The sequence below is a fragment of the Actinomadura coerulea genome, assembly GCF_014208105.1.
Lineage (GTDB): Bacteria > Actinomycetota > Actinomycetes > Streptosporangiales > Streptosporangiaceae > Spirillospora > Spirillospora coerulea.
Genome location: NZ_JACHMQ010000001.1, coordinates 338,770 through 395,444, shown reverse-complemented (window position 1 = coordinate 395,444; position 56,675 = coordinate 338,770). Strand labels below are relative to the sequence as shown.

Genomic DNA, 56,675 nt, shown 5'->3' with positions numbered 1-56,675 from the left:
GCGCGTACCCCGGCGGCTCGGTGACCAGGACCCGCGCGGGCGTGCGGGGCGGGCGGTCCGGTTCGAGCGCGCGGCGCAGGTGGGAGACGAAGGACTGGAGGCCGGCGGCGGCGCGCGGCGGCGCCGTGCCCGCCCACAGGTCGTCGACGAGCCTGTCCGCGGGCACCATGCGTCCCCGCGCGGCGACGAGGCGGGCGAGCACCGAGCGCTGCCGGTGGCCGCCGAGGTCGGCGGCGGTTCCGGCCACCTCGGCGCCGAAGGCCCCGAGAACGCGTACGACAGGCGACATGTCCCGATCAGCCTAACCGGGACATGCCGCCCTTCCGTGATCACTCCCCCGGTTACGCGCGGCTGGGCTCGGGACGCCGCTCGGCGGGCGGCGCGGGCGCCGCGCCACCGTGCAGGTCGATCGCCGGCAGCACCCGGGCGAGCGGTCCCGGCAGCCACCAGTTCGCCCGTCCGAGCAGCGACATCGTGGCCGGCACCAGCACCAGGCGGACGACCGTCGCGTCCAGCGCCACCGCGACCGCGAGACCGACCCCCATCTGCTTGATCACCAGGCCGGGATCGGCGGCGAAGCCGAGGAACACCGCCACCATGATCAGTGCCGCGCTGCTGATCACACGGCCGGTCGCGGCGAGCCCGGTGGACACCGAGCCGCGCGCGTCGCCGTGCAGCAGCCACTCCTCCCGGACCCGCGAGAGCAGGAAGACCTCGTAGTCCATGGAGACGCCGAACAGGACGGCGAACATCAGCAGCAGGATGAACGACGACACCGGGACGCTGTGCGGGAGGCCGAGCAGTTCCGCGCCCCACCCCCACTGGAACACGGCCGTGAGCACCCCGTACGCGGCGCCGATCGACAGCAGGTTCATCACCGCGGCCTTCAGCGGCGCCAACAGCGACCGGAACACGATCATCAGCATGATGAACGACGTCGCCACCACCACGCCGATCACCGGCCACAGCCGGTCCGACAACACCCGGGACAGGTCCACGTAGACGGCGGTCAGCCCGGTGACCTCGGTGTCCGGCGGCAGCACGTCGGCCCGGATCCGGTCGACGAGCCCGGTCACCCGCTCGTCCTGCGGCCCGTAGTCCGGCGTCACCATGATCACCGCTGCGTCGCCGCGCGGGGAGAGCTGCGGCGGCGCCACGGACGCGACGCCCTCGACGCCCTCCAGCCGGTCCCGCAGGCCCGGCAGGGCCGCCCTGTCGGTCCCGGTCAGGTCGACGGCCACGGCGAGCGGCCCGTTCGCGCCCGCGCCGAAGCCGTCGGCGACCAGGTCGTAGGCCTGGCGGACGGTGTTGGACGTGGGTTCGCTGCTGGCGTCGCTCGGCCAGGTCCGCATGCCGAGCGCGGGGGCGGCGAGGGTGAGCATCAGCACCGCGGCGGCGAGCAGCCACGGCCAGGGGTGCCGCCCGACGTGCAACGCCCACCGGCGCACCCGCGGCGACTCCACGGCGATCGTCGCGCCTGCGGCGCGGTCGCGGCGGCGGAGCACCCTGCGGCCGGCGAGGCCCAGCACGGCCGGCAGCAGCGTGACCGCGCTCAGCACGGTCGCCGCGACGACGATTCCGGTGGTGAACCCCATCGTCATGAACACCGGGATCCGCGACAGCACCAGCCCGCACAGCGCCAGCAGCACCGTGAACCCCGCGAAGATCACCGACAGGCCAGCGGTCGCGATGGCGCGGCCCACCGCCTCCGGGACGTCGAGGCCCTCCGCGAGCCCCTCCCGGTGGCGGGTCAGGACGAACAGCGCGTAGTCGATGCCGACGCCGAGCCCCACCATCGTGGCGAGCGTGGGCGCGGTGGTCGCGACGTCGGTGAACGCGGCGACCAGTGTGATCCCGGACACGCCGACTCCGAGCCCGGCCAGCGCGACGGCGAGCGGCAGCCCGGCCGCCACCACCGACCCGAACGCCAGCAGCAGGATGACCAGGGCCGCCACGATCCCGACCGCCTCGGCGACGCCGCCGGGCGCGGTCACGTTCTCGGGGACCTGGCCGCCGAACTCCACCTGGTAGCCCGCGGCGTCCAGGTTCCGCGTCGCCGACCGCAGCAGGTCGAGGGTCTCCTTGGGCCCGAGGTCGGTGACGGGCACCGAGTACCGGACGGTCATCAGCGCGGTCGCGCCGCCCTTTCCGAACTGCGCCGGGTCGACACCGCTGACGTGCGGCAGCTTCCGCAGCCCGGTCGCCGCGGCGGCCAGCTCCGCCTGGTCGACCTTCCCCGACCTCGCGTGGACCACGACCCGCGCGTCGGCCCCGGCCAGCGCGGGGAACCGCTCCTGCAGCAGGTCGGTGGCCCGCTGCGAGCCCGTCCCCGCCAGCGTGTAGTTGTCATGCAGGGCTCCCCCGGCGACGCCGGAGAGGCCGGCCATCGCGGCGACGAGCACCAGCCACACCACGATGAACCGCCAAGGGCGCAGCGCGGCGGCCCTCCCCAGGCGGTAGAGCAGACGGGACATCACTTCTCCCCCAGAACGGCATTGTCCGACGCCCTACAGGCTCGCGGGCTCCCCTTGCCGTCCACTTGCAGCCGACTTGCGAACCGCCGAGCCGCCCGCCCCGCCCGCCCGCGGTGCCCGTACGCTTGGGGCGTGAGCGAGCTGAACGCCGAGGACGCGAAGATCATCACCCTGGCCAGGTCGGCGCGGGCGCGCGCGGGCGCCGCCGAGGGCGCCGCCGTGCGCGACGAGACGGGCCGCACCTACTCCGCCACGAGCGTGGACCTGCCGTCCCTGAAGCTGTCGGCCCTCAAGGCCGCCGTCGCGATGGCCGTCTCCAGCGGCGCCGAGGACCTGGAGGCCGCCGCCGTCGTCACCGCCGCCGAGGCCGCCGACCCCGCCGACGTCGCCGCCGTCCGCGACCTCGGTCCGAAGGCCCCGGTCCTGCTCGCCGCCCCCGACGGCAGCGTCCGCGCCATCGTCGGTTAGGCCGGCCGGCGGTCAGCCGGCCGGAGGCCGTCAGCGGGACTGGTCCGAGGCCGCCCTGCTCTCGGCGTTCGCGGACGGGGCGCCGAGCCGGCGCACGAGGACGGTCCCGACCCGGTTGCGGCGCCCGGCGATCGTCTCGGCCCTCAGGGACAGCACGGGGCCGGGCTCGCCGGTGGAGGCCTCGTTGGTGGCGACCTCGGCGGTGGAGCCCTCGATCGGGACGCGGCCGAGCGCGTGGGCGAGCAGGCCGCCGACCGTCTCGACCTCCTCGGCGTCGATCTCCACGTCGAACAGCTCGGCGAGGTCCTCCACGGGCAGGCGGGCGGTGACGCGGGCCGCGTCGCCGGAGAGCCAGGTCACCGGCGGGGTCTCCACGTCGTACTCGTCGGTGATCTCACCGACGATCTCCTCCAGGATGTCCTCGATGGTGACCAGGCCGGCGGTGCCGCCGTACTCGTCGATGACGATCGCCACGTGGATCTGCCGGGCCTGCATCTCGCGCAGCAGCTCGTCGATCGGCTTGCTGTCGGGGACGTAGGTGGCGGGCCGCATGACCGAGTCGACCGTCTCGACCGACTCGCCCTCGCGGTGCTCCTGGCTGCGCCGGACGACGTCCTTGAGGTAGGCGATGCCGACGACGTCGTCCTCGTTCTCGCCGACGACGGGGATGCGGGAGAAGCCGCTGCGCAGCGCCAGCGACATCGCCTGCCGCAGGGTCTTCGTGCGCTCGACGAACACGATGTCGGTGCGCGGCACCATCACCTCGCGGACGAGGGTGTCGCCCAGCTCGAACACCGAGTGGATCATCTCCCGCTCGACCGGTTCGATCAGGCTGCGCTGCTCGGCGAGGTCGACCAGGTCGCGCAGCTCCGCCTCGGAGGCGAACGGGCCCTCCCGGAAGCCCTTGCCGGGCGTGAGGGCGTTGCCGAGCAGGATCAGCAGCCGGGGCAGGGGCCCGAACACCCGGGTCACCGGGTGGATCACGGCGGCGCCCGCCAGCGCGATCCGGTCGGCGTGCTGGATGCCGAGGGTGCGCGGCCCCACCCCGATCACCACGTAGCTGACGACGATCATGACGGCGGCGGCGGTGACGTAGGCGCGCCACGTCTCGTCCAGCCAGGAGATGCACAGGTCCGCCACGATCACGGTGGCGACCAGCTCGCAGCCGATCCGCAGCAGCAGGACCATGTTGACGTAGCGGGCCGGGTCGGCGACGACCTCCGCCAGCCGCCGGGCGCCCCGCCGCCCCTCCCGGACCGCCTCCTCGACCGTGACGCGCGAGACCCGGGCGAGCGCCGTCTCGGTGCCGGCCAGCAGGCCCGCCAAGAAGACCAGGCCCACCGCCAGTGCGGACAGCCACGCCTGCGCGGTGCTCATCAACCGCCGCGTTTCTCCCGCCAGGAGGTGAGGAGCTCGGCCTGCAGGCCGAACATCTCCCGGTGCTCCTCCGGCTCGGCGTGGTCGTAGCCGAGGAGGTGCAGGATGCCGTGCGCGCACAGCAGCTCCAGCTCCTCCGCGGTGCTGTGCCCGGCCTCCCGCGCCTGCTTCTCGGCGACGGCGGGGCACAGCACGACGTCGCCGAGAAGGCCCGGGTCGGTCTCGCCGTCCTCGTCGGCGCCGCCGGACATGTGCCCGGGGCGCAGCTCGTCCATGGGGAACGACAGCACGTCGGTCGGGCCCGGCTCGTCCATCCACTTCTCGTGCAGCTCGGTCATCGCGGCCTCGTCGACCAGCAGCACCGACAGCTCCGCCAGCGGATGGACGCGCATTCCGTCCAGGACGTGCCGGGACAGGTCGGCGATGGCCTTCTCGTCGACCTCGGCGCCCGACTCGTTCAGCACCTCGATGCTCACTGCCGCCCCCGCTTGCGGGGACCGCCGCGCGCCGCGCCCTGCTTGATCTGCGGGACCTGCTTCTCGTCGAACCGGTTGTAGGCGTCGACGATCTCGGTGACGAGCTTGTGCCGCACCACGTCGCGGCTGTCCAGCCGGGAGAAGTGGATGTCCTGCACGCCGTCGAGGATCTCCTGGACGACGCGCAGCCCGCTCAGGTGCCCGTTCGGCAGGTCGACCTGGGTGACGTCGCCGGTCACCACGACCTTCGACCCGAACCCGAGCCGGGTGAGGAACATCTTCATCTGCTCGGGCGAGGTGTTCTGCGCCTCGTCCAGGATGATGAACGAGTCGTTCAGCGTCCTTCCGCGCATGTACGCCAGGGGGGCGACCTCGATGGTGCCCGCGGCCATCAGGCGCGGGATCGAGTCGGGGTCGACCATGTCGTGGAGCGCGTCGTACAGCGGGCGCAGGTACGGGTCGATCTTCTCGTAGAGCGTTCCCGGCAGGAAGCCGAGCCGCTCGCCCGCCTCGACGGCGGGCCGCGTCAGGATGATCCGGTTGACCTGCTTGTCCTGCAGGGCGCGGACCGCCTTGGCCATGGCGAGGTAGGTCTTGCCGGTGCCGGCCGGGCCGATGCCGAACACGATCGTGTGCTTGTCGATCGCGTCGACGTACCGCCGCTGGTTCAGCGTCTTCGGGCGGATGGTCCTGCCCCGGCTGGACAGCACGTCCAGGGTGAGGACCTCCGCGGGACGCGCGCCGCTCTCGCCGCGCAGCATCGCCAGGCTGCGCTCGACGGCGTCCGGGGTGAGCTGGGTGCCGCCCTTCAGCAGTTCGAGCATCTCGGTGAACAGCCGGGAGACGAGGTCGGTCTCGCCCTCCGGGCCGGTCACGGTGATCTCGTTCCCGCGGACGTGGATGTCGATGCCGGCGCCGAACGCGTGCTCGATCGCGTGGAGCAACTCATCCCGGGAGCCCAGCAGGCTCACCATCGAATGGTCGTCCGGCACCACGATCTTGATCTGCGAGCGCGAGCCTGTCCGGTCGTCGCGCCCCGTGCGGGTTGCCCTCGCGTGAGTTGATTCGACCATCAGCCGGGCCTTGCGGCCTTCGGACCTGCCTTCTGTCTGCTCCGGGTGTCAGGGTGTACCGGTTCCATCGTACTGGCGACCCCCGACGGACCGCCGCCGCATTTTCCGCGCGGCGGCGCGGCCTCAGCCGGGCGGCCAGTTCAGGCCACGCCCGCCCAGCACGTGGGCGTGCACGTGGAACACCGTCTGGCCCGCCTGGGAGCCGGTGTTGAACACGACCCGGTAGCCGGTCTCGGCGACGCCCTCGTCGGCCGCGACGTTGTGGGCCTCGCGCACCATCTCGGCGAGCAGCTCGGCGTCGGAGGCGGCCAGCTCACCGACCGTCGGGTGGTGGTCACGCGGGATGACCAGCACGTGCGTCGGCGCCTGGGGGTTGATGTCGCGGAACGCCACCGTCCCCGCCGACTCGCGGACGATCGTGGCGGGCACGTCCCCAGAAACGATCTTGCAGAACAGGCAGTCGGTCATCTGTCTCCCCTCCCGGCGGTCCGCGACCGCCCGGAAATCCTATCGGGACCGGCGCGGGCACGGACCGCGGGCGCCCCGGGCGGGACCGGGTTCTCCTCGATCGAATTCCCGGTAGCGGTCGGCATTTCGACCGGCCACTGGCTAAGGTTGTCAGCTCAGGCGTAACCCCCCGGTTCGCAAGGCGTTGCGGCACATCTCGCCCCCGGCGGGAACGCCCGGATCACGTCGGTCGGACGCCACCGTCCGAATGGACGGCGGGGGGCCGGCAAAGGCGGCGGATAGGTGACCGAGGCAAACCAGGACATGCCCTTTCGTAAACCGAACGACGAGGGTGCGCGTCCAACTGACGTGACCGAGACCCTCGTGGCCAGGGGCACGGCGGGCGTGGTGGCCGCCGCCTGGGACGCCGATCAGGCGGTGACCGCCCTCTACAGCGCCAACTACCGTTCGCTGGTGCGCCTGGCGGCCATGCTGGTCCGGGACGCGGGGACGGCCGAGGAGGTCGTGCAGGACGCGTTCGTCGCGATGCACGGCGGCTGGCGCCGGCTGCGCGACCCGGACAAGGCCCTGTCGTACCTGCGGCAGTCGGTGGTCAACCGGTCGCGATCGGTGCTCCGGCACCGCGCCGTCGTCGAGAAGTACGCCCCCAAGGGCCTGCCCGACGCGCCGAGCGCGGAAGCCGGCGCCATCGGAGAGCTGGAGCGCTCGGCGGTGATCGACGCGCTCTCCCGGCTCCCCGCACGCCAGCGGGAGGCGCTCGTCCTTCGCTACTACGCCGATCTGTCCGAAGCGGAGATCGCCAACGCGATGGGCATCTCCCGCGGCGCCGTGAAGAGTCATACGGCGCGCGGCATGACCGCGCTACGCAACGTCCTGGAGCAGTTCTCATGACCACCGACCCCCACGACGAGCACGGCGAGATCCTCCGCCGCGCCCTGCACGCGGAGGCGGACTCGGTCAACCCCGCGGGCGACGGCCTGGAGCTCATCCGGGCCCGCATCGCCGACGGCGGGCGCCGACGGAGCGGCCTCGGGCGGTTCGGCCCGGCGCGCTTCGGGTTCGACCGGTTCACCGTGAACTGGGCGCGCCCCCTCCTTGCCGTGGCCGCGGCCGTGCTGATCGCCGGGCTGGGCGTGACGGCGCCGCAGACGATCGACCTGATCCAGCAGTCGGTCGGCAGCAACAGCCAGTCCGGCGACGGGGGCGACGACACCGCGGGGGACCGCGCCGGCCCGGGGGCCGACCCCGAGTTCCCGGTCCCGTCCTCGCCCGACGCCAGCACGTCCGGTGAGCCGAGCGTCTCGCAGACGCCGACCACCAGCTCCACGCCGGGGCTGTCGTCGTGCCGCATCCCCTCGCCGGGGGCCTCGGCCGGCACGACCGCCACGCCCACGCCGGCCACCACGCCGTGCCCGAGCGAGACCCCGACGCAGGCGCCGCCCACGACGCCGGCCCCGCCCACCTCCACGACGCCCGTGCCGCCGAGCAAGCCCACCGAGCAGCCGACGCCGTCCGAGACGAGCGAGCCCGCGGTGACGACCGAGCAGAACCCCGCCACCACCCCGTGACGGGGCTCGCCGGCGCTACCAGCGGCCGGTGGCGGCCAGCAGCACGCTGGCCGCCGCGACGCCCGCCGTCGAGGTGCGCAGGACGGTCGGGCCGAGCCGCGCGGGGCGCCCGCCCGCCGCGCCGAAGCGTTCCAGCTCGTCCTCGCTGATCCCGCCCTCGGGGCCGACCACCAGGACGATGTCGCCCCCCGCGGGCGGCTCGACGGCGCTCAGCGGCGCCTCGGCCTCCTCGTGCAGGACCAGTGCCAGGGACGCGCGGGCGATCCGCTCGGCGACGTCCTCGGTGGACTCCAGCTCCGCGACCTCGGGCAGCCGGCCGCGCCGCGCCTGCTTGCCGGCCTCGCGGGCGGTCGCGCGCCAGCGCCCGAGGGCCTTGTCGCGGCGCTCCGGGCGCCAGCGGGTGACGCACCGGGACGCCGACCACGGGACGATCTCGTCCACGCCGACCTCGGTCATGGTCTCGACCGCGAGCTCGCCCCTGTCGCCCTTCGGGAGAGCCTGGACGACCACCAGGCGGGGCGCTGGCGGGGGTTCCCGGTGCCGGGCCAGCACGTCCAGGGTGAGGGACGCCCGGTCGGCCGCGGTGACGACGCACTCGGCCAGCAGGCCCTCACCGTCGGTCAGGTCGACCCGCTCGCCCGGCCGCAGCCGCCGCACGGCCGCCGCGTGCCGGCCCTCGGGCCCGTCCAGCAGGACGCTGTCGCGCTCCAGCTCGCCCGTCCCGGCGAGAAAGACCGGCGGGCTCACCCGCGCCGTCCGGGGGAGGCGGGGCCCGGGCCGGCGTCGCTCATCGCTGCCACCGTGCTCCTCAATCGCCGCGGCGGCCCTCCTCGTAGGCCGCCGCCACCGCGCTTCAGTGCTGGTTGAACACGTCCTTGAGACGGGAGAACACCCCGCGCTGCCCGGGGGCGAACCTGCCGGGCGGGCGCTCCTCGCCGCGCAGCACCGCGAGCTGCCGCAGCAGCTCCTCCTGCTCCTCGTCGAGCCTGTTCGGCGTCTCCACGTTGACGTGGATCATCAGATCGCCGCGGCCGCTCTCGTTGAGGTGCCGGACGCCCCGGTTGTAGAGGGTGATGACCTGTCCCGACTGCGTGCCGGGCTTGATGTCGACGCTCTCGGCGGCGTCCAGCGTCTCGATCGTGACGCTGGTCCCGAGCGCCGCCGCGGTCATCGGGATCTCGACCGTGCAGTGCAGGTCGTCGCCCTCCCGCTCGAAGATCGGGTGCGGCTTCTCCACGATCTCCAGGAACAGGTCGCCGGGCGGGCCGCCGCCCGGGCCGATCTCGCCCTCGCCGGCGAGCTGGATGTGGATGCCGTTCTCCACGCCCGCCGGGATCTTGACCTTGACGGTGCGGCGGGTGCGGACCCGGCCGTCGCCGGAGCACTCGGTGCACGGGTTGCGGATCACCGAGCCGAAGCCGCCGCACGCCGGGCACGGCCGGGCCGTCATGACCTGGCCGAGGAACGAGCGCTGGACCTGCTGCACCTCGCCGCGGCCGTGGCAGGTCTCGCACGTGTCCGGGTGGGTGCCGGGCGCGCAGCCCGACCCCTCGCAGGTCGTGCAGGCGACCGCCGTGTCGATGGACAGCTCCCGGGTGGTGCCGAACGCGGTCTCGGCGAGGTCGAGCTCGACCCGCAGCGTCGCGTTGCGGCCGCGCCGGGCGCGCGACCGGGGGCCCCGCGAGGTCGCCGTGCCGAAGAAGGCGTCCATGATGTCGCTGAACGGGAACCCGGCGCCGCCGAACCCGCCGGCGCCCGCTCCGCCCGCGGACGCGAACGGGTCCGCGCCGAGGTCGTACATCTCGCGCTTCTTGGGGTCGGAGAGCACCTCGTAGGCCTGGGTGATCTCCTTGAACCGCTCCTGGGTCTCCGGATCCGGGTTGACGTCCGGGTGGAGCTCCCGCGCGAGCCGGCGGTAGGCCTTCTTGACCTCGTCGGCGCTGGCGTCCCGCCGGACGCCCAGGGTCGCGTAGTAGTCGTTCGCCACTTACGACCCCGCCAGGATCTGTCCCACGTAGCGTGCCACTGCCCGTACCGCTCCCATCGTGCTGGGGTAATCCATGCGTGTCGGCCCGAGCACTCCCAGCCGGGCCAGAGTGAGGTCGCCCACCCCGTAGTCGGCGGCGACGACCGAGGTCGACTTGAGCCCCAGGTCGGGGTTCTCGGTGCCGATCCGCACCGTAACTGTAGAGGAGTCGCCGGTCTCGCCGAGCAGCCGCATGAGGACCACCTGCTCCTCGAGCGCCACCAGCACCTCCCGCAGGCTCTGCGAGAAGTCCACGGCGGCGAGGTTGGCCGCGCCGGCGAAAACGATCTTCTCCTCGTGCTTCTCGACGAGCGTCTCCAGCAGGACCGACAGGACCGCCGCCGCGACCGGCCGCTCGTCCGGGCCCACCTTGTCGGGCAGGTCCGCCACGGCCGCCGGGACATCGCCGAAGCCGAGCCCGTCCAGGCACGTGTTCAGCAACGCCCGCAGGTGGCCGATCGATTCCTCGGAGATCTGCCCGGTCTCGATGACGCGCTGCTCGACCCGGCCGGTGTTGGTGATCAGGACGAGCAGCAGCCGCCCCTCCGCCACCGGGACCAGCTCCACGTGCCGCACCGCCGAGCGGGTCAGCGACGGGTACTGCACCACCGCGACCTGCCGGGTCAGCTGCGCGAGCAGCCGCACCGTCCGGCCGACGACGTCGTCGAGGTCGTAGGCCCCCGTCAGGAACGTCTCGATGGCGCGGCGCTCGGCGACCGACAGCGGCTTGATCGTGGACAGCCGGTCGACGAACAGCCGGTAGCCCTTGTCGGTGGGGACGCGCCCGGCGCTGGTGTGGGGCTGGGCGATGTAGCCCTGCTCCTCCAGCACCGCCATGTCGTTGCGGATGGTCGCGGGCGACACACCGAGGTTGTGCCGGTCGGCCAGCGCCTTGGAGCCCACCGGCTCGTTGGTGGAGACGTAGTCCTCGACGATGGCGCGCAGGACCGCTAGTTTCCGGTCGTCCAGCACGATGTCACCTCCTTCGTCCGGCCGGTCCGTGCTACTGGCACTCCTTGCTTTCGAGTGCCAAGTCTACGGCCCGGAAGGCTCGGCTGGAGCGCCCAGCACTCTCCGTATGGCTGCGTGATCCTATCCGGCCGCGGAACAGGCGCCACGCCGAGGAACACGGGGCGCCGCGGCGCGGGCGTCCCGCCCGGTTAATGTGCGGATCTGTGCGGAGTAAGAACTACGGAAACGACGTGCTCGGCGGCGACTGGCGCAGGCCCCGCAAAGGCCAGATCCCCGAGGTGCCCGCCGAGCCCGGCCTGGTCGCCGAGGATCCCGGCAGCGGTTTCTGCGGCGCCGTGGTCGGCTGCGACAAGTTCGGCGTCACCCTGGAGGACCGGTTCGGCAAGCGCCGGGTGTTCCCGCTGACCAGGTCCGGGTTCCTCATCGACGGGAAGCCGGTCACCCTCGTCCGGCCGGCCGCCGCGCCCGCGGGCCCGGCGCGTTCGGCCTCGGGCTCGATCGCCGTCCAGGGCCTGCGGGCGCAGGTCGCCAAGGAGAGCCGCATCTACGTGGAGGGCCTCCACGACGCCGAGCTGGTCGAGAGGATCTGGGGCCACGACCTGCGCGTCGAGGGCGTCGTCGTCGAGTACCTCGAAGGCGTGGACGACCTGCCCGCCATCGTCGAGGAGTTCGCCCCCGAGGAGGGACGGCGCCTCGGCGTCCTGGTCGACCACCTCGTGGAGGGGTCCAAGGAGTCGCGGATCGCCGCCCAGGTCACCTCGCCGTACGTCCTCGTCGCCGGCCACCCGTTCATCGACATCTGGGAGGCCGTCAAGCCCGCCGCCGTCGGCATCCGCGCCTGGCCCCGCGTCCCCCGCGGCATCCCCTGGAAGGAAGGCGTGATCGCCGAACTCGGCTGGGGCGACGACACGGGCGCCGCCTGGAAACGCATCCTCGGCTCGGTGAACACCTACACCGACCTGGAACCCGCCCTCCTCGGCCGCGTGGAAGAACTCATCGACTTCGTGACCGGCTAGCCCAGGGGGAGGTCAGGTGAGGGCTCGGACCACCGCGTCGGCCAGGAGGCGGCCCTTGAGGGTGAGGACGGCTCGGCCCTGTTCGTAGGGGGCGGGCTCGATCAGGCCGTCGGCTATCGCTCCGCGGGCGGCCTCGCCGTCCAGGAGGTGGGCAGGGCAGCCCTGGGCCAGACGCAGTTCGAGCATGACGCGTTCGATGTGCCGGTCCTCGTCGGTGAGGATCTCCCGGGCGTGGGCGGGGGTGGTGCCCTCGGCGAGGCGGGCGGCGTAGGCGGCGGGGTGCTTGACGTTCCACCAGCGGGTGCCGCCCACGTGGCTGTGGGCGCCGGGGCCGACGCCCCACCAGTCGGCGCCCGTCCAATAGAGCATGTTGTGCCGGCAGGCGGCGCGCGGGTCGGCGGCCCAGTTGGAGATCTCGTACCAGTGCAGGCCGTGGCCGCTGAGCAGCTCGTCGGCGATCAGGTAGCGGTCGGCCATGGCGTCGTCGTCGGGGGCGGTCAGTTCGCCGCGCCTCACCTGCGCCGCCAGGCGGGTGCCCTCCTCGACGATGAGCGCGTAGGCGGACACGTGGTCGGGCTCTGCCGCCAGGGCCGCCTCCAGGGAGCCTCTCCAGTCGTCGTCGGTCTCCCCCGGCGTTCCGTAGATGAGGTCGAGGTTGATGTGCTCGAAGCCCGCCTTGCGCGTCCACTCGACGACCTGCGGGACGCGTCCGGGCGTGTGCGCGCGCTCCAGGACCGCCAGGACGTGCTCGCGCGCGCTCTGCATGCCGTAGGAGACGCGCGTGAAGCCCGCTTCGCGGAGCTTGGCGATGTAGGCCTCGTCCACCGACTCGGGATTCGCCTCGGTGGTGACCTCCGCGCCCGGGGCGAGCCCGAACTCGGCGTCGATGGCGGAAAGGACGCGGCCCAGATCGTCCGGTGAGAGGAGGGTCGGCGTGCCGCCGCCCACGAAGACGGTCTCCACGGGCAGGTCCACGTCCCCGAGCACTCGCCGGGCCATGCGGACCTCGTGGACCGCGGTGTCGGCGTAGGAGTCGCGGCTCGCCCCAGGCCCCAGCTCCGTCGCCGTGTAGGTGTTGAAGTCGCAGTACCCGCACCGGGTCACGCAGAAGGGCACGTGCACGTAGAACGCGAACGGGCGCTTTCCGAGGCCGTCCAGGGCATGAGCGGGCAGCGCACCGTCGGACGGTACGGGATCGCCATCAGGAAGCGTCGAGGGCACCTTCCAAGTCTGCCCCCCTCCGCCGCCTGCTTCGACCGGGCTTCCCCGGCCGGTCAGGCCTCCCCGAGCTTGTCGCGGAGCCAGTCGGGGATGTGCTCGGCCGCGCGGGGGAAGCGGTCGAGGTCCTGGACGTACGCGGACGGGGCCAGCGGCGGGGTGAACTCGGGCTCGCCGTCGTAGTCGAACTCGGCGCTGAAATGGCCGGAGCGCTCGACCTGGAGGCGCGCGGTGAACCAGGCGCCCTTGCCGGACCGGTACATGACGCGGCGCAGCTCGTCCATCTTCCCGACGGCCTGGCCCGGGGGCAGGGCCGTCCGGCGGCCGCCGCCCGGGCCCTCGACCTCGAAGGAGGCGCTGTCGATGCCGACCGTCGCGCGGAACTCGAAGTCGAGCCGCTGCCAGCCCGCGGGGGCGGCCGAGCGCAGCGCGCGCACGGCGCCGTTCACCGTCTCCCGCTCCTTCTCGGAACGCAGAACCTGGTCGGGGTGGGTCACGCTGCCTCCGCGAGGTCGGCCGGGTTCGGTTGATCAAGGCACCGTACCCGTCCGACCGTACCGCCATCGGCGCCCATGCCAAGCAGCCGCCGCCGTGTCGCGGCCGACCGGCGCGACTTGCGCCGCCGACCGCCTGAGGAGCCGCAACGAATACGGATAAGGTCGTCCGGATGCGAAATGAGGGTGCGACCGGCCGGGGACGCGTTCCCGCCCGGGTGCTGCTGCGCGGCGAGCCGGACGGCTGGCACTGGGTGCTGGTGGACGACGCGGGCGCCGAGCGGCGCTCGGACTTCGCCGGCGCGGGGACGCGCTGGTCCCCGCGCGGCCGGTCCGACCCGGAGCCGGCGTGGTGGCGCCGCAGGCTCGCCGAGACGGCCGACGGGCTGCGGGACGCGGTCGCCGAGCGGCTGACCGACGCGACGTTCCGCGAGTTCGGCGTCGAGGCCGCGGTCACCTGGTTCGCGGTGGCGGAGCCCGTCGAGTGGGAGGGCATCGTCACCCTCCGGGAGCCCGATCCCGCGCGGTTCCCCGGCCGGGTGCCGCCGTTCGTGGTCACGCTGGAGCCGGGGCGCGGGGCGCTGCTGCCGGACGCCAGCCTGCTGTTCTCCACGCGCGCCGCGGACGCCTGGACGACCCTCGCCGCGGTCGCCGAGCGCTGCGGCACCCTCCCGCCGAAGTCGTCGTTCCTGTGCGGGTGGGCCGGGCACCGCAGCGTCCGGGTGGGGCGCGGGACGCTGGCGCTGTCCACCGGCCGGAGCGAGGACGGCGTCGAGCGGCTCGCGCAGATCTGCGGGACGCGGGCGCCCGGCTGGAGCGGCAACCCCGAGATGCGCTTCCGGCTCGACGGCGTCGACCTGCTCGACGAGCCCGCCGGCGACGTCGTCGCGCTGCTGCGGGAGCTCGACCACGAGATCGTCAGGCGCGGCCGCTCCGTCCGGCTGGCGGCCTCCGGGCTGACCCTCCACGCGCCCGACGGGGCGGACGAGGCGGAGCGGTTCACCGGCGTGTCCCTCGGGGTGCCGGCGGGGCTGTCGCCGCTGTGGGCCGGTTCCTGACGCGCGCGGAGCCTCCCGACGGGCGCCGGTCCCCCGGCGCACACGGAGCCGACACCCACGGGGGACCGTGCCGTCACCGGAACGCAACCGCGGCCGCCTAGGTTCCCCGATCATGAGAAGCCGCGCGCGCCATGCCGTGCTCGCCGTGACCGGCGCAGCCCTCGCCGGAGCTCCCCTCGCCCTCACCGCCCCCGCCCACGCCGCCGGGCCGCCCGGCACGATCAACGTCCACCGCGGCGGCCCCGCCCGGTCGCTGCCGTTCACCGCCCGCCGGGACGGGGAGGCGGTGATCTCCTTCACCGCGTCCGCCCCGGGCGTCTCCTGGGTCCGCGAGGGCGCCGAGTCGGCCGTCGTGTCGATCGCCGTCGACGGGAGCCATGTGACCGACCTCGTCGTCCCGTCGTCCGACCCCGTCCCCCGCAGCCTCGGGCTCGGACACGTCGGGAAGGGACGCCACAAGGTGACGCTGCGGTTCGCCAAGGGCAGCGCGCCCGCCGCACGGCGGGTGACGCTCCGGCGCACCGCGGTCCGCATGCCGGAGGCGGACGCCCTCGCCCTGCGGCACGCGCCCGTCGTCGTCGGGCGGACCGGCTGGCCGTTCGGCGACCCCTACCAGAACGCGACCACCGACACCCCGCTCCTCGCCTGGCACGAGACCCGCCCCGCCACCGCCCCCGGCCACAAGATCATCGAGTACTCGGTGGTGTGGAGCAACGAGGACGGCGGTACCGACACCCCCGCGCTGATGGCCCGCTGGGGCCGGACGACCGACATCGAGTGGATCTACCGGGTCGAGGTGGACGCGTCCGGCCGGCGCGTGGACGGCACCGCCGTCTACCAGGCGCCGATGCACCTGACCCTGAAGTTCACCGGCCGCTACGAAGGCGACCACCCCGTCCTGCAGACCTGCACCCAGAACAACAACATGTGCGACGTGGTCTCGCCGGACCCGCCGCTGCGCTTCCTGCTGGACGCCACCGGCACGCGCCCGGACGGCCGGGCCCGCGAGGCCGTCATGGACCGCGAACCGTGGACCTACCGGATCGCCGCGCAGGAGATGGTCCGCGAGAAGAAGATCGAGAACCCGTCCGATCCGGCGACGCGCGAGGTCGGCGACCAGCGGACGTACCTGTTCGTGGAGTTCGCCAAGGCGACGGGCGCCGCGACCGGGTCGGGGTCCGTGCCGGGCGTCGCGCTCGGGGTGCGGCTCAGGTCCGACCCGTCCCGGCTCTACCGCTCCGACCACGACGAGCCGACCTGGTCGATCGACCGCGACGGCGCCGTCGCCACCACCGTCGAACTGCCGGAGGGGACCAAGATCTCCGACATCGCGGGCATCGAGGCCCTCCGCCGCCCCACCGGAACCGGGGACAACGGTGCGCCCGCCACCGTGACGTCCATCAACCGCGGGTTCTTCCTGGGCGACTCGTTCCTGCCGCAGCCCTCGGCGGTCGAGTGGAAGGGCTCGGTCACGCTCACGCAGGCGAACCCGTCCGCCGTCCTCTGGCGGCCCTGACACCTCACCAGGCGTCGTACCTCCCCCGGTGGGCCCGTGGCATGAATCGGCCACGGGCCCGCCCGTTCCTGGGAACCCGGGCGAACTCCACAGGCGTCCAAGGAGTCATACACTTCGCCAATAGTTCTCATAACGAACCGGAGAGGACGTCCGCCATGGCCTACGGGCACCCCCCGTCGCCCGGCCAGGGACAGCAGCCCCAGTGGCAGCAGCAGCAGGCCCCCTGGCAGCAGCCCGGAAACGCCTGGCAGCAGCAGCCGCAGCAACCCCAGGGCGGCATGGGCTGGCAGCAGCAGCCGCCTCCGGGCGGGAACGACTTCCAGGGCGGGAACGACACCGCCCAGATACCCGGCCACTTCGGCCCCGTCACCGACGACGAGAAGACGTGGTCGCTGATGGCGTACGTGGGGCAGTTCCTCGTCGGCGCGATCGCCCCGGCCGTCGTCTACCTCGGCAAGGCCCGCTCGCCGTTCGTGCGCAGGCACGCCGCGCAGGGCCTCAACATGGGCATCGCGGCGATCGCCGTGTGGTTCGTCTTCGGCCTGCTGTCGCTGGTCGCCGACTTCCTCATCTGGGTGCCGCTGATCTTCACGGCCGTGGAGATGTTCTTCCTGGTCTACGCGGGCAGGGCCGCCAACCGCGGCGAGTTCCGGCGCGTCCCGTCCGCGGTGGCCTGGCCCCTGCTGAAGTAGGAGCCGCTGGAGCGGCGGCTACTTCTTGCTCCTGTCGGCGTCGCCGCCCCCGGTCGAGAGGGCGGCGACGAAGGCCTCCTGCGGGACGTCCACCCGCCCGATGGTCTTCATCCGCTTCTTGCCCTCCTTCTGCTTCTCCAGCAGCTTGCGCTTGCGGGAGATGTCGCCGCCGTAGCACTTGGCGAGGACGTCCTTGCGGATCGCGCGGATGTTCTCGCGGGCGATGATGCGCGCCCCGACCGCGGCCTGGATGGGCACCTCGTACTGCTGCCGCGGGATCAGCTCCTTGAGCTTGGCCGTCATCATCAGGCCGTACTCGCGGGACTTGTCCTTGTGCACGATCTGGCTGAAGGCGTCCACCGACTCGCCCTGCAGCAGGATGTCGACCTTCACGAGGTCGGACTCCTGCTCGCCGCTGGGCTCGTAGTCGAGCGAGGCGTACCCGCGCGTCTTCGACTTCAGCTGGTCGAAGAAGTCGAAGATGATCTCGGCGAGCGGCAGCGTGTAGCGGATCTCGACGCGGTCCTCCGACAGGTAGTCCATGCCGAGCAGCACGCCGCGGCGGCCCTGGCACAGCTCCATGATCGCGCCGATGTGGTCGGACGGGGACAGCACCGTCGCCTTCACCACCGGCTCGTACACGGTGCCGATCTTGCCCTCGGGGAACTCGCTGGGGTTGGTGACGACGTGCTCCGTCCCGTCCTCCATCACGACCCGGTACACCACGTTCGGCGCGGTCGAGATCAGCGACAGGTCGAACTCGCGCTCCAGCCGCTCCCGGACGATCTCCATGTGCAGCAGCCCGAGGAAGCCGCAGCGGAACCCGAACCCGAGCGCCGCCGACGTCTCGGGCTCGTAGACCAGCGCGGCGTCGTTCAGCCGCAGCTTGTCGAGCGCGTCGCGCAGCTCCGGGTACTGGTCGCCGTCCACCGGGTACAGGCCGGAGAACACCATCGGCTTCGGGTCGCGGTAGCCGCCGAGCGCCTGGACCGCCTGCCGGGACGCGCCGGTCACGGTGTCGCCGACGCGCGCCTGCCGGACGTCCTTCACCCCGGTGATCAGGTAGCCGACCTCGCCGACGCCGAGGCCCTGCACGGGCTTGGGCTCCGGGGAGATCACGCCGACCTCCAGGGTCTCGTGCGCGGCCCCGGTCGACATCATCAGGCTCTTCTCGCGCCGCGACAGGTGCCCGTCCATGATCCGGACATAGGTGACGACGCCCCGGTAGGTGTCGTACACCGAGTCGAAGATCAGCGCCCGGGCCGGGCCGTCGGGGTCGCCGACCGGCGCCGGCACCTCCTGGACGATCTTGTCGAGCAGCTCGCGGACGCCCTCGCCCGTCTTGCCGGACACGCGCAGCACGTCCGACGGTTCGCAGCCGATGATCCCCGCCAGCTCCTCGGCGTACTTGTCCGGCTGCGCCGCCGGGAGGTCGATCTTGTTCAGGACGGGGATCAGGTGCAGGTCCGCCTCGAGCGCCAGGTACAGGTTGGCGAGCGTCTGCGCCTCGATGCCCTGCGCCGCGTCCACCAGCAGGACCGCGCCCTCGCACGCCGCGAGCGACCGCGACACCTCGTAGGAGAAGTCGACGTGGCCGGGGGTGTCGATCAGGTTGAGGACGTGGTCGACGCCGCCGGACGTCCAGGGCAGCCTGACCGCCTGGCTCTTGATCGTGATGCCGCGCTCGCGCTCGATGTCCATGCGGTCGAGGTACTGGGCGCGCATCTGGCGCTCCTCGACCACTCCGGTCAGCTGCAGCATCCGGTCCGCGAGGGTCGACTTGCCATGGTCGATGTGCGCGATGATGCAGAAGTTGCGGATGATCGCGGGATCGGTCTTGTCAGGCTGGGGCGCTGGCACCGGGGTCCGTTCGCAATGCTCACAGGTGGACAGGGATCTGTGTCTCCCATAGTCCCATGTCCCGCTCGATGCTCCGTGCACGGTCCGGTTTGGGACCGGCCCCGGTGATTGGTAAGCTGTGCGACTGCGTGTGGCGTAGCGTCGTGCCCCGGGGGCACCGTCCCGCCCCCGTTCAGACATTTCGTCAGCGCCTGCCGATACGCGCAGGCCCAGGATCGCGACCAAGCTGAGGCTCTACGACGTGGCTAACATCAAGTCCCAGATCAAGCGCAACAAGCAGAACGAGAAGGCCCGCCTGCGCAACAAGGCCGTCAAGTCCGAGCTGAAGACGGTGATCCGCAAGTTCCGCGAAGCCGCCGAGGCCGGCAACGTGGACGACGCCGTCGCCGCGCAGCGGGTCGCTGCGCGCAAGCTGGACAAGGCCGTCAGCAAGGGCGTCATCCACAAGAACCAGGCCGCCAACCGCAAGTCGGCGATCGCCAGGCAGGCCGCCGCCCTGCAGGCCAAGTAGGAGCCGCACGCCCGGGGCCGGCCGCGCGCCGGCCCCGACGCATGTCCATGGACGAGCGCCGCGCGGTCAAGATCTCCAAGTATCTCGCCAAGCACCTGCGGCACCGCCCCGAGCGGATCGGGCTCACGCTCGATGCCGAGGGCTGGGCGGACGTCACCGCCCTGCTCGCGGCCGCGGCTGCCCACGGGTTCGCGCTCACCCGCGCCGAACTCGAACACGTGGTGGCGGTCAACGACAAGAGGCGCTACGAGCTCGCCGGGAACCGGATCCGGGCCGTCCAGGGCCACTCGGTCCCCGTCTCGCTGAACCTGCCGGTGACGCCCCCGCCGGAACTGCTGTACCACGGCACCGTGCGCGGCTCCGTCGACCCCATCCTGCGGGAGGGCCTGCTGCCCATGGGGCGGCACGCCGTCCATCTGTCACCCGACCCCGAGACGGCGCGCCGCGTCGGCGCCCGGCGCGGCGCCCCCGTCGTGCTGACCGTCCAGGCCGGCCGGATGGCGGCCGACGGCCACGAGTTCCGCGTCAGCGCGAACGGCGTGTGGCTGATCGACGCGGTCCCACCGGAATATCTGAGCGGATGACCTCCGCGGCGGCCCAGTCGGGGACGTGCCGCACCCACCCGGGCCCTTCCTCCGGCCCGAACAGGTACCGGTACGGGACGATCTCGCGGATGGCGCGGTGCACGTCCAGCCGGTCGTCGATCATGTGGGTGATCCCGAGTTCCGCGCAGTGCCGCGCCTTGTCCGGCCGCTTCCGGCAGAACCGGACGTTGGTCCGCGGCAGGCCCGTCCGCCCGTAGAAGTCGTGGTGGTCGAGCCAGGCCAGCGTCCTGTCCCGGATCCGGTCGCCGCACTTGGAGATGATCCACGCCCGCCCCCCGAACGCCTCGATCAGGCCGGGCAGCACCTCGTAGACGCCGTCCGTCGCGGGGGACGCGAGCGCCTCCTCGAAGCTCCCGTCGAGGAACACGGTGTCGTCCTCACCGGGCGCCCGGAGCCCGCCATGGATGACCCGGCCGAAATCGACGCCGAGCCGCGGTTCGCTGTTCATGCCCCCACCTTCGGCCTGAGCACCTAAAACAGAACTATGAATCACCCCTATGGCTATAGTCCATGCCTATGGACCTGAGCCGCCTCTCCACGGACGCGCTCGCCTCGTTCGCGGTCTTCGCCGACCATCTCAACTTCACCCGCGCCGCCGAGGCGCTCCACATCTCCCAGCCCGCCCTCCACGTCAAGGTGCAGAAGCTCGGCGACACGCTGGGCCGCCCCCTCTACACCCGGCACGGGCGCCGCCTCGCCCTCACCCCCGCCGGCGAGCAGGTGGCCCGCTTCGCCCGCGACCTCGACGCCCGCATGACGGCGTTCCTCGCGGAGGTCCACGGCACGTCCCCCTCCCGCGTCCCGGCCCTGGCCGCCGGGGAGGGCGCCTACCTCTACCTGCTCGGCGGCGCCGTCCGCCCCGGCGTCCGCCTGATCAACGGCGACCGCGCCCGCACCCTCGCCGCCGTCCGCACCGGCCGCGCCGACCTCGGCGTCGCCGTGCTCGACGTGCTGCCCGCCGACATCACCGCCGTGCCGCTGGCGTCCTACCCCCAGACGCTCGTCATGCCGGACGGCCACCCCCTCGCCGCGAGGCCGCACCTCACCCTCGCCGACCTCGCCGGCGCCGCCCTCGTCGTCCCGCCTCCGGCCGGCCCGCACCGCATCACCCTGGAACGCGCCCTGCGCGCCGCCGAGGTGCCGTGGTCCCTGGCCGTCGAGGCCGCGGGCTGGCCCCTGATGCTGCACTTCGCGTCCCTCGGCGTCGGCCTCGCCGTCGTCAACGGCTGCGTCCCCCCTCCCCCGGGCCTCACCGCGCGCGAGATCGTCGACCTGCCCGCCGTCCCCTACTACGCTCTCCACCTGCCGGACAGGGCCGACGACCCCCTCGTCACCGGGCTCCTGACCGCCGTCCGCACATCACTGAGGAGCGCGCCGTGCACTTCGAGACCTCCGTCGACATCGACGCCCCGCCCGAGACCGTCTGGAACCTCCTGAAGGACGTCGAGCGCTGGCCCGACATGACCGCCTCGATGGACCGCGTGGAACTCCTGGACGAGCCCTTCACCCTCGGCAGCCGGGCCCGCGTCCACCAGCCGAAACTCCCCGCGGCCGTCTGGACCGTCACCGCCTTCGACGACAACAGGACCTTCACCTGGGAGTCCCGCTCCACGGGCGTCACCACGACCGGCGCCCACGAAATCGTCCCCACCCCCGACGGCGGGTCCACCGTCCGCCTCACCCTCGACCAGAAGGGCCCCCTGGCCCCCGTCTTCGCCCTCCTGGCCGGGCGCCTCACCCGCCGCTACGTGACGATGGAGGCCCAGGGACTGAAGGCCAAGGCGGAACAACGGCCCACCCGCTAGCGCCTCCGGCGGTCGTCAAGCAGGCGTGCGGAGGCCGGCGACCATGATGCCGAGCGTCCGCCGGCGCAGGTCGGCGTCCCAGCCGCCGTGCAGTGCGCCCTGACACGCGCCGACCAGGCAGGGAATCAGTTGCGGGCGGCGACGATGCGGGCGACGGTCTTCTCCAGGGCGTAGGCCGGGTCGGCGGCGCCGCCCTTGACCTCCGCGTCGGCCTCGGCGACGGCGGTCAGCGCCCGCGCGACCCCGTCCCCCGACCAGCCGCGCAGCTGCTTCTGCACCCGGTCGATCTTCCACGGCGGCATGCCCAGGTCCTTGGCCAGTGCCGCTCCCCGCGCGCCGCGCGGAGCGCCGCCGACCTTCGCCAGTCCGCGCACGCCCTGGGCGAGAGCGCTGACGATCAGGACGGGGGCCACCCCCGTCGCCAGAGCCCAGCGGAGCTGCTCGAGGGCCTCGGCGAGCTGGCCCTCGATCGCCTTGTCCGCCACGGTGAAGCCGCTGACCTCGGCGCGGCCCCGGTAGTAGCGGGCGATGGCCGCATCGTCGATCTTGCCGCCGGTGTCGGCGACGAGCTGGCTGCAGGCCGCGGCCAGCTCGCGCAGGTCGTTTCCGACGGCCTCGATCAGCCCTCGCGCGCCGTCCGCCGAGATCTTTCCGCCCGCCTTGCGGATCTCGCCCCGGACGAAGTCGACCCGCTCCCCCGCCCTGGTGACCTTCGGGCATGCGATCTTGCGCGCGTTGAGCTTGGTCAGCCCGTCCACCAGGGCCTTCCCCTTGGCGCCGCCGGGGTGGACGGCGACGAGCACGACGTCCTCCGCCGGCGTCTTGGCGTACTTCAGCACCTCGGCCGTCAGGTCCTTGCCCAGATCCTGCGCCGACCGCAGCACGAGCACCTTCCCGCCGCCGAACAGCGACGGCGACGTCAGCTCCGAGATGCGCCCCGGCTCCAGGCCCCCCGGTGCGAGATCGATGACCTCGATGTCCGGGTCCCCCGCCCGGACGGACGCGACGACGTCCCCGATCGCCCGCTCAACCAGCAGCTCTTCGTCACCGACGACCAGAATGATGGACTCAACCGACACCCCTGCAGCATGCCACGCCCCGCGCACGCCCGCGTCCAACCGTGGGGATCCCCCGGCGGCGGATTCGGGGTGAGCGTGCGGCCACTGGCTGTGGCGCTCTGTATCCTCCGGCCTCGCCGGGGGCGGTCAGTGGCGGGTGATGGTCGCGATGCCGGATGTGGTGCGGGCTATGGCTATGTCGCCTTCCTTGTCGGTGCGGTGGATCTGTGTGTGGAGGCGGCGCAGGAGGTCGAGGGTGGCGGCGGACGGGTGGCCGTAGTCGTTGTGCGCTCCGACCGAGATCAGGGCGATGGAGGCTTGGGCGGCGGCCAGGAAGGCGGGGTCTTGGCTGCGTGAGCCGTGGTGAGGGACCTTCAGCACCTGGACGTGGGGGACGCTCGCTTCCAGGGCGCGCTGCGCCTCCAGTTCCACGTCGCCGGCGAGGAGGGCGCTGAAGCCGGGTCTGCGGGCGACGAGGACCACGCTCGCGTTGTTGATCGTGGTGCCGTCGTCCTCGGGTGACAGGGCGGGGGCGGCGGTCAGCGGGGCGAGGACGGAGAGGGTGAGGTCTCCGACGCGCCACTGCCCGCCGGTCTCGGCGGGATCGGTGCGGAGGCCGGACGTGTGGCGGGCCTCGCGGCCCGAGGTGCGGGGCGTGATCAGGACCTCGCGGACGGTGCGGCCGTGGCGGACGCCGGAGACGCCGTTGATGTGGTCGGCGTGGGGATGGGTCAGCACCAGGAGCGGAACGTCGGTCACGCCGAGGCGGTGAAGGCAGCGGTCGACCGGGGCGGGCTCGGGGCCGGTGTCCACGACGACGGCCTGTCCGGGGCCGGCCGACAGCGCCAGGGCGTCGCCCTGGCCGACGTCGCAGGCGACCATCTGCCAGCCGGGTGGCGGCCAGGAAGGGGCGATGACGCGCAAGGCGATGACCCCGACGAGGACGCCGGTCATGGCCGCGGCCGCGATGAGGCGGAGGAGGTGGCTGCGCAGGGCCAGGGCCGCCGCCCCGGCGCCCAGGAGAAGCGTGGCGGCGCCGAGGGCGCCGCTGGTCCAGGGGATCGTCGCGTAGGGCAGGGACGCGGCGGTCCGCGCGACCCAGATGATCCAGCCGACGGCGAGGCCGGCGGGCCACACGATCACGCGGGCGAGCGGCAGGGAGAGGGGGGCGGTGACCGTGGCGAGCGCGCCGAGGAGGGTGGCGGGGGCGACGGCCGGGGCCGCGAGCAGGTTGGCGAACACGGAGACGACGCCGATCTCCCCGGAGAGCATCACCAGGACGGGCGCGACGGCCACCTGGGCGGCGGCCGCGACGGCGAGGGCGGCCGCGAGCGGGTCCGGCATCCGGCGGGCGAGCCGCTCGTGCCAGGCCGGGGCCAGGACGAGCAGGCCGGCCGTCGCGAGGGCCGACAGCGCGAACCCGTAGGAGCGCGCCAGTTCCGGGTCGATGAGCACGAGGAGCAGCACCGCCGCCGCCAGGGCGGGCAGGCCCTGGCGCTGCCGTCCGGTGAACAGCGCCAGGAGGCTGATCAGGCCCATGACGGTCGCCCGGAGGACGCTCGGCTCCGGACGGGCGACGACCACGAACGCGCACACCGCGAGGACGGCGACGGGCGGGGCCCGGCGCCGCCCGAGCCCGGCGAGACGGCACAGCCCGAGGACCGCCCCGACGACGATCGCCAGATTCGCGCCGGAGACCACGAGGAGGTGGGTGAGCCCGGCGATCCGGAACTCCTCCGCGAGTTCGGGGTCGAGGCGCGAGGTGTCGCCGACGACCATTCCCGGAAGCACCGCGCGCCTGTCGGGCGGAAGCCGCGCCACGGCCGCCCGCAGGTTCGCCCGCACGTGCTCGGCGGCCCGCTGGATCGCCGACGGCGGCCCGAGGACGGTCGGCGGCCCGCGGACGATCACGACCGCGGCGAGCAGGCCGGGGCCCCGGGGCGGCACGAACCGGCCGCGGAGCCGCACGCGCTGGCTGGGGATCGGGCGGAGCCAGCGGGGATCGGCGGCGATCAGCAGCACCGGGACGCGGACCCCGGTTCGCCCCACGGCCTCCGCGCGGGCCCGAATGATGATCATCGGCCGTCCGTTCCCGGGCTTCGGCTGCGGGTCCCCGGTCACCACGGCTTCGGCCGTCGCGAATTCCCCCGCCCGGGCCAGTTCGCGCACGGGCCCCGTCCCGACGGCCGTCGTCCGCAGCGCCACTCCGCAGGCCGACGCCGCGGCACACGCCAGAGCCGCTCCGGCCACAAGCCGCCGCACATCACCCGAACCCCGCGCGGTGCCTCCATCCGCGCGCCCTGCGATTGAGGCAAGTCGCCTGGGCAAGCCCCCACGCCGGCCGCCGCCCACGCGCCGCGCAGTACCGGCATCCGAGCCGAGCGCGCTCGCAAAACGCTCGCCGAACGGGCGAGCACGCCCGTTGCCGCTCGCGTCGGCTGGGTGTTGCGGAGCGGTGGCGTCTGGCTGGGGTTGGGGGCGGTGGGTGGTCAGGAAGTAGAGGGACGCGGTGGCGGCGGTCGCGGCCAGGCCGTAGATGAGGGGCTCGGGCAGCCCTATGGTCGCGGCGGCCGCGAGCCAGGTGGCGAGGGCCGGGGCCAGGAGGCGGAGGTCGTGGGTCATACGCGGACCATCGTCTTCAGGTCGGCGAAGCGGTGGGCTCCGATGCCGCTGACGTCCTGGAGTTGCTCGACGGAGCGGAAGCCGCCGTGCTGGGTCCGGTAGGCGACGATGCGCTGGGCGAGGACGGGGCCCACGCCGGGGAGGCCGTCCAGTTGGTCGGGGGTGGCCGCGTTCAGGTCGAGCGGGGCGCCGGGCGCGCCCGTGGCGGTCGGGGCCGCGCCGCCGGGCGGCGGTGGGGACGGGGAAGGCGCGCGCACGCCGACCGGGATCTGCTCGCCGTCCACCAGGGGGCGAGCCAGGTTGAGGGTGCCTGTCTTCGCGCCCCGACGGACGCCGCCCGCGGCCTTGATGGCTTCGGCGACCCGGGAGCCGGACGGCAGGGTGACCACGCCCGGGTGCTCGACCTTGCCGAGGACGTGGACGACCACCGGGGAGGACGCCGCGGCCGCCGGGCCCGCCGACAGGGTCGGACGCGGTGCGCTGAGGGAGGCGGTCGCCGCGGGGGCCGCCGGCTGGGGACGCGGCCGGGCCAGCCAGAGGTATCCGACGGCCACCAGCGCGGCGAGCAAGCCCACGAGGACGAGCATGCGGACGTGGGAGCGGTCGGGCGCCGCGCGTAACCGGGCGGCCGGCGGCGCGTCGGCGGAGGCGGCGGACGGCTTCCACCGGCCGGTGAGGGCGTGCAGGCGGTCTTCGATGTCAGGTCTCATGGAGCCCGACGTTAAGGAGGCCGGTCGGGCGGGTGCGCGGAGTTCGGAAAGTGTGGATAACCCTGGGTCAGCGGCGCCGGGACGCCGCGGCCGCGAGGACGAGCAGCGCCGTCAGGAGGGCCGCGACGCGGGTCAACGTGCCGGGCGTCGCGAGGTAGACGCCACCGAAGACGGCGATCGCGAAGACGTTCGACAGCAGCGCGCCCGTGTTCGTCAGGGCGGAGACGGACGAGGCCTGCGCCGGTCCCGCGGCCCCGGTGATCCGGTCGACCAGAGGGCTGAAGGCGGCGGCGTGACCCGCCCCGGCGGCGTACAGGAGGGGCACCGCCAGGAGCACCGGCCAGCCGTCCCGGGTCAGGAGGGCCAGTGCCGAAGCGGCGGCGGCGAACGTGAGCAGGCCCCATGTCGGCAGGTTTCCTCTGAGAGAAAGGGGCAGGCGTGTCCATCCCAGGCCCGCCGTCGCGAAGCCCGCCGTGTACGGGAGGAACGTGAGCCCGGCGTGGAGCGGCGAGAAGCCGAGCACGTTCTGCAGGTAGAGCGCGAGCGTGAAGAGGAAGCCGGTGTAAGCGCCCATCACCGCGCAGGAGGCGAACAGGCCGGGCTTGATGAACGGTCTGCGCAGCACCGAAAGGTCCAGAAGCGGCGACGCCGTTCTCAGCTCATGGACGCAGAAGATGGTGAGCACAACGCATCCCGCTGCTATCGACAGCCACGTCCACAGCGGCCAGTGCTGTTCCCTGCCGAGAACCAGGGGTACGACGAGCGCGCCCATGCCGCAAGAGAGGAGGAGCACGCCGGGCACGTCCAGGCGGACGGCCTTCCTGTGTTCCGGCGGCATCAGACGTGGTCCTATGGCGAGGAGCACGGCCCCCACAGGGACATTGACCAGGAAGATGGGCCGCCAACTGCCGCCGAGGGTCACGATGACGCCTCCTGCCACCTGGCCCAGGGCGACCCCCAACGCCAGGACCATCGAGTACAGGCCGAGTGCAAGCGCCCTGGCCGCCCCCTCGAAGGACAGCTGGATCAAAGAGAGGACCTGCGGAAGCAGGAGTGCGGCCGCTGCACCCTGGCAGATCCTCGCGGCGACAAGGACGGCACCGGTCGGCGCCAACCCGCACGCCAGCGAGGCGACCGTGAAGCCGAACAGCCCTAGGAAGAACATCGTGCGGTGGCCGTAGCTGTCGCCCAGTCGCGCGCCCGTGACCACGAGGACGGCCAAGGCGAAGATGTAGCCGCCCGTGACGAGTTGCAGCAGAGAGCCGGACGCGTGCAGACCTTCCGCGATGTCCGGCATCGCCACCGCCACGATGGAGCCGTCCATCGACACCATTGCCTGCCCCGCGAGCAGCACCGTTAGAAGCCATCGTCCGACCATTCCGCGAGTGTGCTGGGCGGCCGTCCGGCGGCGCTTGAAGATGTTTGCCCCTGCGTACGATGGCGGGCATGCGTGAATCGACCACCGTGGCGGAGACGGAAGACTTCTCTGTCCACACGGTGCGCTGCACGGGGCACCAGCCCGGATGGTCGGAGCCCGAGCCGTTCACCGGGGATCAGATCGTCCTGGTGCGGTCGGGGCGGTTCCGCATGCGGTCGCGCCACGGACGCGCCGTCGTCGACCGCACCATGGGCTATGCCCAGACCGTCGGTGAGGAGGGCCAGTTCGCGCATCCCGCGGGCGGCGACGTGTGCACGTCGATCACGCTCTCCCCCGGCCTGTGGCGGCGCCCGTCCGGGACGGTCAGGGTCAGCGCGCGGGCAGACGTCGCACATCGCCTCCTCCTGCGCTCCGGCCCCGACGTGGCCTTCGAGACGGCCGAGCGGCTGATGGAGCTGCTCGCCCACCTCGCCGTGGACGAGCAGGGCGGGAAGCGCCGCGCCCTAGTCGACGAAGCACGCGAGGCCATGGCGAGCGGCCGTCAGGAAGCGGCCGGGCTCGTCTCGCTGGCGCGCCTCCTCGAGGTCTCCCCCTCCCACCTGAGCCGGACGTTCCGCCGCGAGACCGGCATGTCCCTGACCCGCTACCGGAACAGGATCCGCGTCGGGCTCGCACTGGACCGCCTGGAGCAGGGCGAGCGGGACCTGTCCGGCCTCGCCGCCGACCTCGGCTTCTCCGACCACGCGCACCTCACCCGGACGGTCAGGGCGGAGACCGGTCGCCCGCCGACCGTCCTGCGCCGCCTCCTGCGTCCCTGAGGTGCCCTGCGGGTCAGAGCTGGGGTGCGATGACGACGCCCACCATGCCGGGGCCGACGTGGGCGCCGATGACGGGGCCGACCTCGCCGACGTAGACGTCCTGGACGTGCGGGACGCGTTCGCGCAGGCGGGCGGCGAGGGTCTCGGCGCGGGCGGCGGCGGCGAGGTGCTGGACGCCGAGGTCGACCCGCCGGGCTCCGGCCTCGGCCACGGCCAGCTCCTCCAGCCGGGCCAGCGCCCGCGAGGACGTGCGGACCTTCTCCAGCGGCGCGATGCGCCCGTGGGTGATCTCCAGGAGCGGCTTCACCATCAGCGCGGAGCCCCACAGGGAGGCGGCGGCGCCGATCCGGCCGCCCCTCCGCAGGTGCTCCAGGGTGTCGACGTAGATGAGGGAGCGGGTGAGCCCGGCCCGCCGGGTGGCGGCGGACACGGCGTCGTCGGCGGACCCGCCCGCCATCGCGGCGGCGGCCGCGGAGAGGGCGGCGAATCCGAGGCCCATGCCGACGGTGCCGCTGTCGACGACCCGGACGGGCACGGGGGCGTCCTCGGCGGCGAGCCGCGCGGCCTCGACCGTGCCCGACATGGCGGAGGCCAGGTGCACGGAGACCACCTCGCGCGCGCCCGAGGCGGCGGCGGCCTCGTAGGCGTCGGCGAACCGCCGGGGCGCGGGACGGGACGTGGTGACGGGGTGCCATTCCTTCAGCGCCCGGGCGGCTTCGGCGGTGCTGATGTCGCGTTCGTCCCGGGTGGTGCCGCCGACGGCGATCTGCAGGGGGACGACGGTCAGCCCGTGCCGTTCGGCGAGCCCGGGGGGAAGGTAGGCGGTGGAATCGGTGACGACCGCGACCGCACTGCCCATGCCGGCGACACTACCCGCCCGCCGCGCGTCCTCCGTCAGGGCTGGACGGGGACGCCGCCGCGCCAGATGCGCAGGGCGCGGAGCCCGAACGCCCAGGCGAAGGCACCCTCGTGGTCGGCGTCCCACAGCACGATGTCGGCGAGCATGCCCGGGGCGAGGGAGCCGCGGTCGCCGACGCGCAGCGCGGCGGCACCGCCGAGGGTGGCGGCGCGCAGCGCCTCGGTCACGCTGAGCCCGAACATCGCGACCGAGAGCCCGATGACGAGGGGCATGGAGGTGATGCCGCACTGGCCGGGATTGTGGTCGGTGCCGAGGGCGACGGTGACGCCGCGGTCGAGCATCTGCCGGACGGGCGCGGGGGCGCGGCTGCTGTTGAGGGAGCTGCCGGGGCAGACGGTGGCGGTGACGCCGGCGTGGGCGAGGGCCTTGATGTCGTCGTCGTTGGCCTGGGTGAGCAGGTCGGCGGACGCGCAGCCGACCTCGGCGGCGACCTGCGCGGCGCCGATGCGCTCGTTGGCGCAGGCGTGCATGCGGGCCTTGAGGCCGGCGCGCTTGCCGGTGAGCAGGAGGGCGCGGGCCTCCTCGGCCGTGAAGTGGCCCTCGTCGCAGTAGACGTCGATGGAGTCGGCGCCGGCGACGGCGGCGTCGCCGGCCCACAGGCGGACGGCCTCGATGTAGTCGCGGCGGCGTCCGAAGAACTCGGGCGGCAGGATGTGCGCGGCGAGGAACGTGGCGTGGATGCGGGGCATGGAGGGCTCGCCCTCCAGCGACCGCAGCATCCGGATGTCGGCGAGCTCGCCGTCGCGGGTGAGGTGGTAGCCGGTCTTGGCCTCGACGGTGGTGGTGCCCGCGAGGATCCACTGGCGGAGCCGTTCGCGGACGCCGTTGCAGAGCGTCCAGGGGTCGGTGCCCCGGGTGACGGTCACGGTGGAGTTGACGCCGCCGCCCGCCGCGGTGATGGCCGAGTGGGACGAGCCGCTGGTGCGCATGGCGAGCTCGGCCCACCGGTTGCCCGCGTAGACGGGATGGGAGTGGGCGTCGATGAGGCCGGGCGTGACGAGGCCGCCGCCGAGGTTCTCGACGTGGTCGACGTCGACGATGTCGTCGATGATGCCGGGGACGCTCTGCGGGAGGTCGGAGGCGGGCCCGGCCCAGACGATGCGGTCGTCGTGGATGAGCACCGCGGCGTTGCTGCAGACGTCGGTGCCCGTCCAGAGCCTGCCGATGTTCGTCAACAGCCGTACCGTCATAGGGTCACCGACCTGGAGGGGGCCATGCGCACGTGAGCGCGGTGCAGGATGCCGTGGGGCGACGGTGCGGGCCGCGGTCCCTCGTTCGAGCGTTCGGACCTGCCATGGTTGGGCCACCTGCTCTCGATCCGAAACGCCGACTGGGTGCCGGCGGCTCCACCTGTGGAGGGTCGGGTGGCCGGGGGGCCACCGCTGGCAACGAGACCGGAGATATCGGTTTCGTCACGGTAGTGCACGGACCGTCGGTCCGACAACCTCTGATCGCAGCACATCGACACCCATCACCCCGCCCCTTGGCTCTACGACGGTACGGATTTCAACAGCACCGTCAAGCGGATTGGGGAAGCTGTCACCGTTCGGCGACCAAGGGGTGACTTCGGGCGTCCTCGAATAGGTCACTGTGACCGTCCCAAACCCACCGGGCCCCTGCGGAGGCGCCCGGTGGGCAAGGGATTCACGCGGTCGGCGAGACCGTCTCGTACTGGGCCAGTTCGCCCGCGAGGTCGACGGGGAGACGGGCGTGCAGGACGGTGCCCTCGGCGACGTGCTCCTGCTTGAGGACCTCGCCGCGCTCGTGCACGCGCGCGACGAGGTCGCCGCGCTCGTAGGGCACCAGGACGTGCAGCTCGCTCTCCAGACCCGGCAGGTCGGCCTCGATCGCGGCGCGCAGGTCCTCGATGCCGAACCCGGTGCGGGCGGACACGACGACGCTGTGCGGCTCGCGGCGCTGCAGGCGCGCGATCGCCAGCTCGTCGGCGGCGTCCGCCTTGTTGATCACGATGATCTCGGGGATGCGGTCCGCGCCGATCTCGCGCAGCACCTCGCGGACGGCGTCGATCTGCGCCTCGGGGTCGGCGTCGGAGCCGTCGACGACGTGCAGGACGAGCCCGGCGTCGGTGACCTCCTCCAGCGTCGAGCGGAACGCCTCGACGAGCTGGTGCGGCAGGTGCCGGACGAACCCGACGGTGTCGGCCAGGGTGTAGGCGCGGCCGCCCGGCGTCTCGGCGCGCCGGACGGTGGGGTCGAGGGTGGCGAACAGCGCGTTCTCCACCAGCACCCCGGCGCCGGTGAGCCGGTTGAGCAGGGACGACTTGCCCGCGTTGGTGTAGCCGGCGATGGCCACGGCGGGCACCTGGTGGCGGCGCCGCTCGCCGCGCTTGGTGTCGCGCGACTTGGACATCTCGGCGATCTGGCGGCGCAGCTTGGCCATCCGGGTGCGGATGCGCCGCCGGTCCAGCTCGATCTTGGTCTCGCCGGGGCCGCGGCCGCCGATGCCGACGCCGCCCGCGGCGCGCCCGCCGACCTGCCGGGACAGGTTGCCGCCCCAGCCGCGCAGCCGCGGCATCAGGTAGTCGAGCTGCGCGAGCTCCACCTGCGCCTTGCCCTCGCGGCTCTTGGCGTGCTGGGCGAAGATGTCCAGGATCAGCGCCGTCCGGTCGATCACCTTGACCTGGACCGTCTCCTCCAGGTGCCGCAGCTGGCTCGGCGCCAGCTCGCCGTCGCAGATGACGGTGTCCGCGCCGGTGGAGATGACGATGTCGCGCAGCTCCGCCGCCTTGCCGGAGCCGATGTAGGTCGCCGGGTCGGGGCGGGTCCGGCGCTGGACGAGTCCCTCGAGCACCTGCGAGCCCGCGGTCTCGGCGAGTAGCGCCAGCTCGCGCAGGGAGTTCTCGGCCTCCGCGGCCGTCCCCTCCGTCCACACGCCGACGAGCACGACGCGCTCCAGCCGGAGGGCCCGGTACTCGACCTCGGTGACGTCGGTCAGTTCGGTGGACAGGCCCGCGACGCGGCGAAGCGCCCGCCGGTCTTCCAGGTCGAGCTCGCCCGTCAGGGGCTCGTACTCGATCTCGTCAGGAGTCTGGGTCTGGGTCTGGTCTGCAGAGAAAGGTTGTGTCATATGTCCTCGTAGAACGCCGCTTCGCGGCCGTATCTTCCCCGGCGATCGTCTCACGCGCCGTCCCCAGCGGTCACCTGGTTATCACCCTGTTTCCCCTTGGGTTGACGCAAGCGCGCGCGGGGAGGTCTGCAGGGAACCCCGCTTTGACCGGCCTCCGTACCGGCGAGTACCGTTCTCCACACAACAGAAGTCGAATTTCGCTATACGAAAGGGCAGGCAGATGGCTGGACTGGAAGGCATCGAGGTCACCGGACCCCTCGGCGAGCGGTACGAGGAGATCCTGACCCCCGAGGCGCTCGGCCTGCTCGCCGCCCTGCAGCGCGAGCTGGGCACCCGCCGCAAGGAGCTGCTGGAGGCGCGCGCGGAACGCCAGCGCAAGCTGTCCGCCGGCGGGACGCTCGACTTCCTGCCCGAGACCGCCGGCGTCCGCGGCGACGACTCCTGGCGCGTCGCCGCGCCCGCGCCCGGCCTGGAGGACCGCCGCGTCGAGATCACCGGCCCGACGGACCGGAAGATGACGATCAACGCGCTGAACTCGGGCGCCAAGGTGTGGCTGGCCGACTTCGAGGACGCCAACACCCCGCTGTGGAACAACATGGTCGAGGGGCAGCTCAACCTGCGGGACGCCCTCGACCGCACCATCGACTTCACCGACGCCAAGAGCGGCAAGTCCTACGCGCTGAAGGACGACGGGGAGCTCGCGACGATCGTCGTCCGGCCGCGCGGCTGGCACATGGAGGAGAAGCACCTGCTCGTCGACGGCGAGCCCATGTCCGGGTCGCTGTTCGACTTCGGCCTGTACTTCTTCCACTGCGGCCGCAGGCAGCTGGACAAGGGCAAGGGCCCCTACTTCTACCTGCCGAAGATGGAGAGCCACCTTGAGGCGCGGCTCTGGAACGACGCGTTCAACCTCGCCCAGGACGCCCTGGAGATCCCGCGCGGCACCATCCGCGCGACCGTGCTGATCGAGACGATCCCGGCCGCGTTCGAGATGGAGGAGATCCTCTACGAGCTGCGCGACCACTCCGCCGGCCTGAACGCGGGCCGCTGGGACTACCTCTTCTCGGTGATCAAGAAGTTCCGGGACCGGGGCGCCGACTACGTGCTGCCCGAGCGCAACGCGATCACGATGACCGCGCCGTTCATGCGGGCCTACACCGAGCTGCTCGTCCGGACGTGCCACAAGCGGGGCGCCCACGCGATCGGCGGCATGGCGGCGTTCATCCCGTCCCGCCGCGACGAGGAGGTCAACAAGGTCGCGCTGGAGAAGGTCCGCGCCGACAAGACCCGCGAGTCCGGCGACGGCTTCGACGGCTCCTGGGTCGCCCACCCCGACCTCGTCCCGGTCTGCCGAGAGGTGTTCGACGGCGTTCTCGGCGACAGGCCGAACCAGCGCGACCGGCTCCGCGAGGACGTGCACGTCTCCGCCGCCGACCTGCTCAACGTCAAGGCGACCCCGGGTGAGATCACCGAGGCGGGCCTTCGCAACAACATCGACGTGGCGCTGCGCTACCTGGCCACCTGGCTGGACGGCGCCGGCGCGGTCGCGATCCACAACCTGATGGAGGACGCGGCCACCGCGGAGATCTCCCGCTCCCAGGTCTGGCAGTGGATCTACAACGGCGTCTCCACCGCCGAGGGCCAGAAGATCACCAGGGAGTGGGTGGAGCGGCTCCTGGACGAGGAGCTGGGCAAGATCCGCGAGGAGCTCGGCCAGGCGTACAACGAGCCCCGCTACAACCAGGCCGTGGAGCTCTTCAAGGAGGTCACGCTGGCCGACGAGTACTCCGAGTTCCTCACCACGCCGGCCTACCAGCAGTTCCCGTAGGGGGCCCGGCTCCGGCGGCCTCCGCGGACCGTCCGGAAAGGCGTTCCGGACGGTCCGCCGGACCTTGCGGCGGGTCGGCGGGCGAGGGATCGTGGAGAGGGTGGAGACCATGCTCACGGCGCTCGGACTCCGGCTGGAGGCACTGCTCGGGACCGACCGGGTGATCACCGACCCGGTGCGGCTGCGCACCTACGACTGCGACGGCCTCACCAACCACCGGTCCACGCCCGGCGTCGTCGTGCTGCCCGACACGGCCGAGCAGATCGCCGCGATCGTGCGCGAGTGCGCGGCGGCCGGGGTGCCCTACGTCGCGCGCGGGTCGGGCACGGGCCTGTCGGGCGGCGCGCTGCCCCGCGCGGACGGCGTGCTGATCGTCACGTCCCGGATGAACCGGATCCTGGAGATCGACATCCCCGGGCAGCGGGCCGTGGTGGAGCCCGGAGTGATCAACCTGGACGTGACGCGGGCCGTCCGCCCGCACGGGTACTACTTCGCGCCCGACCCCTCCAGCCAGCAGATCTGCTCGGTGGGGGGGAACGTCGCGGAGAACTCCGGCGGCGCGCACTGCCTGAAGTACGGGTTCACCGCCCACCACGTGCTGGCCTGCGAGGTGGTCACGCCCGACGGCGAGCTGGTCGACCTGGCCGCGGACGGGCCCGGCTACGACCTGCTCGGCGTGTTCGTCGGGGCGGAGGGCACGCTCGGCATCGCCACCAAGATCACGGTCCGGCTGACGCGGGTCCCCGAGACCGTGCAGACGCTGCTGGCCGCGTTCGGCTCGATCGAGGCGGGCGGCGCCGCGGTGTCGTCGATCATCGGCGCGGGCGTCGTCCCGGCGGCGATCGAGATGATGGACGCCCTGGCGATCGAGGCGGCCGAGGCGGCGGTGCGCTGCGAGTACCCGCCGGGCGCCGGCGCGGTGCTGATCGTGGAGCTGGACGGCCCGGAGTCCGAGGTCGCCGCCCAGTTCACCGAGGTGGAGCGGATGTGCCGGGACGCGGGCGCCTTCGAGATCCGCATCGCCGCCGACGACGCGCAGCGGGCGCTGATCTGGAAGGGGCGCAAGTCGGCGTTCGCGGCCGTGGGCCGGATCAGCCCGGCCTACCTCGTCCAGGACGGCGTCATCCCCCGGACGGTGCTCCCGGACGTCCTCGCCAGGATCGACGCCCTCTCGGCCAAGTCGGGCGTGCGGGTCGCGAACGTGTTCCACGCGGGGGACGGCAACCTGCACCCGCTGGTGCTGTTCGACGACGCCGAGCCGGGCGCGGAGGAGCGCGCCGAGGAGGTCTCGGGCGCGATCCTCGACCTGTGCATCGAGCACGGCGGCTCCATCACGGGCGAGCACGGGGTCGGCGTCGACAAGGCCCGGTACATGCCGCGCATGTTCACCGGCGCCGACCTGGACACGATGCAGATGGTCCGCTGCGGCTTCGATCCGGCGGGGCTGTGCAATCCGGGCAAGGTCTTCCCCACGCCGCGGCTGTGCGGGGAGGTGCCCGGAAAGCGCAAGGGCCCGCACCCGTACGAGGGAAAGGCGGACATCTTCTGATGGGGCCCCTGGACGCCTTGGCGAAGGTCTGCGGCGATGTACGGCCCGGTGAGCCCGCGGAAGGCGTGCTCGGCGTGGAGCCCGCACTCGTCGCGGCGCCGAAGGATCTGACCGAGGCAGCCGACGTCATGCGCGTGGCCGCCGAGAAGGGTCTGGCCGTCGTCCCGCGTGGGGCCGAGACCCGGTTGGACTGGGGCGAGCCACCGGAACGCTGCGATCTGCTCGTCGACAGCCATCGGCTCAACAGGCTCGTCGAGCACACGGCCGGCGACCTCGTCGCCAAGGCGGAGGCCGGGCTCGCGATGGCGGAGTTCGCCGAGAGGCTGGCCGAACGAGGGCAGCGGCTCGCGCTCGACGTCCCGCTGCCGGGCTCGACGGTCGGCGGGACGATCGCCACGAGCGCCGCCGGTCCCCTGCGCACGCTCTACGGCACGCCCAGGAACCTGGTCATCGGGCTCACGGTCGTCCGGGCGGACGGGCAGGTCGCGCGCTCCGGCGGCAAGGTCGTCAAGAACGTCGCCGGGTACGACCTGGGGCGGCTCTTCTGCGGCTCCTACGGAACGCTCGGCCTGATCGTTGACGCCACGTTCCGCCTGCACCCGATCCCCGAGGCGACCGCTTACGTGACGTGCGCCGTCGACGGGCCGGAGGACACGCACGATGCGGTCCAGACCGTCCTGCACTCCCCTGTCGCCCCGAGCGCGGTCGAATACATCAGCCCGGGGACGGTCGCGGTCTTCCTGGAAGGCGTTCCCGACGGCGTCGCCGCGCGCGCTCGGCAGACGGCTGAGCTCCTCGGAGAGAAGACCGAGCTCTCCGAGACCGCCCCGGACGGCTGGGGCCTCTACCCAGAGGGCACCACCCTCATCGACATCGGCGCCCCGCCGTCCTCGCTCCGCGACGTCATCACCACGCTGGGCCCGGACATCGCCGCCACCTTTAGCGCCGGCGGGCACGGTCACGTGGGCCTCCCCGCCGGACTCGGCCCGAACGAGGTCGCCGACGTCCTCGGTCGCCTGCGGGACGTGCTGAGGACGCACCGCGGTCACGCCGTCGTCCGCTACGCGCCGCAAGAGGTGCGCGGCGAGATCGACCTGTGGGGTCCGGTTCCGGCGCTGACGCTGATGCGACGGGTGAAGGACCAGTTCGACCCGGATCACCGGCTGTCCCCGGGCCGTTTCGTAGGAGGGATGTGATGAGCGCCCAGGACGACCTTCCGAACCTGCTCAACGACTGCGTGCACTGCGGGTTCTGCCTTCCGACATGCCCCACCTATGTGCTGTGGGGCGAGGAGATGGACTCCCCCAGGGGCCGCATCCATCTGATGCAGCAGCACGCGGACGGCGAACCGCTCAGCGGGCCGATGGTCGAGCACTTCGACCGCTGCCTGGGATGCATGGCGTGCGTGACGTCCTGCCCGTCCGGTGTGCAGTACGACCGGCTCATCGAGATGACCCGCGCCGACGTCGAACGCGAACACCCCCGTTCGCTGAGGGAACGCGCCATACGGGAGCTGGTCTTCCAGCTGTTCCCGTACAGGCGGAGACTCCGCGCCCTGCGCGCCCCCCTCCGCGCCTACCAGAGGTCGGGGCTGGAACGGCTCGTGCGGCGCAGCCGCCTACTGGAACGTGTTTCACCGTCCTTGGCGGCGATGGAACGGCTCGCACCGCCCCTCGGAAAGGCGCCGAGGCTCCCCGAGCGGGTCGCCGCGCGCGGGGAGCGCCGCGCCACGGTCGGGATGCTGACCGGGTGCGTCCAGGGCGAGTTCTTCCCGGGCGTCAACGCCGCCACGGCCCGCGTGCTGGCCATGGAGGGCTGCGACGTCGTCATCCCGAGAGGGCAGGGATGCTGCGGCGCGCTGTCCCTGCATTCGGGGCGGGAGGAGGAGGCCCGCGCCTTCGCCCGCCGGACGGTCGAGACCTTCGAGGCCGTCGACGTGATCGTGGTGAACTCCGCGGGCTGCGGCTCCGCGATGAAGGAGTACGGGGCGCTGCTGGCCGACGACCCGCGGTGGTCCGGGCGGGCGGAGGCGCTCTCGGCCAGGACGCGGGACCTCGCCGAGTACCTGGTGGAACTCGGGCCGCGGGCGGAGCGGCGGCCGCTTCCGGTCACGGTCGCCTACCACGACGCCTGCCACCTCGCCCACGCGCAGGGGGTCCGGAGCCAGCCCCGCGAACTGCTCGCCGCCATCCCCCGGCTGACCGTCCGCGAGATCGCCGAACCGGACATCTGCTGCGGGTCGGCCGGAACCTATAACCTGTTCCAGCCGGAGGCCGCCGGGGAGCTCGGCGACCGCAAGGCGGTGAACGTGGACGCCACCGGAGCCGAACTGCTGGTCGCCGCCAACCCCGGCTGCTCGATGCAGATCGCCACGGCGCTGCGCCGGCGCGGGGCCGCCATCGCGGTCGCGCACACCGCGCAGGTGCTGGACGCGTCCCTGCGAGGACTCGGCCGAGACGCCCTCATCGCGCGCGGTTCGTAGCTCGCGGACCGTGACCGCCGCCGATCCGGGCGTCAGGTATCGTGACCTGCCCGCCGTGGGCAGGGACACGCCGACCGAGCCGGAGAGGGCCGAGGGAGCACGACGACCATGTCCGACAGCCGCCAGCCGTACCGCTCGCACCGCCGCAGGAAGAAGAGCCACGCGGGGAGGCTCGGACTCGCCGGCGCCCTGACCGGCGCCGTCGGGATCGCCGCGGTGGCCGGAGCGATCGTGGTCCTGCGCCCCGGGACGAGCGACCGCGCGCAATCCTCCGCGCCCAGCCTCGCCAGCCAGGGCGACGGCGCGGCGGTCACGTCCGTGCCCGCCCCGAAGGCCGGCCCGCCGGTCGGCTTCACGACCCCCGAGGGGTACGGCTACAGCCTCGCCGCCGTCATGGCCGGGACGTCGCGGCAGCCGCTCGGCGCGACGCCGGCCCCGCCGTCCGGGACGACCTACGCCTACGCCGACTACGTCCTCACCAACAGCGGGCGGCGGCCCGTCCTGCTGGACTTCCCCGCCGACCTGTTCATGCCGAAGTCGCGGATCCCGTCGTCGGCGCAGGAGCGGTGCATGCCGCAGGCGGGCATCCCGGACGACATGTGCACCCTCCCGAACCACAGCAAGATCACCGCGCGGGTCGGCGGGTCGAAGGCGCCGGTCGAGGACGGCGGCGACACGATGATCCCGGCGGGCGCCTCCTACGTGGTCCGCGTCGCCTCCGACCTCCCGGTCGAGGAGGACCTCTCCGCCGACGACCTGCGCCTGTACGTGTGGAACGCGCGCTTCACCAGCGACCGCAAGGGCGTCCGGCTCGCCTTCCCGTGAGCGTCACCGGCGGGCGAAACCGATGTCCTGATAGGCGGGTCTCCGGAAGCCGCCGGCCCCCACGTTCGCGAGGTCCGCGCGCACCGCGACGAGCTGGGGGCGCTGGTACAGCGGCAAGACCGACGCCTGTCGCCAGATGAGCCGGTCGGTCCTGTTCACCAGGGCGTGAGCTCTCTCGGGGGCGAGCTCCGTGATGGCCTGGTCCATCGCCGCGTCGATGGCGGCGCTGCCGATCCGCGAGTAGTTCTGCTGGACGTTCCGTCCGTGCGGTCGCGCGAAGACCGCCTCCATCTGCGAGACGGGGTACGAGGTGCCGAGCCAGGAGAACGGAACGATGTCCATGTTCCCGGGCGTGACGTACCGCTCGAAGACGTCGTCCGCGGGAACGACCTGGATGTCCACTCGGACGCCGATGCGTTCGAGTAGCGCACGCGTCAGCTCTCCTTCTCGCCTGCTGATGGGCACCCCGGACGGAATCACGAAACGCAGCGCGAGCGTGCGTCCCGCCTTGGAGCGGTACCTGCCTCGCGGTGTCCAGCCCGCCTCGTCCAGCAGCCGTCTGGCCCGCGCGGGGTCGTAGGTGCCGAGCCCGCCGGAGTTGTCCTGGTATCCGGCCTGGGTGTTGACGTAGAAGTGGTTTCCGAGCGTCTGGACCGGCACGCCGAGGCCCGACAGGTCGGATCGTGCGATCACATGCCGGTCGATGCCGAGCATGACCGCCTGGCGCACCCTGGCGTCGGACAGGATGGGGCCGGCCGCGTTGAACGTGAAGTTCCGCCAGTCCGGCCCGCCGGCTCTGCGGACGGCGGCGCCGGGAACGCCCTGGACGCGCTGCAGCGCGTCCGCGTCGAGGCCGATGTCCATCAGGTCGATCTCGCCGTTGGCGAATGCACCGGGCATCGCGCTGGTGTCCATGGCGCGGTACACGATCCGGTCGAGCTTTGCCGGCGCACCCCACCATGCCGGGTTCCGCACCAGGGTCAGCGTCTTGGCCGTCCGGTCGATCCGCTGGGGACTGAACGGTCCGGCCGTGACAGGCAGGCGGCCCAACCACCCTGCGTTGAACGCGCGTGGGCTGGAGTAGGCGGTAGCCGGGTACAGGGGGCTGAACAGACTGCGCCAGTCCGCATAGGTTCGGTCGAACGTCACCTCGACCTCGTGTTCATCGGCGCCGCGCTCGACCCGCTCGATCTGCCGGTAACCGGTGACGGTCGAGACCTCGTAGCGCGGGTCGCGTCCAGACAGGGCATGGGCCTGCGCCAGAAAGTCGGCGTAACCGATGGGCCGGCCGTCCGACCACCTGGCACGCGGGTTGAGCCTGTAGGTCACCGTCTGGCCGTGCCGGGTCCGCTTCACCGTGGCCGCCTCCAGATACTCCGGGACGGGATGCGGGACGGCCTTCTCATCGGCACGCATCAGATACGGCAGGACGCCCTGGACGACGTGCTCCACCGTGCCCTTGGCGCCGTTGATGTGGTTGGTGTTCCACTGGGACGGGAACTCGGGGAGCGGCCAGCGGAGCGTTCCGCCGTTCAGGACGCGGGCACGCGGAGTCGGGTTCACATCCGCCGCAGGCAGCGCCCCGGACGCGTTGGACGTCGACGCCGCCGGAGCACGGCACCCAGTGCCGCCCATAAGCGTGAATCCAAGAAGGACCGCAGCGACAACCCGTCTCATCGTTCGGACTCCGCCGGGACGAGCGGGTGGTGGCAGGCGACGGAGTGGTCGGCCGCCATGGCAGAGGGCATCGGATCGTGGTCTTCGCATAGGCGTCTGTCGTCGAGGGTGAGCGTTGCGTAGTGCGGGCAGCGCGCGCGGAACCGGCACCCAGAGAGCTCGACGACGGAGCCGGGCGGGTCACCGTGCAGAAGGAAGCGGCGAGTTCTATTTCGGTCCGGGCTGGCTGAAGGCATCGCGTCCAGCAGCGCCTGCGTATAGGGATGGGCGGGAGCCCCGTACACACCGGCGACCGGCCCGATCTCAACGACGCGCCCCATGTACATCACGGCGACCCGGTCGGCGAAGCCCCGCACCAGGGCGAGGTCGTGGGTGACGAACAGGCACGCCAGGCCGAGCCGCACCCGAAGCCCTTCCAGCAAATCCATGACGCTCGCCTGCACGACGGTGTCCAGTGCGGACACAGGCTCGTCCAGAAGCAGAAGGCGGGGTTCTAAGGCGAGAGCTCTGGCCAGAGCCACACGCTGTCTTTGCCCGCCCGAGAGCGCATGTGGGAAACGCCGCGCATGGCCGGGTTTCAAGCCCACCAGCGCAAGGAGTTCCTCTACGCGACCACCGATCGGTAAGCGGTGCGCGATGAGCGGTTCGGCAAGGATGTCGGCCACCCGCATCCGTGGGTTCAGCGAGGCGTAGGGATCCTGGAACACGACTTGGACGTCCTTGCGTAAGGCCTTGCGGTGGGCGGCGCGCAAGGCGGCCGTGTCCTGGCCCAAGACGGTGACGCGCCCTTCCTGAGGGCGGGACAACCGCAGAATCTCCATCAGCGTCGTGGTCTTGCCGGACCCCGACTCCCCCACCAGCGCGAGCGTCTCACCCTGACGGACGTCGAAGCCAACACCGTCCACGGCCCGCACCTCTCCGGCCCGCCGCCGCAGCAGCGTCCCTCTGAAAAGGGGGTAGCGACGGGCAAGGGCGTCCACCTGGAGAACCACCGGACGCTCAGGCCGAGCACGAGGAACCGGGGCATCACCCGCACGCGGCCACGAGCGCAGCAGGCGGCTCGTATACGGCGTCCGGGGCCGAGAGAAGACCTGCTCCACCGTGCCCGTCTCCACGACTCGCCCGTCGCGCATCACCATCACGCGGTCCGCGAAGCCGGCGACGGCCCCCGGATCATGGCTGATCAGCACGATCGCGGCCCCGCTCGCCTCCCGGGCGGCCCGCAGGACGTCCAGCACCTGCGCCCGGACGGTCGCGTCGAGGGCCGAGACGGGCTCGTCGGCCACGATCGCGACCGGGTCGTTCGCGACGGCCATGGCGATCATCACGCGCTGCCGCATCCCGCCGGACAGCTCGTGCGGGTAGCAGCGGGCCCGTCGCGCCGCCTCCGGCATACCGACCAGTTCGAGCAGGTCCAGAGCACGAGCACGCGCCGCCGAGCGGCTCACGGCCGAGTGGATCCGGACGGCCTCGACGATCTGGTCTCCCACCCTGCGGACGGGCGACAGCGCCGACGACGGATCCTGGAAGACCATCGCCAGGTCCTTGCCGCGCACCCGCGAGAGTTCCGCGTCGGACCGTCCCAGCAGTTCCTGACCGCGCAGCCGCACGGAGCCCGTCACGCGCGCTCCCTCCGGGAGCAGCCCCATCAGAGCGAGCGCGAGCGCGGTCTTGCCGGCCCCCGACTCGCCGACGATCCCGAGCGCCTCCCCGGCCCCGACCGAGAAGCTCACGCCGCGCAGGGCACGCGCGCCCCCCGCGTGATCGACCGCCAGGCCGGCGACCCGCAGGACCGTCAACGTCCGGCCTCCGGGTCGAGAGCGTCCCGCAGCCCGTCACCGAGCAGGTTCACCGCGACGACGATCGAGACGAGCAGTCCGGCGGCGAACCCGAACGCCCACGGATGCGCGGTCGCCCCGCCCCGGCCGTCGGCGATCACCGTGCCGAGCGAGACGTCCGGCGGCCGCGTCCCGAACCCGAGGTAGGACAGCCCGCTCTCGGCGACGATCGCGATGCTCACGTTCAAGCTCGCGTCCACCGCCAGCAGCGACGCCAGCCCGGGCGCCACATGCCGCGCGACCAGCCGCGGCGTGCCGACGCCGAGGTACCGCGCGGCCAGCACGTGGCCGCGGTCCCGCAGGGAGAGCGTCGCGGCCCGCACCGCGCGGGCCGTGACCATCCACATGAACGCGGCCAGCAGCGCCGCGAGCACCGGCCGCCCTCCTGCGGTCCGGGACGCCAGGACGGCCACGATCAGGAAGGACGGGAGCACCAGCAGAAGATCGACGCCCCACATGAGCACCCGGTCGGCCCTGCCGCCGAGGAGCCCGGCCGCGGTCCCGACGACGGCGGCGAGTCCCGTCGACAGCAGGGCGGCGCTCAGGCCGACCAGGAGCGAGTTCTGCGCACCGCGCAGCGTGAAGGCGAAGACGTCGCGTCCGCTCTGGGTCGTGCCGAGCCAGTGGCCGCCGGACGGCCCCTGCCGGAACGCCGTGAAGTCCGTCTCGTCCCATCCCCACGGCGAGGCGAGCGGCCCGGCGAAGGCCAGGAGGAACAACAGCCCGAGCAGGACCGCCCCGGCCGCCGTCCGACGACCGCAGGTCATGGCGTGCCCCCGGTGCGGACGCGGGGGTCCAGCGCGGCGGCCAGCACGTCGGACCCGAGCGCTGCCAGGACGACGGCGCAGGCCGCGAGGCATTCGACGGCGGCGACGGCGTTGACGTCGCCGCGGGAGACGGAGTCGACGAGCCACTCCCCTACCCCGTGCCGCCCGAAGGCCGTCTCGGTGAACACCCCGCCGAGGAGCACCAGTCCGGACGTGTAGGCGAAATAGGTGGTCATCGGGACGATCGCGGTCCGGAGCCCGTACCGCAGCAGGGCATCGCGCCGCCGCAGCCCCCTGGCCCTCGCGGCGCGCACGTGATCGGCGTGCAGCACGTCCAGCATCAGGCCGCGCTGGTAGCGGGCGTAGAGGGCGAGTTGGCAGAGCGCGATCGTGGCCGTGGGCAGCAGCAGCCGGCGCGCCCGATCCGCGAGATCCCAGAGCCGGCCCCCCGGCGCCCCCGGCGCGGACTCCCCCACCCAGACGAACAGCCGCATTCCCAGGGCGTCGTTGGCTTCACCCGCCACGATCTGTAAGAGCACCGCGAGGACGAACACGGGAACGGCCAGCAGCAGGTAGGAGCCGCCGGAGACCAGCCTGTCGGCCGCCCGACCGTGCCGGGCGGCGGCGTAGGCGCCGAGGGCGACGCCCAAGGCGCCTCCCAGGACGGCCCCTGGAGCGACCAGGCGGAAGCTCACTCCGAGCCGGCGCCGCAACTCGCCTTCGACCGGCTCGCCGTCCCACGTCCGGCCGAAGTCGCCCTGGGCCACGCCCCCGGCCCAGGTGAGGTACCGCTCCGCCAAAGGCTTCCGGTCATCGAGGTTGAGCGCACCGAGCCGCGCGTCGATGACGGCCTGCGGCGGACGGGGCGCCCGGTCCTCGAGAACCGCCCGAGGATCGAGCGCCGCGGCGGCGAGCAGGTAGCCGAGGCTGGCGGCGAGCACGGCCAGCGCCGCGTGGTTCACCACCCGCCGCACCATGAACGTCGCCACCGTCCGCCCCTCCGCACACCACCCAGAAGTCACCGAATGCTATTGATTGGCCACGGAACGCGTACAGGATTCGGCAAGAGTCACGGCCGTGGAGGTCACGCGAGTGCCGGTTCGCGGCCGCGCTCGGCCTCGCCGGCCGAACGCCTCCGCAGACCGCCGAAGACCGCCGTCCCGGCGGTGCGCCAGGCGAGGGACGGGATGGCGAACGTCATCAGCACCGCGGCCGCGAGACCGGCGCCGTCTACCGGTACTTCAGAAGCAAGAACGAGATCATCGAGGCGAACATCGCCACCGTGATCGGCGACAGCGACCCGCTGCTCCCGGTCGACGAGATCTGCTCCCCGCCGACACCGACGCCGTGGCCGCCGGGAAGACGCTGTTCGCGCTGTTCCCCGGCTTCCTGATCCAGCGCCTGCTCCTCGATGACTTCACCGCCGAGGACATGAGGCGCGGCGTGCAGGCCCTGACGCGCGAGAGCATGCTGACTCCGGGGTCCTGAACCGCCCCTCCCCGCACGCGTGCCCCGCCCCTCCCCGCACCCCGACACGCCCGGGACCCGGGCATGCGGCCATGACTGGCCGCTGACCTGCACCTTCCGTTCATCTCGGGCGTTTCCCCGGCTACCATCACGGCACGCCCGCACGCATCGCGACCGGAAGCCCTCCGCCCGACCGGTCCGGCGGTGTCCTCAGGCGGACGCGCTCGGCACTGCGGTACAGGGAGCTGCGCGTTTTAACATTCCATTACTTTCGGGCGGGGAGTGTGCATGGAGACGGAAGAGCACGACCGCGCGGCGGGGCGCGTGGGCGCCCTCCTCGCGCTGACCGCGGTCGCGTCCGTCGCCGCGTCACTGATCATCGGCGCCCGAGTGCCGTCCGACCTGCGGATGGTGTGGTGGCATCCGGAGATCCTGGTCGCTCTCGCCTGGACGCCCGTCGGCGCCGTCCTGCTGCGGCACCGTCCCGGGCTCACCGTCGCCTGGCTCATGGTCGGCGCGGGTTTCAGCGCCTCCCTGTACGTGCTGTCGCTCAACCTCGGCCCCTGGCTCGAACTCCACCGGTGGGCCGGAGCCGGCTTCGTCCAGTGGCTCGCCGTCTGGCTGTGGGCCGTTGACACCTACGCCCTGACCCTCGTACTTCCGCTGATCTTCCCGGACGGGCGGCTGGTGTCGCGGTGGTTCCGGCCCGCCCTCGCCCTCGCCTGCCTCGTCCCGGTCATCGTCTGCGCGCACCTGACGATCGACCCCGGCGTGCGGCGCTGGCACAACGGCGTCTCGGTGTACCCGTTCGAGGAGATCCCGCTCCCGATCAGCGCGGTCATCGTCACCGCCCTGGCGGCGGGCCTGTTCTCGGTGGCGGTGCGGTTCGTGCAGGCGCCGCCGGACGTCCGGCGGCAGATCGCCTGGGTGGTCTATCCGGGCATCCTCGCCGAGGCGGTCATCTTCGTCGGCGAGAACGGCCCGATCGGCGACCCGCTGCGCGACCTCACCATCGTCGCGGTCCCCATCTGCGTCGCGATCGCGATCACCCGCTACCGGCTGTACGACATCGACCTCGTGGTCAGCCGGACGCTGGTGTACGCGGGGCTCGTCGTCGTCATCACCGGCGTGTACTTCGCGCTCGTCGGGACGGCGAGCCTGCTGGCCCACGGCCGCGGCACCCTCGCCGGGCTCGCCGGGGCGATCGTCGCCGGCGCGGTCTTCGAGCCCGTCCGGCGGCGCCTGCAGCGCATGGTGGACGCGTTCATCCACGGCGAGCGCGACCCGTACCGGATCGCCGACCGGCTGAACCGGCGGCTGCAGACCGCCGCGAACCCGGGCGCCGCGCTCGCCGTCGCCGCCGAGGTGGCGCGTTCGGCCCTGCACGCGACCGGTGTCACGATCGAGGTGCTGGACCGCGACGGCCGGACGGTCTCGGCGGAGGACGGCGTGCTCGGCGAGCGCCCCCAGCTCATCCCGCTGGTGTGGCACGGGGAGCCGGTGGGGCGCCTGCTGTTCGGCGTCACCCGCACCCCGGACGCGCGCCTGTCGAACGTCCTCGCCCGCAACCTCGCCGAGCTGGCGAACGCGGCGCGGCTCTCCGCGGACGTCCAGCGCTCCCGGGAGCACATCCTGCGCACGCGGGAGGAGGAGCGGCGGCGGCTGCGCCGCGACCTGCACGACGGGCTCGGGCCGACGCTGGCCAGCCTCGCCATGACGGTGGACGCCGCGCGCATCACGCTGAGGACCGACCCCGAGGCGGCCGACGGGCTGCTGGAGGAGCTGCGCGCCACCATGGGGCGCACGATCGGCGACATCAGGGAGCTCGTGTACGGCCTGCGGCCGCCCGCCCTGGACGATCTCGGGCTGGAGGGCGCGATCCAGGCGCTCGGCGGCGTCGTCGCCGCCGGGGACGGCCCGCGGGTGGACGTGCGCGTCGAGGGCGACCTGAAGGGCCTGCCGGCCGCCGCCGAGGTCGCCGCGTACCGGATCGTGCAGGAGGCGCTGACCAACGTCCACCGGCACGCCGGCGCGGGGTGCGCCGAGGTGCGGCTGCGTCTGAACGGCGATCTGCACGTCACCGTCGACGACGACGGTGTGGGGTTGCCCGACCATGTGCGTTCCGGCATCGGCATGTCATCGATGCGCGAACGTGCGGCCGAACTGGGGGGATCCTGCACGGTGGGGCCCGGCCCCAAGGGCGGGACCCTGGTCCGCGCCAGACTGCCGGTCAACGGCGTCTCTTCCTGAGGCACCCCTCCCGGTGGGAGGGCCGGTGACCGCCCCCCGCCAAGAAGGTCGCCACCGGCCCTCAGGCTCCGTACGGGCCCGGGGCTCCCATCCCGGTCCATACGGGCCATTCACCAGAGGGTGTGCAAGAGAGAAGTTATGCGGCGGAAGGTCCCGCCGGAGAGGGACAGCTGTCCCGTCTGTGCCGGGACCGCCCCGGGACCGCCCCGGGACCACCGCAAGCCCAGGTGAGACGGCCGGCCGCTAAAGCCAGCCGGGCCGCGTCTCGCCCTCGGCGACCAGGACGGCCGGGCCGCTCAGGTAGCTGGTCTCCCCGTCCAGGACGACGGTCACCCGCCCGCCGGGGACGTCCACGATCCATTCGGCGCCGTCGGCGACGCCGCCGGCCGCGGCGGCGGCCACCGCCACGGTGCCGGTGCCGCACGACCGGGTCTCGCCGGAGCCGCGCTCGTACACCCGCATCTCCACGTGCCGCTCCCCCACGCCGCGGAAGAACTCGACGTTCACGCCCGCGGGGAAGACCGCCGGATCGAAGTCCGGGGCGCGTGACAGGTCGAGCGCGGCGACGGGCTCGGAGACCCGGCACGCCAGGTGGGGGTTGCCGACGCTGACCCGCTCGCCCGCGAAGCTCGCGCCCGCCAGGGTCGCCTCTCCGGGGCCGAGGAGCCGCGGGCGGCCCATCTCCACGCGGACGTCCCCGGACGGGCCGAGCGTCACGCGGCGCAGGCCCGCGCGGGTGGCCAGGTCCCACTCCCCGGGCGGGGCGAGGCCCGCGTCGACCAGGTAGCGGGCGAAGACGCGCACCCCGTTGCCGCACATCTCGGCGATGCCGCCGTCGGCGTTGCGGTAGTCCATGAACCACTCGGCGTCGGCGTCGACATCGGCGGCCTTCGTCCGGACCGCGCGCAGGACGCCGTCCGCGCCGATCCCCGCCCGCCGGTCGCAGAGCCGCGCGACGGCCTCCGGGGTGAGGTCCAGGACGCCGTCCGGATCGGGGAGGATCACGAAGTCGTTCTCGGTGCCATGCCCCTTGACGAACCGCATGCCCCGATCATATGGGGTCCGGCGTCTCCCCCCTCACCAGGGCGAGGGCGCGCTCGACCAGGTCGGGGGCGTCGTAGGGCAGCCACCGCACGCGCGGGTCGCGGCGGAACCACGACTCCTGGCGGCGGGCGAAACGCCGCGTCGTGCGGACGGTGTCCTCCCTGGCCTGCTCCTCCGTCCACTCACCCGCAAGGAACCGCAGCACCTGCGCGTAGCCGAGGGCGCGCCCGGCGGTCAGGCCGTCCCGCAGACCCCGCTTCTCCAGCTCCCGGACCTCGTCGACCAGGCCCGCCTCCCACATCCGGTCCACCCGCAGGGCGATGCGCTCGTCCAGCTCGTCGCGGGGGACGGCCAGCCCGATCTGGACGACGTCGTCGTAGCGGTACCGGTGCTCGGGCAGGGTCGCGGTGAACGGGCGGCCGGAGATCTCGATGACCTCCAGGGCCCGCACGATCCGGCGGCCGTTGCTCGGCAGGATCGCCTCCGCCGCGGCGGGGTCCAGGCCGCGCAGCCGCTCGTGCAGGGGGCCGGGCCCGACCCGCGCCAGCTCCTCCTCCAGGCGTCCCCGCACGGCCGGGTCCGTCCCCGGGAACTCCAGGTGGTCGAGGGCGGCGCGCACGTAAAGCCCGGATCCGCCGACCAGCACGGGCGGCCTTCCCCGGCCCCGGATCTCCGCGATGGCGTCGGCGCTGAGCCGCTGGTACTCGGCGACGCTCGCGGTGACCGTGACGTCCCACACGTCCAGCAGGTGGTGCGGGACCCCGCGCATCTCGGCCGCGGACAGCTTCGCGGTGCCGATGTCCATGCCGCGGTACAGCTGCATCGAGTCGGCGTTGACCGCCTCGCCGTCCAGGCGGAGGGCGAGCTCGACGGCCAGGTCGGACTTTCCGGCCGCCGTGGCGCCGACGACCGCGATCACGTGCGGGGCATTGGTTGAGGTCACGGGATTGATTGTGGCAACAGAACGGGTATGGCCGGAATGAACGGGTGCCGCGCCGTGCCCGCGGCGCCGAACGAGCCGAGGGATCCGGGGGGATTCGATGTCCATCGTCGACAAGGTCAAGCAGATGCTCGGGCAGCACTCCGACAAGGCAAAGCAGGGCGTCGAGAAGGCCGGCGACATGTTCGACCAGCGAACCGGGGGCAAGCACGCCGACAAGGTCGACCGGGCCCAGGAGCAGGCAGGCGGGTACATCGACCGCGAGAGCGGCCAGCCCGGCGGCGCGGGCGGCCAGCCCGGCGGGGCAGGCGGCCAGCCTGGTGGCGCGGGCGGGCAGCCTGGTGGCGCGGGCGGGCAGCCCGGTGAGACGGGCGGGCCTCCGTGAGCACGCTGCCCAGGTAAGGCGGGCCGGGCCTGGGGAAAGGCCCGGTCACGCCGGAACTCAGGGGCGGGTCGAGCAGCCCGGCGCGGACGCGGCGGGCTGGGCCGGCCGCCCGATCGACGGCATGCCGAGCGACACGCCCCCGGCCCCGCCGCCCCCGCCCTGCCGGGCCTCCCACGCGTCGCCCGCGCGGGTCCGGCGGACGCCCAGCGCGGGCTTGTCGGCGACCAGGTGGTGCGGCGCGGCGTAGGTGATCTCGACGGTGACCATGTCGCCGGGACGGACCGGCTCCTCCGGCACCCCGAAGTGGACCAGGCGGTTGTCGGCCGCCCGCCCGGAGAGCCGGCGGGTCGCCTCGTCCTTGCGGCCCTCGCCCTCGGCGACCAGCACCTCCAGCGTCCGGCCGAGCTGGCGGCGGTTCTCCGCCCAGGAGATCTCCTCCTGGAGCGCGACGAGCCGCTCGTACCGCTCCTGGACGACCTCCTTCGGCAGCTGGCCGTCCATGGTCGCGGCCGGGGTGCCCGGACGCTTGGAGTACTGGAAGGTGAACGCCGAGGAGAACCGGGCCTCCCGCACCACGTGCAGGGTCTCCTCGAAGTCGGCCTCGGTCTCGCCGGGGAAGCCGACGATGATGTCGGTGGTGATCGCCGCGTCGGGGATCGCGGCCCGGACCTTCTCGATGATGCCGAGGTAGCGCGCCTGCCGGTACGACCGGCGCATCGCGCGCAGCACCGCGTCCGAGCCGGACTGCAGCGGCATGTGCAGGGACGGCATCACGTTGGGCGTCTCCGCCATCGCGGCGATCACGTCGTCGGTGAAGTCCTTGGGGTGCGGCGAGGTGAACCGGACGCGCTCCAGGCCCTGGACGCCGCCGCAGGCCCGCAGCAACCCCGCGAACGCCGACTGCCCGCCCCCGGTCATCGCGCGGACCTCGTCGGGCGCGCCGGACAGGGCGCCGAAGCCCGAGCCGTAGGCGTTGACGTTCTGCCCGAGCAGTGTGATCTCCAGGGCGCCCTCGGCGACCAGCGCCTCGACCTCGGCGAGGATCTCGCCCGGCCGGCGGTCGCGCTCCTTGCCGCGCAGGGACGGGACGATGCAGAACGTGCAGGTGTTGTTGCACCCCACGGAGATCGACACCCAGGCGGCGTAGGGGGACTCGCGGCGCGTCGGCAGCGTCGAGGGGAAGGTCACCAGCGACTCTTCGATCTCGACCTGCGCCTCGTCCCGCACCCGCGCGCGTTCGAGGAGCGCGGGCAGCGACCCGATGTTGTGCGTGCCGAACACCACGTCCACCCAGGGGGCGCGCTTGACGATGGTGTCGCGGTCCTTCTGCGCCAGGCAGCCGCCGACGGCGATCTGCATGCCGGGATGGCCGTCCTTGACGGGCCGCAGATGGCCGAGGTTGCCGTAGAGGCGGTTGTCGGCGTTCTCCCGCACCGCGCAGGTGTTGAAGACCACGACGTCAGGCTCGGCCTCCCCCGCGCGGACGTACCCGGCGGACTCCAGCAGCCCCGACAGCCGCTCGGAGTCGTGGACGTTCATCTGGCACCCGTAGGTACGGATCTCGTACGTACGGGGGGCCGTCTCCATTGGCGCACTCATGACAGTCATCCAGGTTACGGGCCCGGCACGACATGGCGGAACGGACGGCGCACCCCGCCGCCGCCTTTTGTGATCACTCTCCGCCACGACCGAACCCCGTCCGACGTGGGTATTCGTGATCGTATCGGTACCGCGCGGCAACTCGGGCAGTACCGGCGATGACATAAAGTCCGTGCCCATGACGGACAGCGAAAGCGGGCCCGAGCTCACCAAGACCGGGTCGGAGGACTCCACCCAGGAGCCGGCCGCCGCAGGTGACCGGCCGCTCGTCGTAGTCGAGCACGTCAACAAGCACTTCGGCGAGCTGCACGTCCTCAAGGACATCAACCTCACCGTGAACTCCGGTGAGGTCGTCGTCGTCATCGGCCCGTCCGGCGGCGGTAAGTCGACCCTGTGCCGGTCGATCAACCGGCTGGAGCCGATCGACGACGGCACGATCCTCGTGGACGGCAAGGAGCTGCCCAAGGAGGGCAAGGATCTGGCGAAGCTCCGCGCCGACGTGGGCATGGTGTTCCAGTCGTTCAACCTGTTCGCCCACAAGACGATCCTCGAGAACGTCATGCTCGGGCCGGTGAAGGTCCGCAAGCAGGGCAAGCAGGAGTCGCAGAAGCACGCGATGGAACTGCTCGACCGGGTCGGCATCGCCAACCAGGCGCACAAGTACCCCGCGCAGCTGTCCGGCGGGCAGCAGCAGCGCGCGGCGATCGCGCGCTCCCTCGCGATGAAGCCCAAGGTGATGCTCTTCGACGAGCCCACCTCGGCACTGGACCCGGAGATGGTCAACGAGGTCCTGGACGTCATGACGGGACTGGCCCGCGAGGGCATGACGATGATCGTCGTGACGCACGAGATGGGCTTCGCCCGCCGGGCCGCCCAGAAGGTCGTCTTCATGGCGGACGGCCAGATCGTCGAGGAGAACACCCCCGACGAGTTCTTCACCAACGCGCGGACCGAGCGCGCGAAGGACTTCCTTTCCAAGATCCTCACGCACTGAGCCGCGGGGCTCCGGCAGAGAGCAGAGGTAGGACGAGTATGCGAGTACGTCGTTTCGGCGCCCTCATCGGGGCGGGGATGGCGCTGTCGCTGGCGCTCAGCGCGTGCGGCAGCGACACCGAGAAGACCGAGGCCAAGACGGTCGTCCAGAAGGCCAAGGACGACAAGAAGCTGACCATCGGCATCAAGTTCGACCAGCCGGCGCTCGGCCTGAAGAAGCCGGACGGCAGCTTCGACGGCTTCGACGTCGACGTCGCCAAGTACATCGCGAAGTCGCTCGGCGTCCCCGAGAACGGCATCACGTTCAAGGAGACGACCTCCGCCAACCGCGAGTCGTTCCTCGGCGGCGGGCAGGTCGACCTCGTGGTCGCCACCTACTCCATCACCGACGCGCGCAAGTCGCAGGTGACCTTCGGCGGGCCGTACTACGTCGCCCACCAGGACACGATGGTCAAGGCCGACAACGGCAGCATCAAGAAGGCCACCGACCTCAAGGGCAAGAAGCTCTGCAAGGCGGCCGGCTCCAACTCCTTCCGCCGCATCACCGAGGGCCCGCCGGACGGCAAGCTGAACATCAAGGGCGTCACGCTGGTGGACGCCTCCAGCTACTCCGAGTGCGTGAGCAAGCTGAAGTCCGGTGCCCTGGACGCGGTCAGCACCGACGACCTGATCCTGGCCGGCTTCGCCAACCAGCAGAAGGGCGCCTTCAAGGTCATCAACGACCCCTTCACCGACGAGAAGTACGGCGTCGGCCTGAAGAAGGGCGACACCGAGACCTGCGAGGCCGTCAACAAGGCCATCTCCCAGATGTACTCCGACGGCACGGCCAAGACCCTGCTGGAGAAGCACTTCGCGGGCACCGGGCTCAAGCTCGTCACGACCGCGCCGCAGATGGAAGGCTGCGCCTGATCCAGGGCCGCGACTGACGCCCGTCACGCCGGCGCGTCCCCGACGCGTATCGCCCGGGGGCGCGCCGGCCTGGCCTGACACCCCGCTGGAACGTGATGAAACAGCTGAGCAATGTTTGACTTCAGCCCGTTCTTCGACAACTTCGACGAGATCCTCCAAGGATTCTGGGCGACCCTGCGCCTCGCGGCCGCCGCGGCGGTGCTGTCCCTGATCATCGGGACGTTCCTTGCGAGCTTCCGGGTCTCGCCGGTGCCGGTGCTCCGCGCGTTCGGCACGGGCTACGTCAACATCGTGCGCAACACGCCGCTCACCCTGGTGCTGCTCATGTGCAGCCTGGGCCTGAACGACATCCTCGCGCTGAAGTTCTCTGAGAACTCCTCGACGACCTACTACTGGTGGGCGGTCCTCGGCCTGTCGGCCTACACCGGGGCCTTCGTGTGCGAGACCCTCCGCTCGGGCATCAACACCGTCCCGCTGGGGCAGGCGGAGGCGGCCCGTTCGATCGGGCTGACCTTCACGCAGTCCCTCCGGATGATCATCCTGCCGCAGGCCTTCCGGGCGATCATCGCCCCGCTGGGCAGCGTGCTGATCGCGATGATCAAGAACACGACGGTGGCCGCGGCCGCGAGCTACGCCGAGGTCGCGCTGGTCACCAAGACGATCATTGACAAGCCCACGTTCGCCAACGGGGTCATCCCCCTCTTCCTCGGCGTGTCGATCGGCTTCCTGATCCTCACCCTGCCGACCGGATACTTCTTCGGCTGGCTCGCCAAGCGGATGGCGGTGGCGCGATGAGCAAGGAAGCGACCGTTCTCTTCGACATCCCCGGCCCCCGGGCCCGGGTGCGCAACGCGGTCCTGACCGCCGTGGTGTCGATCGTGTTCGCGGCCGTCCTGGCCGCGCTGGTCTGGCGCCTCAGCGACAAGGGGCAGTTCGAGGAGAAGCTCTGGACGCCGTTCCTGAAGTGGACGGTGTGGAGGCACCTGCTCCTGCCCGGCCTGATGAACACGCTGAAGGCCGCCGTCGTCGCCACGGTGCTGGCCCTGCTGTTCGGCGTCGTGTTCGGCCTGGCCCGGCTGTCGGACCACTGGTGGGTTCGCGTCCCGGCCGGCGTCGTGGTCGAGTTCTTCCGCGGCATCCCGCTGCTGATCCTGATCTTCCTGGCGTTCTTCGTCCCCAACAAGATCAGCCCCGCGATCGCCGAGTCCCAGTTCGGCACCCTGCAGCGCTTCTCGGTGGACTACTTCTTCTCGATCTTCGGGGTGGAGATCAACGCCGGGACGGTCACCGTGCCCGCGTTCGCCGCGGTCGTGTTCGGCCTGACGATGTACAACGGCTCGGTGCTCGCCGAGGTGGTGCGCGCGGGCGTCCTGTCGATCCCGAAGGGGCAGTCGGAGGCCGCCTACTCCATCGGGCTCCGCAAGAACGGCGTCATGCGGCTGGTGCTGCTGCCGCAGGCCATCACGGTGATGATGCCGGCGATCGTGAGCCAGATCGTCGTCCTTCTCAAGGACACCGCGCTCGGGTTCATCATCGCCTACGGCGAGTTCCTGCAGGCCGGCTTCAAGCAGGTGCCGGCGAACTACAGCAACAACGTGCTCCAGGCCGGCATCGTCGTCGCGGTCATCTACATCGCGATCAACATGTCGCTGAGCCGCGTGGCCACCTGGCTTGAGGGGCGCAGCCGCCGCAGCCGCAAGACCGACGCCAAGACCATGGGCACGGGCGGCCCGCCCCCCGTGGCCGGGGTCGGGGTGACCCAGCAGACCGTCTGACGGAATCGCCCGTCCGCGAGGGGCGCCGCCGGTTTCCGGCGGCGCCCCTCGCGGTCTCCGGGACGCGCGCACCCTGGTGTTACCGGCGGGTTTCCTGGGGGCGAGCTTGTATCTTTCCGACTTCAAACGGCCCGTCATGGCCCCAACCGATCCCCGTATGCGGGACGATTCCTGTTATGACCGCTCGTGCGACCCTTCCCTACGGCTCATGGCCTTCACCCATCTCTGCGGCCGATGTCGCCCGCGCCCGGCTGCGCCTCAGCTTCCCCACCGTCTCGGGCGACGACGTGTGGTGGCAGGAGACGCGGCCCGAGGAGGGCGGACGGGCCACGGTCATCCATCTGAAGGACGGTCATCGCACCGAGCTGCTGCAGGCGCCGTGGGACGCGCGTACCCGCGTCCACGAGTACGGCGGCCGGTCCTACCTGCCGGTCCGCACCGGCGCGGGCTGGTCGGTCGTGTTCTCCAACTACGAGGACCAGCGGCTGCACCGGCTCGACGAGGGCGACCCGAAGCCGTACCCGCTGACGCCCGAGCCCGCCGTCCCGGCGGGGCTGCGGTACGCCGACTACGTCCTGTCCCCGGACGGGACGGAGGTCTGGTGCGTCTGCGAGGGCCACATCGCCGAGCCGGCGGCCCCCGAGGATGAGCAGAGCGCGGACGGGCAGCCCGCCACGGGCATCCGGCGCGCCATCGTCGCCATCCCCCTGGACGGCAGCGCCGCCGGGGACGCCGGCGCGATCCGCGAGCTGGTGTCGGGCGCGCAGTTCTACGCGGGCCCCGTGCCGTCCCCCGGCGGAGGGCACCTGGCGTGGGTCCAGTGGAACCACCCCCGCATGCCGTGGGACGGCACCGAGGTGCGCGTGGCCGCGATCGAGGACGGATCGGTGGTCGCCCCCCGCACCGTCAAGGGCGGCCTCACCGAGTCGGCCCTGGCCCCGCTGTGGCGTGACGACGAGTCCCTCTACGTGATCTCCGACTGGCCCGGCTGGTGGAACATCTACCAGGTCGGCCTGCACGGGGAGTCCGCGCAGGCGCTCTACCCGGCCGAGGAGGAGTTCGCCGCGCCGCTGTGGCAGCTCGGCGGCATGCCGTACGCGCTGCTCGGTGACGGGCGCCTCGCCGTCCTGCACGGCGAGGGCGACATGCGGCTCGGCGTCTACGACACCGACACCCTCGACCTCGTCGACCTGGAGGTCCCCTACGAGCACTGGGCGCCGCAGCTGTCCACGGACGGCTCGACGATCGTGGGGATCGCCGGCGGCCCGGACCTGCCGGCCTCGGTGGTGCGGGTCGACACCACGACCGGGCGCGTGGAGGGGCTGCGCCGGGAGCGGGCCGAGCTGCCCGACGTCGCGTACCTGTCCAGGCCGCGCGCCGAGCGCCTGGAGGGGCCGTTCGGCCGTCCCGTCCACGCCTACGTGTTCCCGCCGACCAACCCGGAGGCGGCCGGGCCGGCCGACGAGCTGCCGCCCTACGTGGTGTTCGTGCACGGCGGGCCCACCGGGCGCGTGTCCACGGTGCTCGACATGGAGCGCGCGTACTTCACCAGCCGCGGCATCGGCGTGATCGACGTCAACTACGGCGGGTCGGCCGGCTACGGCCGCGCCTACCGGGAGCGGCTGCGCCGCCAGTGGGGCGTGGTCGACGTCGAGGACGCCGTCGCCGCCGCCCGCGCCCTCGTCGACGGCGGCATCGCCGACCCGGAGCGGCTGGCGATCCGCGGCGGCTCGGCCGGGGGCTGGACGACGCTCGCGGCGGTCACGCAGACCGACGTGTTCAAGGCCGCCACGTCCTACTTCGGGATCAGCGACCTGCAGCGCTTCGCCGAGAGCACCCACGACTTCGAGTCCCACTACCTGTTCGGCCTCATCGGCCCCCTCCCCGGATTCGAGCGCGCCTACGAGGAGCGCTCGCCGATCAACCGCGCCGACCGGACGGCCTGCCCCGTCCTGCTCCTGCAGGGCCTGAGCGACCCGATCGTGCCGCCGGACCAGTCCGAGCGGTTCGCGCAGGCGCTGGCCGAGAAGAAGATGCCGTACGCCTACCTCGCCTTCGAGGGCGAGTCGCACGGCTTC

Annotated in this window: 52 protein-coding genes (2 of these 52 only partly in view); 25 read left to right on the top strand and 27 right to left on the bottom strand. The window is 72.5% G+C overall.

The genetic code is table 11. From position 1 onward, the window contains the following. Both BKA00_RS01860 and BKA00_RS01855 read right to left on the bottom strand, forming a co-directional pair. A protein-coding gene (locus tag BKA00_RS01860; RefSeq protein ID WP_185023273.1) for an ATP-binding protein crosses the window boundary here: on the bottom strand, window positions 1-289 show its beginning. Its footprint begins 3,053 nt before the window's first position; the window shows 289 of its 3,342 coding nt (coding positions 1-289); the start codon lies at window positions 287-289; the stop codon falls past the left edge of the window. A gap of 52 nt (window positions 290-341) precedes the next feature. Further along, window positions 342-2,474 carry an MMPL family transporter gene (locus BKA00_RS01855; RefSeq protein ID WP_185023272.1) on the bottom strand — a complete coding sequence of 711 codons (2,133 nt, stop codon included), beginning with the start codon at window positions 2,472-2,474 and terminating at the stop codon, window positions 342-344. Between the two features lie 132 nt (window positions 2,475-2,606). Between BKA00_RS01855 and BKA00_RS01850 the strand changes: the two genes are divergently transcribed. Further along, window positions 2,607-2,942, top strand: a complete 336-nt coding sequence (locus tag BKA00_RS01850) for a cytidine deaminase (protein ID WP_185023271.1) — start codon at window positions 2,607-2,609, stop codon at window positions 2,940-2,942. A 30-nt stretch (window positions 2,943-2,972) separates the two neighbouring features. On the opposite strand, the gene BKA00_RS01845 is transcribed toward BKA00_RS01850, so the two are convergent. The 4 genes from BKA00_RS01845 to BKA00_RS01830 form a co-directional block, all read right to left on the bottom strand. Then, window positions 2,973-4,319 carry a hemolysin family protein gene (locus BKA00_RS01845; RefSeq protein WP_185023270.1) on the bottom strand — a complete coding sequence of 449 codons (1,347 nt, stop codon included), beginning with the start codon at window positions 4,317-4,319 and terminating at the stop codon, window positions 2,973-2,975. Beyond that, on the bottom strand, window positions 4,319-4,795 hold the full coding sequence (gene ybeY, locus BKA00_RS01840) for an rRNA maturation RNase YbeY (RefSeq protein ID WP_185023269.1): 477 nt from the start codon (window positions 4,793-4,795) through the stop codon (window positions 4,319-4,321). Before ybeY ends, BKA00_RS01845 begins: the two co-directional genes overlap by 1 nt. Beyond that, window positions 4,792-5,868, bottom strand: coding sequence for a PhoH family protein (locus tag BKA00_RS01835; RefSeq protein ID WP_185023268.1), 1,077 nt, complete (start codon window positions 5,866-5,868; stop codon window positions 4,792-4,794). The genes ybeY and BKA00_RS01835 overlap by 4 nt, the downstream gene beginning before the upstream one ends. 123 nt (window positions 5,869-5,991) lie before the next feature. Next, on the bottom strand, window positions 5,992-6,336 hold the full coding sequence (locus BKA00_RS01830; protein ID WP_185023267.1) for a histidine triad nucleotide-binding protein: 345 nt from the start codon (window positions 6,334-6,336) through the stop codon (window positions 5,992-5,994). A gap of 303 nt (window positions 6,337-6,639) precedes the next feature. Here BKA00_RS01830 and BKA00_RS01825 point away from each other — a divergent pair, with 303 nt between their 5' ends. Continuing rightward, the gene (locus BKA00_RS01825; protein ID WP_149257606.1) at window positions 6,640-7,227 is read left to right on the top strand and encodes a SigE family RNA polymerase sigma factor; all 588 of its coding nucleotides are present in this window, start codon (window positions 6,640-6,642) and stop codon (window positions 7,225-7,227) included. Next, complete coding sequence (locus tag BKA00_RS01820; RefSeq protein WP_185023266.1) at window positions 7,224-7,904, top strand: hypothetical protein; 681 nt, start codon at window positions 7,224-7,226, stop codon at window positions 7,902-7,904. The genes BKA00_RS01825 and BKA00_RS01820 overlap by 4 nt, the downstream gene beginning before the upstream one ends. 15 nt (window positions 7,905-7,919) lie before the next feature. Here the strand turns inward: BKA00_RS01820 and BKA00_RS01815 are convergent, their stop codons facing one another. From BKA00_RS01815 to hrcA, 3 genes are all read right to left on the bottom strand, one after another. Continuing rightward, complete coding sequence (locus BKA00_RS01815; RefSeq protein WP_185023265.1) at window positions 7,920-8,651, bottom strand: 16S rRNA (uracil(1498)-N(3))-methyltransferase; 732 nt, start codon at window positions 8,649-8,651, stop codon at window positions 7,920-7,922. A 106-nt stretch (window positions 8,652-8,757) separates the two neighbouring features. After that, entirely contained in the window at window positions 8,758-9,891 is a 1,134-nt protein-coding gene (dnaJ, locus tag BKA00_RS01810; RefSeq protein WP_185023264.1) for a molecular chaperone DnaJ, read from the bottom strand. Further along, window positions 9,892-10,902, bottom strand: coding sequence for a heat-inducible transcriptional repressor HrcA (gene hrcA, locus BKA00_RS01805; protein WP_185023263.1), 1,011 nt, complete (start codon window positions 10,900-10,902; stop codon window positions 9,892-9,894). 203 nt (window positions 10,903-11,105) lie between these two features. Between hrcA and BKA00_RS01800 the strand changes: the two genes are divergently transcribed. After that, on the top strand, window positions 11,106-11,918 hold the full coding sequence (locus BKA00_RS01800; RefSeq protein WP_230298517.1) for a DUF3097 domain-containing protein: 813 nt from the start codon (window positions 11,106-11,108) through the stop codon (window positions 11,916-11,918). Between the two features lie 12 nt (window positions 11,919-11,930). Here the strand turns inward: BKA00_RS01800 and hemW are convergent, their stop codons facing one another. Further along, complete coding sequence (gene hemW, locus BKA00_RS01795) at window positions 11,931-13,139, bottom strand: radical SAM family heme chaperone HemW (protein ID WP_185023261.1); 1,209 nt, start codon at window positions 13,137-13,139, stop codon at window positions 11,931-11,933. Between the two features lie 53 nt (window positions 13,140-13,192). Further along, entirely contained in the window at window positions 13,193-13,633 is a 441-nt protein-coding gene (locus BKA00_RS01790) for an antitoxin YezG family protein (protein ID WP_185023260.1), read from the bottom strand. A 170-nt stretch (window positions 13,634-13,803) separates the two neighbouring features. Between BKA00_RS01790 and BKA00_RS01785 the strand changes: the two genes are divergently transcribed. From BKA00_RS01785 to BKA00_RS01775, 3 genes are all read left to right on the top strand, one after another. Continuing rightward, window positions 13,804-14,688 carry a hypothetical protein gene (locus BKA00_RS01785; protein WP_185023259.1) on the top strand — a complete coding sequence of 295 codons (885 nt, stop codon included), beginning with the start codon at window positions 13,804-13,806 and terminating at the stop codon, window positions 14,686-14,688. A 112-nt stretch (window positions 14,689-14,800) separates the two neighbouring features. Further along, window positions 14,801-16,204 (top strand): hypothetical protein, encoded by a 1,404-nt coding sequence (locus BKA00_RS01780; RefSeq protein ID WP_185023258.1) that lies wholly within the window; start codon window positions 14,801-14,803, stop codon window positions 16,202-16,204. A gap of 155 nt (window positions 16,205-16,359) precedes the next feature. Next, entirely contained in the window at window positions 16,360-16,896 is a 537-nt protein-coding gene (locus tag BKA00_RS01775) for a DUF4870 domain-containing protein (protein ID WP_185023257.1), read from the top strand. An 18-nt stretch (window positions 16,897-16,914) separates the two neighbouring features. On the opposite strand, the gene lepA is transcribed toward BKA00_RS01775, so the two are convergent. Beyond that, a complete protein-coding gene (gene lepA / locus BKA00_RS01770) occupies window positions 16,915-18,756 on the bottom strand; it encodes a translation elongation factor 4 (RefSeq protein WP_185023256.1) in 1,842 nt (613 codons plus the stop codon). 241 nt (window positions 18,757-18,997) lie between these two features. Between lepA and rpsT the strand changes: the two genes are divergently transcribed. Together rpsT and BKA00_RS01760 are read left to right on the top strand one after the other, a co-directional pair. Further along, on the top strand, window positions 18,998-19,267 hold the full coding sequence (gene rpsT / locus BKA00_RS01765) for a 30S ribosomal protein S20 (protein ID WP_185023255.1): 270 nt from the start codon (window positions 18,998-19,000) through the stop codon (window positions 19,265-19,267). Between the two features lie 47 nt (window positions 19,268-19,314). Further along, window positions 19,315-19,851: an RNA 2'-phosphotransferase gene (locus BKA00_RS01760; RefSeq protein WP_185023254.1), complete on the top strand. Its 537-nt coding sequence runs from the start codon at window positions 19,315-19,317 to the stop codon at window positions 19,849-19,851. Here the strand turns inward: BKA00_RS01760 and BKA00_RS01755 are convergent. Continuing rightward, window positions 19,793-20,320, bottom strand: a complete 528-nt coding sequence (locus BKA00_RS01755) for a hypothetical protein (RefSeq protein ID WP_185023253.1) — start codon at window positions 20,318-20,320, stop codon at window positions 19,793-19,795. The two genes, BKA00_RS01760 and BKA00_RS01755, sit on opposite strands and share 59 nt — an antisense overlap. 68 nt (window positions 20,321-20,388) lie before the next feature. Between BKA00_RS01755 and BKA00_RS01750 the strand changes: the two genes are divergently transcribed. Both BKA00_RS01750 and BKA00_RS01745 read left to right on the top strand, forming a co-directional pair. After that, complete coding sequence (locus tag BKA00_RS01750) at window positions 20,389-21,309, top strand: LysR family transcriptional regulator (RefSeq protein ID WP_185023252.1); 921 nt, start codon at window positions 20,389-20,391, stop codon at window positions 21,307-21,309. After that, complete coding sequence (locus BKA00_RS01745) at window positions 21,249-21,677, top strand: SRPBCC family protein (protein ID WP_185023251.1); 429 nt, start codon at window positions 21,249-21,251, stop codon at window positions 21,675-21,677. The genes BKA00_RS01750 and BKA00_RS01745 overlap by 61 nt, the downstream gene beginning before the upstream one ends. A 125-nt stretch (window positions 21,678-21,802) precedes the next feature. On the opposite strand, the gene holA is transcribed toward BKA00_RS01745, so the two are convergent. From holA to BKA00_RS01725, 4 genes are all read right to left on the bottom strand, one after another. After that, window positions 21,803-22,756 carry a DNA polymerase III subunit delta gene (gene holA / locus BKA00_RS01740; protein ID WP_185023250.1) on the bottom strand — a complete coding sequence of 318 codons (954 nt, stop codon included), beginning with the start codon at window positions 22,754-22,756 and terminating at the stop codon, window positions 21,803-21,805. 126 nt (window positions 22,757-22,882) lie between these two features. Beyond that, window positions 22,883-24,814, bottom strand: coding sequence for a ComEC/Rec2 family competence protein (locus BKA00_RS01735; RefSeq protein WP_244993760.1), 1,932 nt, complete (start codon window positions 24,812-24,814; stop codon window positions 22,883-22,885). Window positions 24,815-25,353: 539 nt separating this feature from the next. Continuing rightward, a complete protein-coding gene (locus BKA00_RS01730) occupies window positions 25,354-26,067 on the bottom strand; it encodes a ComEA family DNA-binding protein (protein WP_185023249.1) in 714 nt (237 codons plus the stop codon). Between the two features lie 67 nt (window positions 26,068-26,134). Next, the gene (locus BKA00_RS01725) at window positions 26,135-27,421 is read right to left on the bottom strand and encodes an MFS transporter (RefSeq protein WP_230298519.1); all 1,287 of its coding nucleotides are present in this window, start codon (window positions 27,419-27,421) and stop codon (window positions 26,135-26,137) included. Window positions 27,422-27,513: 92 nt separating this feature from the next. Between BKA00_RS01725 and BKA00_RS01720 the strand changes: the two genes are divergently transcribed. Beyond that, a complete protein-coding gene (locus tag BKA00_RS01720; RefSeq protein ID WP_185023247.1) occupies window positions 27,514-28,263 on the top strand; it encodes a helix-turn-helix domain-containing protein in 750 nt (249 codons plus the stop codon). 13 nt (window positions 28,264-28,276) lie between these two features. Here the strand turns inward: BKA00_RS01720 and BKA00_RS01715 are convergent, their stop codons facing one another. The 3 genes from BKA00_RS01715 to hflX all read right to left on the bottom strand — a co-directional run bounded on the left by BKA00_RS01715 (window position 28,277) and on the right by hflX (window position 32,269). Continuing rightward, window positions 28,277-29,122 (bottom strand): DegV family protein, encoded by an 846-nt coding sequence (locus tag BKA00_RS01715; RefSeq protein ID WP_185023246.1) that lies wholly within the window; start codon window positions 29,120-29,122, stop codon window positions 28,277-28,279. A 35-nt stretch (window positions 29,123-29,157) separates the two neighbouring features. After that, complete coding sequence (hutI, locus tag BKA00_RS01710; RefSeq protein WP_067631854.1) at window positions 29,158-30,372, bottom strand: imidazolonepropionase; 1,215 nt, start codon at window positions 30,370-30,372, stop codon at window positions 29,158-29,160. A gap of 454 nt (window positions 30,373-30,826) precedes the next feature. Continuing rightward, window positions 30,827-32,269 (bottom strand): GTPase HflX, encoded by a 1,443-nt coding sequence (gene hflX / locus BKA00_RS01705; RefSeq protein ID WP_185023245.1) that lies wholly within the window; start codon window positions 32,267-32,269, stop codon window positions 30,827-30,829. A gap of 220 nt (window positions 32,270-32,489) precedes the next feature. Here hflX and aceB point away from each other — a divergent pair, with 220 nt between their 5' ends. The 5 genes from aceB (at window position 32,490) to BKA00_RS01680 (ending at window position 38,953) form a co-directional block, all read left to right on the top strand. Then, window positions 32,490-34,097: a malate synthase A gene (gene aceB, locus BKA00_RS01700; protein WP_185023244.1), complete on the top strand. Its 1,608-nt coding sequence runs from the start codon at window positions 32,490-32,492 to the stop codon at window positions 34,095-34,097. A 109-nt stretch (window positions 34,098-34,206) separates the two neighbouring features. Further along, window positions 34,207-35,646, top strand: coding sequence for an FAD-linked oxidase C-terminal domain-containing protein (locus tag BKA00_RS01695; RefSeq protein WP_185033555.1), 1,440 nt, complete (start codon window positions 34,207-34,209; stop codon window positions 35,644-35,646). After that, entirely contained in the window at window positions 35,646-36,842 is a 1,197-nt protein-coding gene (locus BKA00_RS01690) for an FAD-binding oxidoreductase (protein ID WP_185023243.1), read from the top strand. Before BKA00_RS01695 ends, BKA00_RS01690 begins: the two co-directional genes overlap by 1 nt. After that, the gene (locus BKA00_RS01685) at window positions 36,842-38,128 is read left to right on the top strand and encodes a (Fe-S)-binding protein (RefSeq protein ID WP_185023242.1); all 1,287 of its coding nucleotides are present in this window, start codon (window positions 36,842-36,844) and stop codon (window positions 38,126-38,128) included. Before BKA00_RS01690 ends, BKA00_RS01685 begins: the two co-directional genes overlap by 1 nt. A 108-nt stretch (window positions 38,129-38,236) precedes the next feature. Continuing rightward, on the top strand, window positions 38,237-38,953 hold the full coding sequence (locus tag BKA00_RS01680; protein ID WP_185023241.1) for a hypothetical protein: 717 nt from the start codon (window positions 38,237-38,239) through the stop codon (window positions 38,951-38,953). A 3-nt stretch (window positions 38,954-38,956) separates the two neighbouring features. Here the strand turns inward: BKA00_RS01680 and BKA00_RS01675 are convergent, their stop codons facing one another. From BKA00_RS01675 to BKA00_RS01660, 4 genes are all read right to left on the bottom strand, one after another. Continuing rightward, on the bottom strand, window positions 38,957-40,516 hold the full coding sequence (locus BKA00_RS01675) for an ABC transporter substrate-binding protein (protein ID WP_230298520.1): 1,560 nt from the start codon (window positions 40,514-40,516) through the stop codon (window positions 38,957-38,959). A gap of 110 nt (window positions 40,517-40,626) precedes the next feature. Then, the gene (locus tag BKA00_RS01670) at window positions 40,627-42,429 is read right to left on the bottom strand and encodes a dipeptide ABC transporter ATP-binding protein (RefSeq protein WP_185023239.1); all 1,803 of its coding nucleotides are present in this window, start codon (window positions 42,427-42,429) and stop codon (window positions 40,627-40,629) included. Next, window positions 42,426-43,235, bottom strand: a complete 810-nt coding sequence (locus tag BKA00_RS01665) for an ABC transporter permease (protein WP_185023238.1) — start codon at window positions 43,233-43,235, stop codon at window positions 42,426-42,428. The genes BKA00_RS01670 and BKA00_RS01665 overlap by 4 nt, the downstream gene beginning before the upstream one ends. Then, on the bottom strand, window positions 43,232-44,224 hold the full coding sequence (locus BKA00_RS01660; protein ID WP_185023237.1) for an ABC transporter permease: 993 nt from the start codon (window positions 44,222-44,224) through the stop codon (window positions 43,232-43,234). The genes BKA00_RS01665 and BKA00_RS01660 overlap by 4 nt, the downstream gene beginning before the upstream one ends. A 358-nt stretch (window positions 44,225-44,582) precedes the next feature. On the opposite strand from BKA00_RS01660, the gene BKA00_RS01655 reads away from it, so the two are divergent. After that, the gene (locus tag BKA00_RS01655; RefSeq protein WP_185023236.1) at window positions 44,583-44,723 is read left to right on the top strand and encodes a hypothetical protein; all 141 of its coding nucleotides are present in this window, start codon (window positions 44,583-44,585) and stop codon (window positions 44,721-44,723) included. Between the two features lie 267 nt (window positions 44,724-44,990). Beyond that, a complete protein-coding gene (locus tag BKA00_RS01650) occupies window positions 44,991-46,952 on the top strand; it encodes a sensor histidine kinase (RefSeq protein ID WP_185023235.1) in 1,962 nt (653 codons plus the stop codon). A gap of 243 nt (window positions 46,953-47,195) precedes the next feature. Here BKA00_RS01650 and dapF read toward each other — a convergent pair whose 3' ends face one another. Further along, window positions 47,196-47,996 carry a diaminopimelate epimerase gene (gene dapF, locus BKA00_RS01645; protein WP_185023234.1) on the bottom strand — a complete coding sequence of 267 codons (801 nt, stop codon included), beginning with the start codon at window positions 47,994-47,996 and terminating at the stop codon, window positions 47,196-47,198. Window positions 47,997-48,003: 7 nt separating this feature from the next. Continuing rightward, a complete protein-coding gene (gene miaA / locus BKA00_RS01640) occupies window positions 48,004-48,915 on the bottom strand; it encodes a tRNA (adenosine(37)-N6)-dimethylallyltransferase MiaA (protein ID WP_230298534.1) in 912 nt (303 codons plus the stop codon). A gap of 121 nt (window positions 48,916-49,036) precedes the next feature. Between miaA and BKA00_RS39645 the strand changes: the two genes are divergently transcribed. Beyond that, window positions 49,037-49,321 carry an antitoxin gene (locus tag BKA00_RS39645; RefSeq protein ID WP_185023232.1) on the top strand — a complete coding sequence of 95 codons (285 nt, stop codon included), beginning with the start codon at window positions 49,037-49,039 and terminating at the stop codon, window positions 49,319-49,321. A 57-nt stretch (window positions 49,322-49,378) separates the two neighbouring features. On the opposite strand, the gene miaB is transcribed toward BKA00_RS39645, so the two are convergent. Then, window positions 49,379-50,908: a tRNA (N6-isopentenyl adenosine(37)-C2)-methylthiotransferase MiaB gene (gene miaB / locus BKA00_RS01630; protein WP_230298521.1), complete on the bottom strand. Its 1,530-nt coding sequence runs from the start codon at window positions 50,906-50,908 to the stop codon at window positions 49,379-49,381. A 190-nt stretch (window positions 50,909-51,098) separates the two neighbouring features. Between miaB and BKA00_RS01625 the strand changes: the two genes are divergently transcribed. The 5 genes from BKA00_RS01625 to BKA00_RS01605 all read left to right on the top strand — a co-directional run. Next, on the top strand, window positions 51,099-51,914 hold the full coding sequence (locus tag BKA00_RS01625; protein ID WP_185023230.1) for an amino acid ABC transporter ATP-binding protein: 816 nt from the start codon (window positions 51,099-51,101) through the stop codon (window positions 51,912-51,914). Window positions 51,915-51,952: 38 nt separating this feature from the next. Further along, on the top strand, window positions 51,953-52,822 hold the full coding sequence (locus BKA00_RS01620) for a glutamate ABC transporter substrate-binding protein (RefSeq protein ID WP_185023229.1): 870 nt from the start codon (window positions 51,953-51,955) through the stop codon (window positions 52,820-52,822). 111 nt (window positions 52,823-52,933) lie between these two features. Then, entirely contained in the window at window positions 52,934-53,617 is a 684-nt protein-coding gene (locus tag BKA00_RS01615; RefSeq protein WP_179833528.1) for an amino acid ABC transporter permease, read from the top strand. After that, entirely contained in the window at window positions 53,614-54,597 is a 984-nt protein-coding gene (locus BKA00_RS01610) for an amino acid ABC transporter permease (RefSeq protein WP_185023228.1), read from the top strand. The genes BKA00_RS01615 and BKA00_RS01610 overlap by 4 nt, the downstream gene beginning before the upstream one ends. A 176-nt stretch (window positions 54,598-54,773) precedes the next feature. Beyond that, window positions 54,774-56,675, top strand: partial view of a S9 family peptidase gene (locus tag BKA00_RS01605; protein WP_185023227.1) — the 5' portion only. The gene runs 111 nt beyond the window's last position; the window shows 1,902 of its 2,013 coding nt (coding positions 1-1,902); its start codon is at window positions 54,774-54,776; its stop codon lies beyond the right edge, outside the window.

Excerpts from the sequence above, each read along its gene's own strand:
- BKA00_RS01855 (WP_185023272.1), bottom strand. The coding sequence starts at position 2,474 with ATGTCCCGTCTGCTCTACCGCCTGGGGAGGGCCGCCGCGCTGCGCCCT.
- BKA00_RS01845 (WP_185023270.1), bottom strand. The coding sequence starts at position 4,319 with ATGAGCACCGCGCAGGCGTGGCTGTCCGCACTGGCGGTGGGCCTGGTC.
- BKA00_RS01835 (WP_185023268.1), bottom strand. The coding sequence starts at position 5,868 with ATGGTCGAATCAACTCACGCGAGGGCAACCCGCACGGGGCGCGACGAC.
- BKA00_RS01830 (WP_185023267.1), bottom strand. The coding sequence starts at position 6,336 with ATGACCGACTGCCTGTTCTGCAAGATCGTTTCTGGGGACGTGCCCGCC.
- BKA00_RS01825 (WP_149257606.1), top strand. The coding sequence starts at position 6,640 with ATGCCCTTTCGTAAACCGAACGACGAGGGTGCGCGTCCAACTGACGTG.
- BKA00_RS01820 (WP_185023266.1), top strand. The coding sequence starts at position 7,224 with ATGACCACCGACCCCCACGACGAGCACGGCGAGATCCTCCGCCGCGCC.
- BKA00_RS01785 (WP_185023259.1), top strand. The coding sequence starts at position 13,804 with ATGCGAAATGAGGGTGCGACCGGCCGGGGACGCGTTCCCGCCCGGGTG.
- BKA00_RS01780 (WP_185023258.1), top strand. The coding sequence starts at position 14,801 with ATGAGAAGCCGCGCGCGCCATGCCGTGCTCGCCGTGACCGGCGCAGCC.
- BKA00_RS01775 (WP_185023257.1), top strand. The coding sequence starts at position 16,360 with ATGGCCTACGGGCACCCCCCGTCGCCCGGCCAGGGACAGCAGCCCCAG.
- BKA00_RS01760 (WP_185023254.1), top strand. The coding sequence starts at position 19,315 with ATGGACGAGCGCCGCGCGGTCAAGATCTCCAAGTATCTCGCCAAGCAC.
- BKA00_RS01755 (WP_185023253.1), bottom strand. The coding sequence starts at position 20,320 with ATGAACAGCGAACCGCGGCTCGGCGTCGATTTCGGCCGGGTCATCCAT.
- BKA00_RS01750 (WP_185023252.1), top strand. The coding sequence starts at position 20,389 with ATGGACCTGAGCCGCCTCTCCACGGACGCGCTCGCCTCGTTCGCGGTC.
- BKA00_RS01735 (WP_244993760.1), bottom strand. The coding sequence starts at position 24,814 with ATGATCATCATTCGGGCCCGCGCGGAGGCCGTGGGGCGAACCGGGGTC.
- BKA00_RS01730 (WP_185023249.1), bottom strand. The coding sequence starts at position 26,067 with ATGAGACCTGACATCGAAGACCGCCTGCACGCCCTCACCGGCCGGTGG.
- BKA00_RS01720 (WP_185023247.1), top strand. The coding sequence starts at position 27,514 with ATGCGTGAATCGACCACCGTGGCGGAGACGGAAGACTTCTCTGTCCAC.
- BKA00_RS01715 (WP_185023246.1), bottom strand. The coding sequence starts at position 29,122 with ATGGGCAGTGCGGTCGCGGTCGTCACCGATTCCACCGCCTACCTTCCC.
- hutI (WP_067631854.1), bottom strand. The coding sequence starts at position 30,372 with ATGACGGTACGGCTGTTGACGAACATCGGCAGGCTCTGGACGGGCACC.
- hflX (WP_185023245.1), bottom strand. The coding sequence starts at position 32,269 with ATGACACAACCTTTCTCTGCAGACCAGACCCAGACCCAGACTCCTGAC.
- aceB (WP_185023244.1), top strand. The coding sequence starts at position 32,490 with ATGGCTGGACTGGAAGGCATCGAGGTCACCGGACCCCTCGGCGAGCGG.
- BKA00_RS01695 (WP_185033555.1), top strand. The coding sequence starts at position 34,207 with ATGCTCACGGCGCTCGGACTCCGGCTGGAGGCACTGCTCGGGACCGAC.
- BKA00_RS01690 (WP_185023243.1), top strand. The coding sequence starts at position 35,646 with ATGGGGCCCCTGGACGCCTTGGCGAAGGTCTGCGGCGATGTACGGCCC.
- BKA00_RS01685 (WP_185023242.1), top strand. The coding sequence starts at position 36,842 with ATGAGCGCCCAGGACGACCTTCCGAACCTGCTCAACGACTGCGTGCAC.
- BKA00_RS01680 (WP_185023241.1), top strand. The coding sequence starts at position 38,237 with ATGTCCGACAGCCGCCAGCCGTACCGCTCGCACCGCCGCAGGAAGAAG.
- BKA00_RS01665 (WP_185023238.1), bottom strand. The coding sequence starts at position 43,235 with ATGACCTGCGGTCGTCGGACGGCGGCCGGGGCGGTCCTGCTCGGGCTG.
- BKA00_RS01650 (WP_185023235.1), top strand. The coding sequence starts at position 44,991 with ATGGAGACGGAAGAGCACGACCGCGCGGCGGGGCGCGTGGGCGCCCTC.
- dapF (WP_185023234.1), bottom strand. The coding sequence starts at position 47,996 with ATGCGGTTCGTCAAGGGGCATGGCACCGAGAACGACTTCGTGATCCTC.
- BKA00_RS39645 (WP_185023232.1), top strand. The coding sequence starts at position 49,037 with ATGTCCATCGTCGACAAGGTCAAGCAGATGCTCGGGCAGCACTCCGAC.
- miaB (WP_230298521.1), bottom strand. The coding sequence starts at position 50,908 with ATGGAGACGGCCCCCCGTACGTACGAGATCCGTACCTACGGGTGCCAG.
- BKA00_RS01625 (WP_185023230.1), top strand. The coding sequence starts at position 51,099 with ATGACGGACAGCGAAAGCGGGCCCGAGCTCACCAAGACCGGGTCGGAG.
- BKA00_RS01620 (WP_185023229.1), top strand. The coding sequence starts at position 51,953 with ATGCGAGTACGTCGTTTCGGCGCCCTCATCGGGGCGGGGATGGCGCTG.
- BKA00_RS01615 (WP_179833528.1), top strand. The coding sequence starts at position 52,934 with ATGTTTGACTTCAGCCCGTTCTTCGACAACTTCGACGAGATCCTCCAA.
- BKA00_RS01610 (WP_185023228.1), top strand. The coding sequence starts at position 53,614 with ATGAGCAAGGAAGCGACCGTTCTCTTCGACATCCCCGGCCCCCGGGCC.